The 53,055-nt window shown below is 70.7% G+C and carries 43 protein-coding genes, 2 tRNA genes and 1 pseudogene; 21 read left to right on the top strand and 25 right to left on the bottom strand.

The features are described 5' to 3' along the window. A pseudogene (locus C1I93_RS03215) lies at positions 1–1,251 on the top strand (DUF4153 domain-containing protein). A gap of 30 nt (positions 1,252–1,281) precedes the next feature. On the opposite strand, the gene C1I93_RS03210 reads toward C1I93_RS03215, so the two are convergent. Continuing rightward, positions 1,282–2,046 carry a class I SAM-dependent methyltransferase gene (locus C1I93_RS03210; RefSeq protein ID WP_111241687.1) on the bottom strand — a complete coding sequence of 255 codons (765 nt, stop codon included), beginning with the start codon at positions 2,044–2,046 and terminating at the stop codon, positions 1,282–1,284. A 79-nt stretch (positions 2,047–2,125) separates the two neighbouring features. On the opposite strand from C1I93_RS03210, the gene C1I93_RS03205 reads away from it, so the two are divergent. Next, on the top strand, positions 2,126–3,040 hold the full coding sequence (locus tag C1I93_RS03205; protein WP_181444994.1) for a MerR family transcriptional regulator: 915 nt from the start codon (positions 2,126–2,128) through the stop codon (positions 3,038–3,040). Between the two features lie 14 nt (positions 3,041–3,054). Here the strand turns inward: C1I93_RS03205 and C1I93_RS31345 are convergent, their stop codons facing one another. The 5 genes from C1I93_RS31345 to C1I93_RS03175 all read right to left on the bottom strand — a co-directional run bounded on the left by C1I93_RS31345 (position 3,055) and on the right by C1I93_RS03175 (position 7,395). After that, on the bottom strand, positions 3,055–3,321 hold the full coding sequence (locus C1I93_RS31345; protein WP_111241686.1) for a UTRA domain-containing protein: 267 nt from the start codon (positions 3,319–3,321) through the stop codon (positions 3,055–3,057). 463 nt (positions 3,322–3,784) lie between these two features. Beyond that, positions 3,785–5,011: a hypothetical protein gene (locus C1I93_RS03190; RefSeq protein ID WP_111241685.1), complete on the bottom strand. Its 1,227-nt coding sequence runs from the start codon at positions 5,009–5,011 to the stop codon at positions 3,785–3,787. A gap of 85 nt (positions 5,012–5,096) precedes the next feature. Beyond that, the gene (locus C1I93_RS03185; protein WP_111241684.1) at positions 5,097–5,771 is read right to left on the bottom strand and encodes a GOLPH3/VPS74 family protein; all 675 of its coding nucleotides are present in this window, start codon (positions 5,769–5,771) and stop codon (positions 5,097–5,099) included. Continuing rightward, entirely contained in the window at positions 5,768–6,487 is a 720-nt protein-coding gene (locus C1I93_RS03180) for an ABC transporter permease (RefSeq protein ID WP_111241683.1), read from the bottom strand. Before C1I93_RS03180 ends, C1I93_RS03185 begins: the two co-directional genes overlap by 4 nt. Before the next feature lie 26 nt (positions 6,488–6,513). Further along, positions 6,514–7,395 carry an ABC transporter ATP-binding protein gene (locus C1I93_RS03175; protein ID WP_111241682.1) on the bottom strand — a complete coding sequence of 294 codons (882 nt, stop codon included), beginning with the start codon at positions 7,393–7,395 and terminating at the stop codon, positions 6,514–6,516. A 108-nt stretch (positions 7,396–7,503) separates the two neighbouring features. On the opposite strand from C1I93_RS03175, the gene C1I93_RS03170 reads away from it, so the two are divergent. The 5 genes from C1I93_RS03170 to C1I93_RS03150 all read left to right on the top strand — a co-directional run bounded on the left by C1I93_RS03170 (position 7,504) and on the right by C1I93_RS03150 (position 10,527). Continuing rightward, on the top strand, positions 7,504–8,658 hold the full coding sequence (locus C1I93_RS03170) for a sensor histidine kinase (RefSeq protein WP_111241694.1): 1,155 nt from the start codon (positions 7,504–7,506) through the stop codon (positions 8,656–8,658). After that, positions 8,655–9,257, top strand: coding sequence for a response regulator transcription factor (locus tag C1I93_RS03165; protein ID WP_111241681.1), 603 nt, complete (start codon positions 8,655–8,657; stop codon positions 9,255–9,257). Before C1I93_RS03170 ends, C1I93_RS03165 begins: the two co-directional genes overlap by 4 nt. Positions 9,258–9,485: 228 nt before the next feature. Beyond that, on the top strand, positions 9,486–9,749 hold the full coding sequence (locus tag C1I93_RS03160) for an isochorismatase family protein (protein ID WP_223256330.1): 264 nt from the start codon (positions 9,486–9,488) through the stop codon (positions 9,747–9,749). A 15-nt stretch (positions 9,750–9,764) separates the two neighbouring features. Beyond that, positions 9,765–10,073, top strand: coding sequence for a GNAT family N-acetyltransferase (locus tag C1I93_RS03155; protein ID WP_111241680.1), 309 nt, complete (start codon positions 9,765–9,767; stop codon positions 10,071–10,073). Between the two features lie 31 nt (positions 10,074–10,104). Beyond that, positions 10,105–10,527 carry a (4Fe-4S)-binding protein gene (locus tag C1I93_RS03150; protein ID WP_111241693.1) on the top strand — a complete coding sequence of 141 codons (423 nt, stop codon included), beginning with the start codon at positions 10,105–10,107 and terminating at the stop codon, positions 10,525–10,527. Positions 10,528–10,648: 121 nt separating this feature from the next. Here the strand turns inward: C1I93_RS03150 and C1I93_RS03145 are convergent, their stop codons facing one another. After that, complete coding sequence (locus C1I93_RS03145; RefSeq protein WP_111241679.1) at positions 10,649–11,410, bottom strand: SDR family NAD(P)-dependent oxidoreductase; 762 nt, start codon at positions 11,408–11,410, stop codon at positions 10,649–10,651. 127 nt (positions 11,411–11,537) lie between these two features. On the opposite strand from C1I93_RS03145, the gene C1I93_RS03140 reads away from it, so the two are divergent. The 4 genes from C1I93_RS03140 (at position 11,538) to C1I93_RS03125 (ending at position 15,500) form a co-directional block, all read left to right on the top strand. Next, positions 11,538–12,188 (top strand): GntR family transcriptional regulator, encoded by a 651-nt coding sequence (locus C1I93_RS03140; RefSeq protein WP_111241678.1) that lies wholly within the window; start codon positions 11,538–11,540, stop codon positions 12,186–12,188. A gap of 119 nt (positions 12,189–12,307) precedes the next feature. After that, positions 12,308–13,672, top strand: coding sequence for an MFS transporter (locus C1I93_RS03135; RefSeq protein WP_111241677.1), 1,365 nt, complete (start codon positions 12,308–12,310; stop codon positions 13,670–13,672). Beyond that, entirely contained in the window at positions 13,669–14,520 is an 852-nt protein-coding gene (locus C1I93_RS03130) for a transketolase (RefSeq protein WP_111241676.1), read from the top strand. The genes C1I93_RS03135 and C1I93_RS03130 overlap by 4 nt, the downstream gene beginning before the upstream one ends. Next, positions 14,517–15,500 (top strand): transketolase family protein, encoded by a 984-nt coding sequence (locus C1I93_RS03125; protein WP_111241675.1) that lies wholly within the window; start codon positions 14,517–14,519, stop codon positions 15,498–15,500. The genes C1I93_RS03130 and C1I93_RS03125 overlap by 4 nt, the downstream gene beginning before the upstream one ends. Positions 15,501–15,659: 159 nt before the next feature. Here the strand turns inward: C1I93_RS03125 and C1I93_RS03120 are convergent, their stop codons facing one another. Beyond that, on the bottom strand, positions 15,660–15,953 hold the full coding sequence (locus C1I93_RS03120) for a type II toxin-antitoxin system RelE family toxin (RefSeq protein WP_111241674.1): 294 nt from the start codon (positions 15,951–15,953) through the stop codon (positions 15,660–15,662). A gap of 194 nt (positions 15,954–16,147) precedes the next feature. On the opposite strand from C1I93_RS03120, the gene C1I93_RS03115 reads away from it, so the two are divergent. After that, positions 16,148–16,627, top strand: a complete 480-nt coding sequence (locus C1I93_RS03115) for a GNAT family N-acetyltransferase (RefSeq protein ID WP_111241673.1) — start codon at positions 16,148–16,150, stop codon at positions 16,625–16,627. 264 nt (positions 16,628–16,891) lie between these two features. Here the strand turns inward: C1I93_RS03115 and C1I93_RS03110 are convergent. Then, positions 16,892–16,965, bottom strand: a tRNA-Ile gene (locus tag C1I93_RS03110). Positions 16,966–17,187: 222 nt separating this feature from the next. Next, positions 17,188–17,260 (bottom strand) — tRNA-Asn (locus C1I93_RS03105). Between the two features lie 272 nt (positions 17,261–17,532). Between C1I93_RS03105 and C1I93_RS03100 the strand changes: the two genes are divergently transcribed. The 4 genes from C1I93_RS03100 (at position 17,533) to C1I93_RS03085 (ending at position 24,010) form a co-directional block, all read left to right on the top strand. Continuing rightward, positions 17,533–17,922: a hypothetical protein gene (locus tag C1I93_RS03100; protein ID WP_111241672.1), complete on the top strand. Its 390-nt coding sequence runs from the start codon at positions 17,533–17,535 to the stop codon at positions 17,920–17,922. Between the two features lie 264 nt (positions 17,923–18,186). Continuing rightward, positions 18,187–21,531 (top strand): ThuA domain-containing protein, encoded by a 3,345-nt coding sequence (locus tag C1I93_RS03095; protein ID WP_181444993.1) that lies wholly within the window; start codon positions 18,187–18,189, stop codon positions 21,529–21,531. Positions 21,532–21,606: 75 nt separating this feature from the next. Then, positions 21,607–22,695 carry a sugar phosphate isomerase/epimerase family protein gene (locus C1I93_RS03090; protein ID WP_223256327.1) on the top strand — a complete coding sequence of 363 codons (1,089 nt, stop codon included), beginning with the start codon at positions 21,607–21,609 and terminating at the stop codon, positions 22,693–22,695. Between the two features lie 136 nt (positions 22,696–22,831). Next, positions 22,832–24,010, top strand: a complete 1,179-nt coding sequence (locus C1I93_RS03085; RefSeq protein WP_111241692.1) for an ROK family transcriptional regulator — start codon at positions 22,832–22,834, stop codon at positions 24,008–24,010. 54 nt (positions 24,011–24,064) lie between these two features. Here the strand turns inward: C1I93_RS03085 and C1I93_RS03080 are convergent, their stop codons facing one another. The 15 genes from C1I93_RS03080 to C1I93_RS03010 all read right to left on the bottom strand — a co-directional run bounded on the left by C1I93_RS03080 (position 24,065) and on the right by C1I93_RS03010 (position 45,304). Further along, entirely contained in the window at positions 24,065–25,072 is a 1,008-nt protein-coding gene (locus C1I93_RS03080; protein ID WP_111241669.1) for a sugar phosphate isomerase/epimerase family protein, read from the bottom strand. Positions 25,073–25,315: 243 nt separating this feature from the next. Beyond that, positions 25,316–27,034 carry a ThuA domain-containing protein gene (locus C1I93_RS03075; protein ID WP_111241668.1) on the bottom strand — a complete coding sequence of 573 codons (1,719 nt, stop codon included), beginning with the start codon at positions 27,032–27,034 and terminating at the stop codon, positions 25,316–25,318. Positions 27,035–27,112: 78 nt separating this feature from the next. Beyond that, positions 27,113–29,998, bottom strand: coding sequence for a carbohydrate-binding protein (locus C1I93_RS03070; protein WP_212808310.1), 2,886 nt, complete (start codon positions 29,996–29,998; stop codon positions 27,113–27,115). 238 nt (positions 29,999–30,236) lie between these two features. Continuing rightward, positions 30,237–31,622, bottom strand: a complete 1,386-nt coding sequence (locus C1I93_RS03065; protein WP_181444992.1) for an alkaline phosphatase family protein — start codon at positions 31,620–31,622, stop codon at positions 30,237–30,239. Next, positions 31,619–32,857 carry a metabolite traffic protein EboE gene (gene eboE / locus C1I93_RS03060; RefSeq protein ID WP_111241666.1) on the bottom strand — a complete coding sequence of 413 codons (1,239 nt, stop codon included), beginning with the start codon at positions 32,855–32,857 and terminating at the stop codon, positions 31,619–31,621. The genes C1I93_RS03065 and eboE overlap by 4 nt, the downstream gene beginning before the upstream one ends. Next, positions 32,857–33,708 carry a TatD family hydrolase gene (locus tag C1I93_RS03055; protein WP_111241665.1) on the bottom strand — a complete coding sequence of 284 codons (852 nt, stop codon included), beginning with the start codon at positions 33,706–33,708 and terminating at the stop codon, positions 32,857–32,859. Before C1I93_RS03055 ends, eboE begins: the two co-directional genes overlap by 1 nt. Then, positions 33,708–35,279 carry an EboA domain-containing protein gene (locus C1I93_RS33170; protein WP_111241664.1) on the bottom strand — a complete coding sequence of 524 codons (1,572 nt, stop codon included), beginning with the start codon at positions 35,277–35,279 and terminating at the stop codon, positions 33,708–33,710. Before C1I93_RS33170 ends, C1I93_RS03055 begins: the two co-directional genes overlap by 1 nt. Next, positions 35,276–36,229, bottom strand: a complete 954-nt coding sequence (locus C1I93_RS03045) for an SCO3242 family prenyltransferase (protein ID WP_111241663.1) — start codon at positions 36,227–36,229, stop codon at positions 35,276–35,278. Before C1I93_RS03045 ends, C1I93_RS33170 begins: the two co-directional genes overlap by 4 nt. Beyond that, complete coding sequence (locus tag C1I93_RS03040) at positions 36,213–37,373, bottom strand: inositol-3-phosphate synthase (RefSeq protein ID WP_111241662.1); 1,161 nt, start codon at positions 37,371–37,373, stop codon at positions 36,213–36,215. Before C1I93_RS03040 ends, C1I93_RS03045 begins: the two co-directional genes overlap by 17 nt. Positions 37,374–37,873: 500 nt before the next feature. Continuing rightward, on the bottom strand, positions 37,874–39,049 hold the full coding sequence (locus C1I93_RS03035) for a Gfo/Idh/MocA family protein (RefSeq protein WP_420811736.1): 1,176 nt from the start codon (positions 39,047–39,049) through the stop codon (positions 37,874–37,876). 55 nt (positions 39,050–39,104) lie between these two features. Further along, complete coding sequence (locus C1I93_RS03030) at positions 39,105–40,148, bottom strand: substrate-binding domain-containing protein (RefSeq protein WP_111241660.1); 1,044 nt, start codon at positions 40,146–40,148, stop codon at positions 39,105–39,107. A 94-nt stretch (positions 40,149–40,242) separates the two neighbouring features. Continuing rightward, positions 40,243–41,364 carry an ABC transporter permease gene (locus C1I93_RS03025; RefSeq protein WP_111241659.1) on the bottom strand — a complete coding sequence of 374 codons (1,122 nt, stop codon included), beginning with the start codon at positions 41,362–41,364 and terminating at the stop codon, positions 40,243–40,245. Further along, a complete protein-coding gene (locus C1I93_RS03020) occupies positions 41,361–42,938 on the bottom strand; it encodes a sugar ABC transporter ATP-binding protein (protein WP_111241658.1) in 1,578 nt (525 codons plus the stop codon). The genes C1I93_RS03025 and C1I93_RS03020 overlap by 4 nt, the downstream gene beginning before the upstream one ends. Before the next feature lie 22 nt (positions 42,939–42,960). Next, a complete protein-coding gene (locus tag C1I93_RS03015; protein ID WP_111241657.1) occupies positions 42,961–44,139 on the bottom strand; it encodes an ROK family transcriptional regulator in 1,179 nt (392 codons plus the stop codon). 139 nt (positions 44,140–44,278) lie between these two features. Then, positions 44,279–45,304, bottom strand: a complete 1,026-nt coding sequence (locus tag C1I93_RS03010) for a YihY/virulence factor BrkB family protein (protein ID WP_111241690.1) — start codon at positions 45,302–45,304, stop codon at positions 44,279–44,281. Between the two features lie 677 nt (positions 45,305–45,981). On the opposite strand from C1I93_RS03010, the gene C1I93_RS03005 reads away from it, so the two are divergent. The 5 genes from C1I93_RS03005 to C1I93_RS02985 form a co-directional block, all read left to right on the top strand. After that, entirely contained in the window at positions 45,982–48,228 is a 2,247-nt protein-coding gene (locus C1I93_RS03005; RefSeq protein WP_420811733.1) for a TRAP transporter permease, read from the top strand. Next, the gene (locus C1I93_RS03000) at positions 48,225–49,244 is read left to right on the top strand and encodes a TAXI family TRAP transporter solute-binding subunit (protein WP_111241656.1); all 1,020 of its coding nucleotides are present in this window, start codon (positions 48,225–48,227) and stop codon (positions 49,242–49,244) included. The genes C1I93_RS03005 and C1I93_RS03000 overlap by 4 nt, the downstream gene beginning before the upstream one ends. A 63-nt stretch (positions 49,245–49,307) precedes the next feature. Then, positions 49,308–51,671 (top strand): sensor histidine kinase, encoded by a 2,364-nt coding sequence (locus tag C1I93_RS02995; RefSeq protein WP_111241655.1) that lies wholly within the window; start codon positions 49,308–49,310, stop codon positions 51,669–51,671. Then, positions 51,668–52,060 (top strand): roadblock/LC7 domain-containing protein, encoded by a 393-nt coding sequence (locus tag C1I93_RS02990; RefSeq protein ID WP_420811732.1) that lies wholly within the window; start codon positions 51,668–51,670, stop codon positions 52,058–52,060. The genes C1I93_RS02995 and C1I93_RS02990 overlap by 4 nt, the downstream gene beginning before the upstream one ends. A 104-nt stretch (positions 52,061–52,164) precedes the next feature. After that, positions 52,165–53,055 (top strand): TAXI family TRAP transporter solute-binding subunit (locus C1I93_RS02985; RefSeq protein ID WP_438819575.1); only part of this gene is annotated, 891 nt, incomplete at its 3' end.

Below are 53,055 nucleotides of genomic sequence, written 5' to 3'. Positions count from 1 at the left end.
GTGCTCGGCTTCCGCAACGCCTGGTGGCTCGTGACGTTCTGCGTACTGGGGGCGCTGGGCTGCGCGGCACTTGCCATCGTCGGCGGTCGACGGCTCCGCTCGATCCTGTTCAGCCTGGTCGCGGCCCCCATCGCCGGGCTGCGCGGGCTGCCGTGGGTGCGTACCCACATCCGGGCCCCCGGCAGTCCCGGTGCCGCGCGCCGCGCCGTCTGGTCGGTCGCCGCCACGGTGGCCGTGCTCGTCGTCTTCGGTACGCTGCTCTCCTCCGCCGACGCCGCCTTCTCCCGGGTGCTCGGTGCCGTCATCCCGGAGATCAGCAGCGGCGGGGTGTTCCGCTGGTTGTTCCTCGCGGCCGTGGGTGGGCTGATCGCGGTGGCCGCCGTCTACACGATCGCCGCGCCGCCGGACCTGGCCCAGGTGGACCGGCCCACCAGCCGTCAGGTCGGTCTGGTCGAGTGGGCTCCGCCGATCGCCGCCCTCACGGCGCTCTTCGGTGGCTTCGTCGCGGTGCAGTTCACGGTGCTCTTCGGCGGGCAGCGGCACGTGTTGGAGACCACCGGGCTCAGCTACGCCGAGTACGCCCGCAGCGGCTTCTGACAGCTGGTCGTGGTGACCCTGCTGACGTTGGCGGTGCTCGGTGTGGTGACCCGGTGGGCTCGCCGGGACCGGCCGCTCGACCGGATCCTGCTGCGGGTCCTGCTCGGTCTGCTCAGCGCGTTGACTGTGGTCATCGTGGTGTCGGCGCTGTCGCGGATGTACACGTACCAGAAGGTCTACAGCTTCACCGGTGAGCGGATCTTCGTGATGGCGTTCGAGTTGCTGCTCGGCGCGGTCTTCCTGATGATCCTGGTGGCCGGCGTACGCTGGCGCGGCGGTTGGATCCCGCGGCTGGCCACCGCGCTCGGGGTGGCGATGCTGCTGGGTCTGGCGGTCCTCAACCCGGAGGACTACGCGGCCCGCCGCAACGTGGCCCGGTACGAGCAGACCGGCCGGATCGACGCCTGGTACCTTCGCGCGCTCTCCGCCGACGCCACGCCCGCCCTGTCCGCCCTGCCCGACCCGGTCCGCCGCTGCACGCTGAGCTGGATCGCCGACGACCTGGCCGAGCCGGACCCGTGGTACACCTGGAACCTCGGCCGCCTGCGGGCCCGGGCGGTGCTCGACCGGTTGGGCCCGGACGCCATCGGCAACCAGCGCGACTGCCGCCGCGCCGACCAGTTCGACCTGCCCAAGACCCGGTCACCGCGCTGACCGGCGGCACTCCCGTCGCCTGATCGTCGGTCATGGCCGGCCGACGATCAGGCGCAGCGAGCCGTGGAAGGTCGGCTGGTCGCGCAGCTGTCCGTGGCGGGCGTCCCAGGCACCGGATTCGAGATCGGCCCGGAGCCGGTCGACGGCGCGGGTGGTCGCCACCTGGTCGACGAAGCCCCACGCCGACTGGGCGGCCCGGACCCGTGGGTCGAGGAACCGTTCCGGACGGGCGTAGTAGGCCTCGGTGAACCCGTCCACGCAGTCGACCGGGATCGGCACCTCGTGGACAGCCACCTCGGTGCCGATGGCAGCCGCGATGTTGTCGATCGCCGGATAGCGGCGGCGTTCGGCGGCGATCAGCTCCGGGGCGTACTCGGCGAGCCAGAAGCGGTCGAGGGCGGCACCGTCGAAGGTGAGCACCAGCACCGGCCCGCGGGCGACCCGGCGAAGCTCGGCCAGGCCGCGTGCGGTGTCCGCCCACTGGTGCACGGTGACTGTCGCCATCACCGCGTCGAAGGCGTCGTCGTCGAAGGGTAGGGACTCGGCGGTGGCATCGATCGCCGGCACCGCCGTCGCCGGCCGCTGGGCGCGCATCCGGGCCGAGGGTTCGACGGCGACCACGTACCTGTCGGCGGGTTCGTAGGAGCCGGCGCCCGCCCCGACGTTGAGGACGGTCCGGGCGTCGCCCAACGCCGTGTGGATGAGGGCCTCGATCCGTGGATCGGGACGCCGCTGGCTGGCGTACCCGTGGCCGGTGCGCTCGTAGTCGACGTCGCCGCCCGAAGTTCTGATCATGCGGCAAAGCTAGACCCGTACCTCGGGGTACGGGTCAAGGCTTGACCCGTACCTTCAGGTCCGGGTTTAGCATCGGGGCGTGCGGGTGGGTGAGCTGGCGCGCCGGACGGGTACGACGATCCGGGCCCTGCGGTACTACGAGTCCGTCGGGCTGGTCGTGCCGCGCCGGCTGGGCAACGGCTACCGCGAGTACGACCCGATCGCGATCCGCCTGGTCGGCCAGATCCGGGAGCTGACGGCGCTCGGGCTCAGCGTCGAGGAGACCCGCCCGTTCGTCGAGTCCATCGCGGCCGGCTCCGACGACGCCGACGTCTGCCCGGCCGCGCTGGCCACCTATCGCGGCACGGTCAGCGCGTTGCAGGAACGCATTCGCAAGCTGACCGCGCAGCGGGACGCCCTCAACGCCCGCTTGGACGCGGCGACCGGCCGGGTCCTTCCTGGTCGGTCGACGAGTGGCGGCGTCCCGCACCACCTGGTGGGTACGGCCCTGCCGGCGCTGAAGTTCTACGCCACCGACGGGCGGCCTGTTGACCTGGCCTCGCTGGGTCCGGGACGCAGCGTCATTTTCGTCTACCCGCTCACCGGTCGACCCGGTGTCGACCTGCCGAACAGTCTGCTGGAGGTGCACGGCGCGCTGCGTGGCGCCGACCAGCCGACGTGGTTCCGTGACCATCATGCGGAGATCCGCACCGCGGGCGCGGACCGCGTCTTCGGGCTGTCCGCGCAGTCAACCGGCTATCAGCGCGAACTCGTACACCGGTTGCGGCTGCCGTACCCGCTGATCCCGGATCCGCGCCGCACGCTCGCCGCCGCGCTCGGGCTGCCCACCTTCACCGCCGGGGACATGACGTTGTACGAGCGGTTGACCCTGATCATCACCGATGACGTGGTCGAGCACGTCTTCCACCCGATCCACTCCCCCGCCTCGCACGCGCTCGACGTGCTGCGTTGGCTCACCAAGAGACGCCTGCCGGGTCGGCGACCTGCCCGGTGACCTCTGCCTCAGCATCAGGTCGTCCCGGTCAGGGCTGGAGCACGCGTCGGGGCCGCCCGCGGTACGGACGACGGCACTGAGCACCCGATGCCACCGGTGACGGCGATCGGCTCGTACGAGTCTGCGAGCTGGATGGGATTGCCGTCCGCGAGGTACCGGTACCTGGTGTGCATTACCGTGTCGCCGGGCCGGATGCCGAGTCGCCCCGCGACGTGCGGGCCGCCGGCCACCGCCGCGAACGCCTGCGCCAGCCGGTCGGCGAGCAGCTTCTCAAGACTCATGGGTACGCCAATCTCGCTCCGATCCGGCTGCGGCAGACAGCCGGATGCTTCGGAAAAATCCTCGGGAAGCGGATCGACAGGCGACCGGGTGGCCCGGCGGATCGATCCGCCGGTCGCAGAAAGGGTCAGCTCAGGCGGTCGAGTGCGGCTCGCAGGCGAGCCACGGTTCGCTCACGTCGAAGGACCTCGATCGACGCGGACAGCCCCGCCGACGAGGGCGCGAGACGGGCGAGGACCGCGGAGCTGGACACGACGACAGCTTACCGAGATCCATCGGAAAGAGGCCGGTCCGCCGTCGTTGAATGTCGACAACGGCCGGCCCTCGCTCGCCTGCGCAGCCACGGTGCGACACTCGTCGGCGAGTTGGCCCGGTACGAGGACAGCTACCTGCTCTGCTATGTACGCGGTCCGGAGGGCATCGTCGTCAGGCTGGCCCAACATCTCGGCTGACGGCTACCGGCTGTCACTTGCGGCCGCGCCGCGCGGAACGGGACTGGTCGGCCCGGGGCATCACCGGAAGTGTGTACGAGTCCGGACCCGCAGGCGATTCCCGAACCGTCCGCGAAATAGATGTCAGGTGCGCGGTGTGCCTCCAGCTCGGCGTGGGGTCGTGTGGTGCCGACCCGTCCCGCGCGCTCGGGAGCATCGCGTCCGATTCCGCGCTTGTGTACCTGCGGGCGGGTGCCGACCATGGCGTCGTCTCGCCGGGCGGCTCGGGGCTGACGTATCGCGTTGACGGCTCGGGAGTGCCGTATCGCGTTGACGGTTCGGGGCTGACGTACCGCGTTGTCGGCTCGGTGCCGACGTATCGCAGCGGTGGCTCTGGGATGGCGTACGGCGTCAAGGGCGACGGCGGGGCGCTGGGAATGGGCTGCCCGTACCCGTACCCGAAGTCGAAGGTGTTCTGGGGCGGTGCGGGGACACGCCGAGGCACGGGTCGCGGCTGGTACCGGTCGGCGGTCCCGTCGGCCGCCGCGACGATCTGCGCCAGATTCTGCATCTCCCTCGGGTCTTTTCGGTACAACTGGTGCAGGTCCGGGTTGTGCTGGACGAGATAGGCGGCGGCCACGGCGCTTCTGAGAAAACGCTGTTCGTACGGGTCCAGTTGTTGGGTGTGGAGCACCCGCATCCACCTTTCGACCTGCTCCTGGGTGATCGGAGCCCGTGGCTTTTCCCCGCCCACTGGGTAGTCGGCACGGGCGAACGGCGCCTGCTGCTGCTCGCCGTAGTCCGGGTAGTCGGCACGCGCGGCCTGCCGCTGCTCGCCGTAGGCCGGATAGTCGGCACGCGCGGCCTGCCGCTGCTCGCCGTAGGCCGGATAGTCGGCACGCGCGGCCTGCCGCTGCTCGCCGTAGGCCGGATAGTCCGCGCGGTCATCCGGTGTCGATGCCCTCGCGTCGCCCTGCCGTCTGCGGACCTGGCGCAGCAACCAGTTGAACGCCACCCGGGCCCGCCCGAACCAACTCTCCCGCAGGCGCTCGTCGACGAGGCTCGCCGTGTCGGCACGGATCTGCCTCGTCAGCCCCCTGGTGTTCGGTGCCCGCAGGCCGCCGGCCAACTCGTGTCCGGGCCGGCGCTCCGCGCGATTGTTGTCGATGGCGACGCGGAAGTCCCTGTCCAGCGAACGCTGGACGCGGCGCAGTGTGCTGTTCGAGATCTCACTGGGCAGGTCCCACTTCAGTTCCGACATGCCCTCCCCACGAACGAGCCACCCACGCGGTTCACTGCCGGCTGGAATTGCATCGGTGTCGTCGTCCACCCATGTGGGTCCGCTCTCACCCGGTGGCGGCGATGATGGCGCTGTTGACGACCGTGGCGGTCACGGTGCGGGTCACGGCCTGCCCCGCGGCGTCGGCGCCCCAGTCGCCGCGTTCGAGTTCCTTGGCCCGCGTGATCACCGATGACGTCCAGGGAATCTCGCTGTGGAACTGCGGGAGCGTGCCGCTCGCCGAAAGCAGTGCCGCCAGCGCGGCGACCCGGGCCTGCGGCTGCGCACCCTCCACGAGCACCCGTCGGACGTCGGCGAGCAGACCGGCTCGTCGTCGGGTCCGGCCGTCCCGCAGGGCCGTCGTCGGGAAGAGGCCAAGTACCTTACGGGGCTCCTGGTCGATGTCGCCTCGGGCAATGAGCCTCGCCAACACCGGCTCGCGCAGGGCGGGACCGATCGCCGCGAGTGCCGTCTGCACTCCCCTCGGCTTCTCGGCGAGGTAGTCCCACGCCGGGCGGAGAAGCCCGTCCGGCGGTGGGTGCCCCGCCACGCTCCTGACCTGGCCCTGGGCCACCGTGGTCAGGTGGTCGCCGAGGGCGAGGTCGGCGAGCACGGCGCCGCCGAGGACGTAGAAGAGAGTGTTCTCGCCCGCGATGGTGCCGGACGCGGGTTGGAACAGCAACAGCAGGAGATCCTCCACCAGGGTCGCGGGGTCCGGATACGTTCGGGGTTCGCTGTTCATCGGCGGGGCTCCCAGCGGAAGAGGCGGGTGGCGAGGGACACGGCGATGGCGACCCAGGCCAGGGTGGGCGCGAGCAGGGGCAGGGATTCGGTCACGGCGACGCCGCCGTTCCAGGCGGTCATTGTCAGTTCGGTGGCCGCGCCACCGGGCAGCAGTCGCTTGAGCCAGGCGAGGTTCTCGGTGCTGGAGATGCCCACCCAGCTGGCCACGGCGATCACGCCGAGACTGACCGGCAGGGTGGTCACCTGGGCGTGCTCGGGCGAGTTGGTCAGGCCCGCGGTGGCCAGGGCCAGGCTGGTCATCATCGCCAGGGTCGCGAGGACCGCCACCACGAGCAGGACGACGTTGTCCGGTCCGTCGGTCACCACGGCCAGTGCGATCAGGATCGCGGTCACCTGCACCACGGCGAGGACCGCGACGGGCAGCAGCAGGCCGGTGAGGATGGTGGAGTCGGCGACGGCGGTGGACCGCAGCCGCTTGAGGAAGAGGTTCTGGCGTCGGGAGGCCAGGGTGGTGACGGCGGTGGTGTAGAGACCGAACGCGGCCACGGTGAAGATCACGATCGCCGCGATGTAGCCGAGGCTACCGATGGCGGCGAAGGTCTCGTGCTGGCGTACGAAGAACACGCAGACCGCCACCGGCATGATGAGGCTGGTGACCAGCACCAGCCGGTTGCGGAAGATCTGGATCAGTTCGCTGGACGCGATGGACAACATGGCGGTGTTCCTCTCGGACGAACGAATCAGCTGCTGATGGCGCGGAAGACGTCGTCGAGCCGGGTCGGCCCGGCCTCCAGATCCGCCAGCTCCACGGCGTGCTCCTGCGCCCAGCGCAGCAGCAGGTGCAGGTCCTTCTGCAGGGCGAAGGTCTCGACCACGGCCTTACCGTCGGCGTCGACGACGGCCGGCAGCGGCAGCGCCGGTACCCCTGCCGGGAAGGAGAAACGGATGACGGCCGGCAGCGTGCGGGTCAGCTCGGCCACGGTGCCCTCCCGGTGGAAGGTGCCCTGGTGCATGAGCCCGATCCGGTCGGCCCGCTGCTGCGCCTCCTCCAGGTAGTGAGTGGTGAGCATGATTGTCGCGCCGTTCTCGCGCAGTCGGTCGACAGTGGCCCAGACGGCGTCGCGGGAGGAGATGTCCAGTCCGGTGGTCGGCTCGTCCAGGAAGATCAGCTCCGGGGTGCCCCAGACGGCGGTGGCGAAGTCCAGCCTCCGCTTCTCCCCGCCGGAGAGCTGCGAGACCTTCCGGCGGGCCCGGTCGGTGAGGTCGACCAGGTCGAGCACCCGGTCGACGTCGTCGGTGCGTCGGGTGAGCCGGCCGATCAGGCCGACGGACTCACGGACGGTGAGGTCCGGGGAGAAACCGCTCTCCTGGAGCATGACGCCCATCCGGGGACGGACCGCCCGCCGGTCCTGCGGGTTGCGCCCGAACACGCGTACGCTGCCCGAGGTCGGCGTCCGATGCCCCTCGATGGTCTCCAACGTCGAGGTCTTGCCCGCTCCGTTCGTGCCCAGCAGTGCGTAGAGTTCCCCGGGCCGCACCTCGAAGGAGAGATCCTTCACGGCGTGAAAGTCACCGTAGGTCAGGTTCAGCCGGTCGACTTCGATGACGGATGTGGTGGACATACCTGCTATGACAGCGCGTACGCGGCCGAGGCGGCAGTGGCGTGGCGTCACGACCACAGGTGACGTGGTGTCACTGGTCGGGGCCGGTGACCGCCGGATACTGGAGTGGTGACCGCACCATCGCCGCGCTTCACCGAGTCGACGCAGGGACGGCTGCGCCGGCTCAATCTGGCGACGTCACTGCCGCCGGTCGTGATAGCCGCCGTGGCGCTGCTCTACCTCGACACGCACACCTGGTGGCACGTGTTCGTCCTGGGGCCGGGCGTCGTGGCGGCCGTGGTCGCCTTCGAACGCTGGACAGCCAGCGACCTGGCCCGGTTCGCGCTGCCCTGCGTGGTCGTCGCGGCACCGGTGTGGCCGCTGGGGGTCCTGGTGACCGGCAGTCCCAACGCCTACTGGGGCATCTGTGCCGTGGGTTCGCTCGCCCTGCGGGAGGTCCGGCGGCATCGCCGGCTGGTGATGGCGGGACTCTTCTCCTACGTCGCCGTCGTCGGCACGGCACGGCTGCTGGTCGAGCGGGACGACATCGGCGATGTGCTGGTCCGCTACGTTCTCATCCCGACCGTCCTCACCGTTGTCGTGACGGTCATGACTGTGGTGGGCGAGCGGTTCTACGACCTCATCCGGGAACTGGAGCAGACCCGTGAGCGCGAGGCGGAGTTGGCCGTGGTGCGGGAACGCGTGCGGTTCGCCAGCGACCTGCACGACATCCAGGGCCACACCCTGCACGTGGTCAAACTGAAGATCGCCCTGGCCCAGCGGCTGTTGGACCGCGACTCCGCACGGGCGGCCAAGGAGCTGAAAGAGACGTACGCCCTGGTCAGCGACACCATCGCGCAGACCAAGGAACTCGCGTACGCCCAGCGGCGGCTCAACCTCACCGCGGAGATCGAGAACGCCAAGAACCTGTTCGAGGCCGCCGGCATCCGGGTCCGGGTGACCCGGGAGGCCGAAGTCGACGCCCGCACCAGCGAGCTGCTCGGGCAGGTGCTGCGCGAGACCACCACCAACATCCTGCGGCACGCGCAGGCCACCCAGGTGCAGATCACGCTCGCCGAGTCGGGCATCACGATCGTCAACGACGGGGTGAGCGGCGACGCTCCGCCGCAGCTCAGAGGGCTCTCCGCGCTTCGGCAACGGGTGGCGGACGACGGAGGCGAGCTGACCGTGGAGCAGACCGACCAGCGGTTCCTGACCGCCGCGGCCTTTCCACCCGCTCGTGTCGACGCGGCCCCGACAGCACGGAAGGAAGACGGCCGATGACCACCATCGTGCTCGCCGACGACGAGGTGCTGCTGCGTACGGCCCTGGCCGCGCTGCTGCCGATGGAGGGCGAGATCACCGTCCTCGCCGAGGCGTCCGACGGCGAGACGGCCGTCGAAGCCACCCTGCGGCACCAGCCCGACGTGCTGGTCATCGACCTGGAGATGCCGGGCGTGGACGGCCTCGGCGCGGTCGCCGAGATCCGCCGCACGCGACCGGAACAGGTGATCCTCATGCTGACCCGGCACGCCCGCCCCGGCGTGCTCCGCAAGGCGCTGCGCCTCGGCGTCCAGGGCTTCGTCAGCAAATCCGCCGAACCGGCCCACATCACCTCCGTCATCGCCACCCTGCACGCCGGCAGACGCTGGATCGACCCGGACGTGTCCGCGCTCGCCGTCACCGAGGACTGCCCCCTCACCGACCGCGAAGCCGACGTGCTGCGGGAAACCGGCGAGGGCTACTCGGTCGTCGACATCGCCGCCCGGCTCCACCTCGCCCCGGGCACCGTCCGCAACTACCTCTCCCAGGCCATGCGCAAGACCCAGACCCGGACCCGCCACGAAGCAGCCCGCTACGCCCGCGAACACGACTGGCTCTGACCGGCGGTACGACCGGTAGCTGACGTGCGCGACCACGCAGCGTCAACCCGATTGGTTGCGAGCATGGACTCCACCCCGATCACCGCAGACCTCCTGCGCGGCGCGCTCGACCTGCAACGCACCGCCGCATCGCCGAACGCTTCGCCAAGCAGGCATTCGCCCGGCTCATACCGGCCGACAACCCGACTGGTTGACGTATCAATAATCGGCACCTAGTGTAGATGACGCATCAACCAAGAGGGCTTCGACGTCTTCGTGGTCACCGACGCCTCAGGCGGTGTCTCGCACGAGGCCCACGACATGGCGGTGCGCCGCATGGTCCAAGCCGGCGTGGTGCCGATCACCTGGATGGCCGTGCTGGGCGAGTGGCAACGCGACTGGGCCCGCGAGGAGACCATCGCGGGCGCCGGCGGGGTCCAGGCGCAACACGGTGGCGCCAGCGGCGTGGCCTTCGCCTGGGAGACGCAACTCCTGGCCGGAAGCGGCCGCTGACCTCAAGGAGGACACATGACAGTGAACGTGAGCGATGCACCCGAAGCCAAGCAGTACGAGGCTCGGATCGAGGGCGAGTCCAGGGTCGCGGGCGTCGCGCAGTACATCCGCACCCCGGAACTCATCGCGTTTGTACACACCGAGGTCTCGCCGGAGTACGAGGGCAAGGGCGTGGGGGCGGCCCTGGCCCGCGCTGCCCTCGACGAGGCCCGCGCCGCGAACCTGCTGGTCCTGGCCACCTGCCCGTTCATCGCGGGGTGGATCGCCCGGCACCCCGAGTACCAGGACCTGGTGTACCAATCCCGCAGCCGGGTCAGTGACTGAACAGCCGGGCACGGCAGCGATGGAGGTCAGCATGAGCAGCGCAAGCGCGAAGAAGGCGTACGAGGGTCAGTCGATCACCGTCACCTTCGAGGCCAGGCGTTGCCTGCACGCCGCCGAATGCGTCCGCGGCCTGCCGGAGGTCTTCGACCCGGCCCAGCGGCCGTGGATCCGGCCCGACGGCGCCGAGGCCGAGCGCCTCGCCGAAGTGGTGCGGCGCTGCCCCTCCGGAGCGTTGCAGTACGAACTCGTCGATGGCCGGACGGAGACCCCGGACCGGCCCACGCAGATCACGCGCGACTCCACCGGACAGTTGTTCGTGCGCGGCGAGTTGAGTGTGAACACGTCGCAGGGGACGCGCGCGGAGACCAGAGCCGTCCTGTGCGGCTGCGGGCAGAGCCGCCTGCAACCGTACTGCGACCACGCGGGGCCCTGCGGTCAGACACCGCAGGCCTGATCCGCTACCCGACCTGTCGATCAGTGGTGCCCGCGCTGGAGAAGAGCCAGCGCGGGCAAAGCCGCCCGTGTCGTCCAGCCAGCTGAGCGGCGAGGCCGGCGGGCGGCACTGGGGGTGTGCCTCAGTGGATGTGGGCACCGCCGTTGACGTCGTACGTGACACCGGTGATGTAGCCGGACTCCTCCCGGCACAGGTAGGTGATCAGGTCGGCGACGTCGTGCACCGTTCCGTTGCGGCCCACCGGCACTCCGGCGATGAGTTCGGCCTTGCGCTCGGGGGTGAGTTTGCCGGCGGTGATGTCGGTGTCGATCAGGCCCGGCGCGACCGCGTTCACGGTGATTCCGTACTGCCCGCTCTCCCGGGCAAGCGCCCTGGCGAAGCCGAGCTGTGCCGCCTTCGCAGCCGAATAGGCGACTCCGCCGAACACGCCACCACCCCGCTCAGCCGACACCGAGGACAGGAAGACCACCCGACCGAAGCCACGCTGGGCCATTCCCGGCACGACCCGCCGGGTGATGTTGAACGAGCCTCGCACGTTCACCGCGAAGACCCTGTCCCATTCCTCCGCGTCGACCTCGAGGAACGGGATCGGCGAGGTGACACCGGCGTTGTTGACGAGCGCGCCAGCCGGAGGCAGGGCCGTCTCGATCGCGGCGAGGGCCCGTTCGACGGAGCTCTCGTCGGTGATGTCGCAGCCAAGGCCAAGAGCCTGCACCGAGTGCCGCTCGGCGATCTCGGTGGCGGCTTCCTTGGCATTGACATCGTCGATGTCGAACACGGCGATGTTCCAGCCGACCGCGGCCAGGGCGTGCGCGGTGGCACGCCCGATGCCACGCACCGAGCCGGCACCGGTCACGATCGCGGTCTTGCCTGACACAGACATCTCTTCTCCTGGGAACGGCGGGACGGTGGCGTCTTCAGGGAACGGCACCAGGCATTCGACTGTCAACAGTCAACACGAAAATGTTGACGTTAGAATCGAGGCCAACGCCACAGAACGGAGCCCTCGCATGACCGCCGAGACGCTTACCAGCCTGGACCGCCGCACTCTGCGGGAGCGTGCGCTCAATGCACTGCGCCTGGCGATCATCTCGGGGCAGTACCGGCCCGGCGACCATCTGGGGGAGGTCGAGCTGGCCGGGCGGCTCGGGGTCAGCCGCGGCACGGTCCGCGAGGCCCTGCGCCACCTGCAACAGGAGGGGTTGGTGACCCCTAGCGCGCGGGGCATGTTGCGAGTCCGCAGCCACTCGGCAACCGAGGTGCGCGAGCTCTTCCAGGTGCGTGCCGCCCTGGAAGGCCTCGCCGTACGTCTGATCATCGCTTCACCGAAGCGCCGGGCCGCCGTCGCCGCATTGCGCGGCGCGCTCGCCGACCTCAACGAGCAGCACGGCGACTTCATGGCCCACGTCGAGGCCGACAAGGCGTTCCACCTGCTGCTGTGCGAGCTGTCCGGTAACTCGATGCTGGCCACGGCGTGGCGGCAGTTGGCCGGGCGCATCCGGGTCACGATCATGGCGCGCGGCGAGGGGCAGGCCGCGCTGATGTCCGGCGACTATCACGCGCCGATCGTGGACTCGATCGAGGCCGGTGACGTCAATCGAGCCGTCGAGGTGCTGGAGCAGCACATGGAGGCGGCTGCCGAGAGGCTGGCCAGCGGGTAGGCACGTTTCCATCTCATGAACCCGTTGTGACGCAACTATTGACACGGGTGACCTGCACCACCACCATCATCTCAACTGCCGACTGTTAACAGTCAACTGCTGGCGCTTGGGAGGACATCATGACAACAGCCCCTGTGCCGTCCCGCCACCCGATCGAAGGCACCCCGGAACACAAGCGGGTCGCCATCGGCTGCGGTATCGGGGCGACCATCGAGACCTACGACTTCATCGGCTTCGGCACGGCCGCCGCGCTGTACTTCGGCGATGTGTTCTTCCCCGACTCCGACCCGCTGGCAGGCACACTGCTGTCGTTCGCGACGCTCGGCATCGGCTTCGCCGTCCGGCCGTTGGGCGGCATCGTCGGCGGCTACTTGGGCGACCGCATCGGTCGCAAGCCGGTCCTGGTCGGATCGCTGCTGCTGATGGGTGTGGCCACCGTTCTGATCGGCCTGCTGCCCACCTATCAGATGGTCGGCATCTGGGCCGCGGTGCTGCTGGTCATCGTACGCGTGATCCAGGGACTCGCCTTCGGTGCCGAATGGGGCGGCGCGATCCTGATGACCTTCGAACACGCGCCCTGGCGCCGACGCGGCTTCTACACCGGCATCACCCAGGCCGGATTCCCGGTCGGCCTGCTCCTGGCCAACCTGGCCTTCCTGGCCAGCGTGCCACTCGGCCCGCAGTGGGCCTGGCGGGTGCCGTTCCTGCTCAGCGCGGTGCTGATCGTCGTCGGCATCATGGTCCGCCTCAAGATCGACGAGTCGCCCGAGTTCGAGGAGCTCAAGGAGAGCGGCGAGGTCGCCAAGAACCCGCTGCTCGAGGTGCTGCGTGACGATTGGCGCAACGTTCTGCGCGCGTTCTGCCTGCGAATCACCGAGACCGCCGGCTACGCGGTGTCGGTGACCTTCATGCTGTCGTACATCAGCCTCAACGACATCGCCGACCGATCGGTCACCCTGACCGCCCTGCTCGTGGCGGCCGGGCTCGGCATCGCCGCCACCACCTACTGGGGCCACCTCTCCGACCGCGTCGGCCGCCGCAAGGTCTACCTGGTCGGCTGCGTCATCACCACGCTGTGGGGCGTGCCGCTGTTCCTGAGCGTCAACACCGGCGTCGCCGTCGCCATCATGGCAGCGTTCGTGATCAGCTACGCCATCTGCCAGAACATCCTCGCCGGTGTCCAGGGGGCATGGTTCTCCGAACTGTTCAACGCCAAGACCCGAACCAGCGGCGCCTCCCTGGCCTATCAGCTGTCCGCGGTCGTCTCCGGCTTCACCCCGCTGCTGGCCACCGCCCTGTACAGCGGGGTCGGCTGGGTCGGTCCGGCGCTGCTGTTCACCGCGTACGGGTTGCTCGGTGTCGGTGCGACCCTGCTGACCCGCGAAACCTGGGGCCAGGCCGAGCGTGACGAGGTCGAACTACTCGCCCGTGCCGGCACGTCGGCCCGGCAGGACCAGCCCATCACGCAAGGGAGCAATTCGTGACCACCACCGTCGACCAGCAGAGCGCCCGTCTCGCGCGGTTGCGAGACGCCGCCCACCGGATCCGTCGGCACGCCATCGACATGGGAGAGGTGCAGGGGCAGGGGTACATCGGGCAGGCCCTGGGCGTGGCCGACATCCTCGCCGTCGTCTACGCCGAGCAGTTGCGGCTGCGCCCCCATGATCCACACTGGGACGGCCGTGACCGGTTCCTGCTTTCGATCGGCCACTACGCAATCGCCCTCTACGCCGCCCTCGCCGAAGCAGGCGTCATCGACCCGGACGAGTTGCAGACGTACGGCTCGGACGGCAGCCGGCTGCCGATGTCGGGCATGGCGTCGTACACCCCGGGCATGGAGATCTCCGGGGGCTCGCTGGGGCACGGCCTCGCCGTGGCCACCGGCATGGCGCTGGGCCTGCGGCATCGTGGCAACCCGGCCCGGGTCTACAACCTGCTCTCCGACGGTGAGCTCGACGAGGGTTCGACCTGGGAGGCAGCGCTCGGCTGCGCCCACCACGGCCTGGACAACGTCACCGCGATCGTCGACGTCAACGCCCTGCAGGCCGACGGCCCCACGGCGGGCGTGCTTCGCACCGAACCGGTCGCCGACAAGTGGCGGGCGTTCGGCTGGCACGCGATCCGGGTGGACGGCAACGACCTGGCCGCGCTGACCGCCGCCTTCGACGAGTTGCGCGCGCACCGCGGCTCCCCCGGCGTGCTGATCTGCGACACCCGGATCGGCTGCGGCGTGCCGCTGCTCGAGACCCGCGAAAAGGCCCACTTCATGCGGGTCGAGGCGCACGAATGGCAGATCGCCCGTGACCAGCTCGAGGAGGGCTACCGCAAATGACCACCCGGCTCACCACCTCGGCGATGATCGCCTCGTTCGCCGATCCCGGCCAGAAGACCACGAGCGCGCCGTTCGGGCATGCTCTGGTCCGACTGGCCGACGAGCGGCCCGAGATCGTCGGGCTCTCCGCGGACTTGGCCAAATACACCGACATGCATATCTTCCGCGATGCCCACCCGGACCGCTTCTTCCAGCTGGGCATGGCCGAACAGTTGCTGCTCGGCGCGGCTGCGGGCATGGCCGAGGTGGGCCTGGTCCCGTTCGCTTCCACGTACTCGGTGTTCGCCACCCGCCGCGCCTACGACTTCCTCTGTCTGGACATCGCCGAACCCAACCTCAACGTCAACGTGGTCGGCGCACTGCCCGGCCTGACCACCGGCTACGGTCCCAGTCATCAGGCGACCGAGGATCTGGCCATCCTCCGGGGCATGCCCAACCTGACCGTGGTCGACCCCTGCGACTCCGTCGAGATCGAGCAGTGCGTGCCGGCGCTGGCCGCGCACCCCGGCCCCACCTACCTACGTCTACTCCGGGGCAACGTTCCCACCGTCCTCGACCAGTACGACTATCGCTTCGTGCTCGGCAAGGCGGCCGAACTGCGCACCGGCCGGGACGTCGTGCTGATCTCCACCGGCCTGATGACCATGCGTGCCCTGGCCGCAGCCGATCGGCTGGCCGCCGATCACGTCGACGTGGCGGTCCTGCACGTGCCCACGATCAAGCCACTCGACACCGACGCCGTCCTTCGCGCCGCCGACACCGACCGGCTCGTCGTCACCATGGAGAACCACACGATCCGCGGCGGGCTCGGCGAGAGCGTGGCCGCGACGCTGGCCTTCGCCGGTAAGGGCCGCGGCATCCTCCCGATCGCCCTGCCCGACGAGTTCCTAGCCGCAGGCGCCCTGCCCACCCTGCACGACAGGTACGGCCTGTCGACCGATGCCGTCGTCGACCGCGTCCGAGGTGCCCTGGGAACGTAGCCGCAACGATGCCAGCGCGGGTGGCCGGTACAACTCTGCTGTGGTCTCGGTCGTCGTCCGGCATTTGTCGAACCGCCATGAACGGACGATTCGAACCCATCGACGCCGAGTGGGGTCTGCGCCAGCCGCTGCTGCCGCAGACCCCACCGCAAAGGTGGCCTACCAGCGGCAGGCGTCGCGACGGTGGCGGATCGAGTGGATCTCCACGACTCGTTTCGCCTCGTTGATCCGGTAGACGATCCGGTAGGTGCCGCGTCGGGCGGAGTGGAAGCCGTCGAAGGGTTCGTCGAGAGGCTTGCCCACCCGGTGCGGGTTGATCGCGATCGCCCGCTGGATGGTCTCCGTCGCCGCGACCGCCACCTCCAGCGGCAGGTCCTCATGCAGATTGCGGCGAGCCTGACGGGAGAACATCACCGTGTACGGGCTGAGCGGTTCGTCGGTGCCGTCGTCCACCCGCCTGCCGCCTGGAGGCATCAGGCCGCCCTGCTTCGACGCCCGGGGGCTCACGCGGCCGATGTGCGACGGGCGCGAATGGTTTCCGCAAGCTACATCCTCGCCATCGGCCGCGGAGTCACCGACTCCCTGGACCCCACCACCGCCGCACGTGACCTCACCGCATCGATCAAGCTCACCGAAGGGCAACACCGATGATCATCACCCCGCTCACGGTCGACCTGATTTCCGACCTCGAGAAGCTGTTGGCGCTCGGAGAGCCGTACATCAGGCTGCGGGGCTCATCGGACTACTGGCTGTACGCCACGCTATTCGCGAACACCTGCCCGGTGGCCATCGTCGACGGGCAGGTCGTCGGCAGTGTGATCGCCTTCCGAAGCCAGATCGACCCGTCCGAGATCTACCTCCAGGACGTAATGACGCACCCGAGCCACCGCCGTGCGGGAATCACACGAGCGCTCATCGAAGACGTCCACCGCCAGGGCTCCCGCTGGGGATGCCAGCGCCTCTTCCTCACCTCGGAACCCGACAACCAGACCGCGCACCGGGCCTGGCTCGCCCTGGGCTTCACCAACGTCTCCGGCGACGCCGTCGAGCACGGAGTATCGGTGATCCACGACTACAAGGGCCCCGAAAAACACCGCGCGGTGTACGAACGGCGAATTGAACGCTGACGTCAGCGCCGTTTGCGCCACCAGGTGGCCCCGCCGCGCATGCCGCCATCACCCGGATCCGTGAGCACCTCACCACGATCATGGCCAGCGGCACGACCACCGAACGCAAAGCCGCCATCGAGACCCTCATCGCCGAGGTCCGGATCACCGATCAAGGCGTCGTACCCGTGTTCAAGATCCCCACGGACACGACGATGCCCCCGCCCAACCCGGACGGGGGCACTCACGATGAACAACCACCGGTTCGCACAATGGTGCGGTCGGTGGGGCGGGCGGGACTCGAACCCGCGACCGAGGGATTATGAGTCCCCTGCTCTAACCGGCTGAGCTACCGCCCCGGCAACCGGGGCGGATCTTATCCCGCCCGGTCGATCAACGGCCAGCGCCACGGTCTCTGCTCGCCGGCGTCACCCCTCGTGCCGACAGCACGATGGGCAACGTGAGGATAGCAACGAGAAGTCGACAGGCTGCGCCGGCGGGCGGCGGGTCGGCGGGTCGGTAGGCCGTCGGCAACGAGAAACGCCCACCGGGTTGCCGGCGGGCGTCGCGATGAGGAGAAGCTCCCCCGTTTGGACTCGAACCAAAAACCTGCCGGTTAACAGCCGGCTGCTCTGCCAATTGAGCTACGGGGGATCGTGCCGTCGCCCGGTGGAGATCTTTCCGCGCGGAGCAACGGGGACAAGAATACAGGATCACGGGGGGTCTTGGTCCAGGGGGTTACCCATCCGCACCCGCGCCCCAGGAGAGGGATAACAAGGACAAATCGCCATCCCCGCACAAGCAGGTATGAGCGGAGAGCAGGATGGGTAGTTAGCTGCCGACGACAGGACGCAGGCGCGAACGGGTCGTCCCGCCCACCGAGACGAGGGCGGGACGACGGCGCGTCAGGTACGAGAGGAGCCGCCATGCGCGGAAAGATCATGTTCCTTGGCGGGCTGGCTGCAGGGTTCGTCCTGGGCGCCCGTGCCGGCCGGGAGAAGTACGAGGAGTTGGTGGTTCGGGGCCGCAAGGTGCTCGACCACCCGACCGTCCAGGAGGCGGCCGGGGTGGCGCAGGCCCAGGCGACCCGGCTCTACAGCGAGGGCAAGGACAAGCTGGGCCACTCGAAGCTGGGCGAGAAGCTGAGCCCCAACGGCAAGCAGGGGCTCACCGCCGCCGACGACACCTTCGCCGGCACCCCTGCCACCAGCGGCAGCAAGTCGGGTGTCAGCTCGTCGAGCTCGACCACCAGCTCGACGTCGGCCACCTCCCGCAACAAGCCGTCCAGCTCCGGCACCAACGGCAGCACTCTGTAGCGATATCCAGTCGGGCCCGATCGCCAGCGAGGCGGTCGGGCCCGACTGCTGTCTGCGCACGTCAGGAGACACATCGGGCGACTTTCACCGATTTTGAGCAAAAGTCTTGCCGATAGCGCGGAAACTTCTGCCGCCAACCCCTTCTCTTTGATGTCGGTCACAAATATCGTCCTCGTTAGACCTGGCCAGGCCTCGTTTGGTACCCCCGACCACCTCGATGCCGTGCGGCATCGAGGCGAACCTGACCGAACAGAGCGAGGTTCGATGCGCAGACCGCTGGGCCGCAGGGCCCTCACCTATCTCAGTCTCCTCACCCTCGTCGGCGCGACGCTCGTCGCGACCGGCAGCCCGCAGACCGCGCCAGCTCAGGCCGCGCCGGTCGCGGGCGACACCGCAGTGGACAACAACGGCATCCAGTACAAAATTCTCGTCTTCACCCGGTCAGCCGGCGGTGCTCACCCTGCCACCGCCGCCGGCGTCGAGGCCATCCGGCAACTCGGCAAGGACCGACGGTTCACCGTGGACGTCACCGACGACCCCCGCAAGTTCCGCGAGCCGCACCTCAAGCAGTTCCGCGCGGTGGTGTTCCTCAACACCGCCGGCAACGTGCTGAACGACGCCCAGCAAGCGGCGTTCGAGCAGTACTACCGCGACGGCGGCGGCTTCGTCGGCGTGCACTCGGCGATCGAGGCCGAGCCGGGCTGGAGCTTCCTGGACGAGGTGCTCGGCACCCGTGCCGTGGGTGCCGCCGCACCGGCCAGCGCCGCCACGGTGACCGTGGCCGACCGGGTACACCCCGCCTCGGCCACGCTGCCCGAGCGGTGGGAGACCACCGACCGGTGGTACAACTTCGCCACGAACGTCCGGGGCTTCTCGCACGTCCTGGCGACGGTGGACGAGAAGTCGTACAGCGGCGGCAGCATGGGCTTCGATCACCCCATCACCTGGTGCAAGGACTACCAGGGCGGCCGTTCCTTCTACACCGGACTCGGTGCCACCCCGGCGAGCTTCCGCGGCACCGACCTGCGCGCTCACCTCGGCGGCGCGATCCAGTGGGCGGCGGGCACCACCGATGGTGACTGCGGCGCGACAGTGCTGGCCAACTACCAGATGACGGTGATCGGCGCGCAGCCCAACGTCAACGAGCCGATCGGCTTCGACGTGCTGCCCGACGGGCGGGTCATCCAGACCGACAGGCGCGGCGGCGTACGACTGCACGAGCCGGACGGCAACCAGACCACGCTGCTGGCCCAGATCCCGGTCTACACCCACAGCGAGGACGGGATGTACGGCCCGGCGATCGACAAGGACTTCGCCACGAACAAGTGGGTCTACCTGTTCTACGCACCCCTGCTGGACACCCCCACCGGGGCGGCGCCGACCACCAGCACCGACCCGAACGCGTGGGAGGTGTGGAAGGGCTACTTCCAGCTCTCCCGCTTCAAGTTCGTCGACGGTGAGAACCCCTCGCTCGACCTGGACAGCGAGCAGAAGATCATGCAGGTGCCGGTGGACCGGGGCGCCTGCTGTCACGTGGCCGGCGACATCGCCTTCGACTCCGACAACAACCTCTGGTTGGTCACCGGGGACGACACCCCGGCCAGCGCCGGTGGCGCGGGAGGTTTCTCCCCGCACAACGACTCGGTGAGCGACAGCGGTGTCTACCAGGCGCCGTTCGCGGACGCCCGGCGCGGTGCCGCCAACACCAACGACCTGCGCGGCAAGATCCTGCGGATCACGGTGCAGCCGGACGGCAGCTACACCATCCCGGCGGGGAACCTGTTCCCCGAGGGGGCGTACCCGAGCGACAAGACCCGCCCGGAGATCTACGCGATGGGCCTGCGGAACCCGTTCCGGATCACCGTCGACAAGAACGACGTCGCCTACATCACCGACTACTCCCCGGACTCCCGCGACGCGGGTGTCGGACGAGGTCCGGCGGGCACCGGACGGATGATGGTGGTGGACAAGCCGGCGAACTACGGTTGGCCGATGTGCGTGCAGCCTGACCTGCCGTACGTCGAGATGAACTGGACGACCACCCCGATCTCACCGGTCGCACCGTTCGACTGCGCGGCACCGAAGAACACCTCTCGACACAACACCGGCCTGGTCGACCTGCCGCCGGTGGAGAAGTCCGAACTCTGGTATTCGTTCAACGCTCCGACCCCGTGTGCGGAGTCCTACCTGTCCACCCCGACCCAGGTGTGTCCGGTGCTCTTCCCCGAGCTGGGCACCGGTGGCGTCGGACCGCACGGCGCGGCGAAGTACGACTACGACCCGGAGCTGAGGTCGGAGACGAAGTTCCCCGCGTACTACGACGGCGCGATCTTCTTCGGCGAGTTCACCCGGGACTACCTGCGGGAGATCCGGCTCGACTCGCAGGGCGAGATCCTGAAGATCAATGATCTGCTGAACTGCGGAGGTGGCCCGGTCACGCCGGCCAGGCCCTTCCTCTGCGACAACCCGATGGACATGATGTGGGGCCCGGACGGCAACTTCTACCTGCTGACGTACGGGGACGGGTTCTTCAACATCAACCCGGACGCCGCGATGGTGAAGTTCAGCTACGTCAAGGGCCTGCGGGCACCGACGGCGGTGCTGAAGGCGACCCCCTCCAACGGGCCCGCCCCACTGACGGTGGCCTTCTCCAGCGAGGGCTCCCGCGATCCGGACCCGGCGGACTCCATCTCGTTCGCCTGGGACTTCAACGGCGACGGCGTCATCGACTCCGTCGACCCGAACCCCACCTTCACCTACACCGCCAACGGCGTCTACACGGCGCGGTTGACGGTCACCGACTCCAGCGGCAAGACCGCGACGGCGAACACCACGATCACGGTCGGCAACACCGCATCGACGGTACGGGTGAACGTGCCGCTGGAGGGTGGCTTCTTCAGCTGGGGCGACGACATCCCCTGGTCGGTCACGGTCACCGACCCGGAGGACGGCCCGATCGACTGTAACCGGGTCGAGGTGACCTTCGTGCTCGGTCACGACGACCACGGGCACGGCGGGGCGAACGCGTTCGGCTGCTCCGGCGTACTGTCCACCGATCCTGACGACGCCGGGCACGGCGGCTACATCTACGGCGTGATCAGTGCCTCGTACACCGACAACGGCGCCAATGGCCAACCTGCCCTGACCACCATCGGTCAGCAGGTGATCCAGGACAAGTTGCAGCAGGTGGAGTTCGCCCGGGACCAGTCGGGCACCACCGTCGGCAACAGCGCCGACGCCGGTGGCGGGCAGCAGCGGGGCAGCCTCGACCCCGGTGACTGGATCGCCGTCAACGGCACGGTCAACCTGAGGAACATCAACTCGGTCACCCTGCGTACGTCGGGTGGTAGCGCGGCCACGGCCGGGCAGCCGCGGTTCAACGTCGAGTTCCGCCGGGACTCGCCGACGGGCCCGTTGCTGACCACCGCCACGGTCAACGCGACCACCGGCAACAACGCCTTCACCAGCACCACCGTGCCGATCACCGACCCCGGTGACACGTTCCGGCTCTACCTGGTGTTCACCACCGTCGAAGGCGGACCGGCAAGCGGTTTCGGCAACCTCAACTGGGTCCAGTTCAACGGTCAGGGCATCGGCCTCACCCCGTAAGCCCACCCGGCCGGGGCCGCCGCGCGGCGGCCCCGGCCACCCATCCGCCAGCACCACCACGAAAGGCAGCAGGACATGAACGACAGTCAGCACGGAATGAGCCGCCGTCGGATACTCGGCGCCTTCGCCGGGGTCGCCGGCGCGGCGGCGGTCGGCGCCGCCGGCTTCGGCTCCGTGGCCGCCGCCTCCAGCGGCAAGGGCAACAGCAACGGTGTGCTCGTGCCACCCGGCAAGCGCGGCATCATCCTCTACAGCGTCCGGGACCGGATCAGCGCCGCCCCGGACGTCAGTGGCGTGCCGTACGGCTTCGAACGGGTGCTCGCCCGGCTCGCCGAGATCGGCTACAAGGAGGTCGAGTTCGCCGGCTACAACCAGAACACGGCCATCCTGGGCCGGCAGATCACGCCGGTGGAGATCCGGAAGATCCTGGACGACAACGGGCTGCGCGCCAACGGCGCGCACACCTCCATCCCCAGCACCGTCACCCCGGACACCATCGCCGCGTTCGAGCGGACGCTCGACACCGCCGAGATCCTCGGCATGCAGCACGTCGGCACCGGCAGCGACCCGACCAACAGCAACTTCAAGGCCGACTGGGACGCCGCCGCGGACCGGTGGAACCTGTTCGGCGAGATGGCCGCCGCCCGTGGGCTGAAGTTGTACACGCACAACCACGACGCGGCGTACAACTTCCTGCTCGACAGCGGGCCGCTGGACGAGCTGGGCCGACCGACCCGGTCCTCGGGCATCCGCAAGCTGGAGTACTTCTTCCAGCAGACCGAAGCCGACAAGGTCTTCTTCGAGATGGACATCTACTGGGCGCACGTGGCCCGGCACCGTTGGCACACCTACACCGGCCCGGACGGCAACCCGCAGACCAACATCTTCGACCCGCTGGCCACCGTCGCCTCCCGGACCATGCGGTTCCCGCTGTTCCACGCGAAGGACGGCGCGATCAACCCGAACGTCACCAACGGGTACGAGATGGTGCCGCTCGGCGAAGGCGACATCGACTACGGCGGCTTCTTCGCCAAGATGGGCGCGAAGGGCTACCACAACCCGATGTGGGAGCAGGACAACGCGCCGGGCGGCACCGCCGACCCGGGTCGCTCGCTGCGCTACGCGGAGGTGAGCTACCAGCACATGGCGGGCCTGCGGGGCTGAGGCCAGCCTCGGGCCCGTGGAGCTGACGGACCCGAGACACGCGTACGCAGGGGCCGCGTCCGGTGACGGACGTGGCCCCTGCCGGCCACAGACACGTAACACCGGCGTGCAAGACTCCGGGCAGGAGGTGATGGCGGTGGCACTGCTCCGGCCGGAGAACTCGCAACAGGCACGGCTGGTCCGATTGCTGCGTGACGACGGTCCCCGGTCACGTGTGGAGGTGGGCGACATCGCGGGCCTGTCCCGGTCGACGCTCACCGCCGAACTGGACCGGCTCATCGCGCGTGGACTGGTCGAGACCGCCGGACCGGCGGCCTCTCGCGGTGGGCGCCGTTCGTCGCTGCTGCGCCTCGCGGGCGGGGTCCGCTTCGCCAGCGTGGTCGTCGCACCGGACCGGGTAAGCGTTGCGGTGACCGACGGCGAGTTGTGCCCGCTGGCCGAGACGGGTGCGGTGGTGGACGCCCGCGGCGGGCCCGAACCGGTGATCACCCGAGCGGTCGAACTGATCGAGAAGCTCCGCGCCGATCTGGGCGTCGCCGAACTCACCGGCGTCGGGATCGCCCTGCCCGGAGCGGTCGACGGCGGCGCATCCGTCGCGCCGGCGGCGCTGCCCGGTTGGCAGCGCTTCCCCGTCCGCGACGCCTTCGCCGCCGCACTGGGCTGCCCGGCACTTGTCGACAACGACGCCAACGTGTTCGCCCTCGGCGAGCAGCACGCCGGCATCGGGCGTACGTTCGACGATTTTCTCTACCTGAAGCTCGGCCCGGCGATCGGCTGCGGGCTGGTCCTCGGCGGCGCGCTGCATCGCGGAGCGACAAGCGCCGCGGGTGACATCGCGCACCTGTCGCTCGACGAGGACGGGCCGGTCTGCGGCTGCGGTGAGGCCGGCTGCCTTCAGGCGTACTGCGGTGATGAGGGGTTGGTGCGGTCGGCGCTGGCGATCGCCCGTTCGGGCCGTTCCGCGGCGCTCGCGGCCCGGCTGGCCGAGGCGGGCACGCTCACCGTGCCGGACGTCGCCGCGACCGCGACCGCCGGCGACCCGGCCACGCAGATCCTGATCCGCGACGCCGCCCGCCGTCTCGGTCGGGTGCTCGTCGGCCTGGTCAGCTTCGTCAATCCCGGCATCCTGGTGATCGGCGGCGCGCCGGAAGGGCTCGGGCACGTCCTGCTCGCCGAGATCCGGGGAGTGGTCTACCGGCGGTCGGCGCCGCTGGCCACCGGCACCATGCCGATCGTCCTCTCCGACCTGGCGGACCGGGCCGGGTTGGTCGGCGCGGCCCGCCTGGTCAGTGAGCACGTCTTCAGCGCCGGCTGAGCCGCCCGCCGGTGCCGGGGGCCGGCGGATGCCGGGCCCCCGGGGCGAGCCGGTTCAGTCGTTGCTGCTGAAGGCCGCGTCGAAGGCGGCGGCCGGCGCGTCGAAGGCGAGCCGGCGGACGAACTGGAGCGCCTCCGGGGCACCGACCAGCCGGTCCATCCCGGCGTCCTCCCACTCGATCGAGATCGGCCCGTCGTAGCCGATCGCGTTCAACGCGCGGAAGCAGTCCTCCCACGGCACGTCGCCGTGACCGGTGGAGACGAAGTCCCAGCCGCGCCGCAGGTCCGCCCAGGGCAGGTGGGAGGCGAGCCGGCCGCGCCGGCCGTCACCCGTACGCACCTTGGCGTCCTTGCAGTCGACGTGGTAGATCCGGTCGGCGAAGTCGAAGATGAAGTTGACCGGGTCCAGCTCCTGCCAGACGAAGTGCGACGGGTCCCAGTTGAGGCCGAAGGCGGGCCGGTGCCCGATCGCCTCCAGGGCCCGCTTGGTCGTCCAGTAGTCGTACGCGATCTCACTGGGGTGGACCTCGTGCGCGAAGCGCACCCCCACCTCGTCGAAGACGTCCAGGATCGGGTTCCACCTGTCGGCGAAGTCCTGGTAGCCCCGGTCGATCATCGACGGCGGCACCGGCGGGAACATCGCCAGGGTGTGCCAGATCGACGAGCCGGTGAAGCCGACGACGGTGTCGACCCCGAGCTTCGCGGCGGCACGGGCGGTGTTCTTGATCTCCTCGGCGGCACGTTGGCGTACCCCCTCGGGCTCGCCGTCTCCCCAGATCCGGGCCGGCAGGATGCCCTGGTGGCGCTCGTCGATGGGGTGGTCGCAGACAGCCTGGCCGACCAGGTGGTTGGAGATCGTGAAGACCTGGAGGTTGTGCTTGGCGAGCGTCTCCCGTTTCCGGTCGACGTACGAGTCGTCGGCCAGGGCTTTGTCGACCTCGAAGTGGTCGCCCCAGCAGGCGATCTCCAGGCCGTCGTAGCCCCACTCGGCGGCGAGCCGGCACACCTCGTCGAACGGAAGGTCGGCCCACTGGCCGGTGAACAACGTGATCGGTCGCGCCATGTGTCCTTTTCCCCTGTCGTGGTGGGGGATTCCGTACCTGCGGGACCGGGGCGAGGGATGACCGGAGTGGACGGCCTCGGCGATGCCCGGCGGGCGCTTCACGCGCCTGGGACCGACGGGTTGCGCCTCCCGTCGGTTCACCGGCCACCTCGCGGTCGCCACTCTCACTCTAGGCGGGTGGCGCGCTGTTAAAAAGGGGCCCCTTTACTACGCCAGGCGTTAGCAGGGGGCCCCTCCTTACAGCTATGGGAGCACCCAGCGCTGGTTGGCGTTGGTGTGGCAGGTCCAGAGATGCACTGCCTGGCCGTCGGCGGAGCTGTTGTTCGACACGTCCAGGCACTTGCCCGAGTTCGGGTTACGCAACGTGCCGTTCGACTGCGCCGACCACACCTGCGCACCACCACCGTTACAGGTCCACAACTGGATCTTCGTACCGTCCGCCGAACCCGCACCGTTGACATCCAGGCACTTGCCCAACGCCCGGATCGTCGAATTCGGCGTCACCGTCCACGTCTGCGCCGCAGCACCATTACAGGACCAGATCTGGATCTGCGTACCGTCCGCCGACGAACCGTTACGCACATCCAGACACTTACCCGCCAACCCGGTGATCCGGCCGGTGCGGTCCCCGCTCGGGGGCGGGTTGGTGCCGCCCAGCTCCTTGATCCTGATGTTGCGGAAGGAGACGTCGTCGCCGGTGCCGTGGTTCTGGATGCCGATGTGGCCGGCGAGGGAGCGGACCGGGTCGGTGTTGGTGAAGTCGTTGATCTTGGATCCGTTCAGGAAGACCTGGAGGCGTTCCCCCTCCACCAGCAGCTCGTAGGTGTTCCACGCCCCCGCCGGGTTCAGCGCGGCGTCCCGGGCGGCAAGGTCGGCGGCCTTGAAGCCGTAGATCGCGCCGGTGGTCTTGTCCGCGGTGTCGGTGGGGTCGATCTGCACCTCGTAGCCGTTGTTGATGGCGGAGTTCGGGTCACTCGACGGCGGGAAGCCGATGAAGACGCCCGAGTTGTCGTCGCCGGCGACCCGCCAGTCCAGCTTCAGCGAGTAGTTGGTGAACTGCTTGGCGCTGTACCAGAACAGCCCCATCCCGCCGACCGAGGTCAGGGTGGCGTCGGAGTTGCTGAAGTTGCCCGGTCCGGCCTGGGACCAGCCGGTGGTCGAGCCGTTGTAGAGGGTGGTGTAGCCGGTCTCCGGGCGGCAGTCGGCCTTGGTGCGGCCGGCCGCGTACCGGATGCCGCCGAGCAGGTGCGAGCGGAAGGCCGGTTCGGAGTACGACGCCTGGGTGTGCCCGCCGCCGGTGTAGAAGGACCGGCCACCGCTGTACGTCTTGCACCACGCGATCGGGTGGTCGGCGCCCATCACGCCGCCGGAGTACGACGACTCGTTGAGGTTGGCCAGGATGCGGGCGCCGGGACGGGCGCTGGCCTGGAAGTCGTACCACTCGTCGGTGCGGGTCCAGGTCTGCGGCAGGTGGGCGGTGGCCGCGTGGGCCCGGTCCTCCACCCGGACCTGGGCCTGCTGGATGGCCGGGTGCGAGCGGAAGTACGCCCCGACCAGGTTGCCGTAGAAGGACCAGCCGTACTCGGTGTCGGCGGCGGAGTGCACGCCGACGTAGCCGCCGCCGGCGCCGATGTACGCCTCGAACGCGCTCTGTTGGCTGTTGTTGAGCACGTCGCCTGTGGTGTTGAGGAAGATCACCGCTTCGTACTGGGCAAGGTTGCCCGTGGTGAAGGCGTTGGCGTCCTCGGTGGCGGTGACGGTGAAGCTGTTCGCCGCGCCCAGGTCACGGATGGCCTGGGTGCCGACGGCGATGGAGTCGTGCCGGAAGCCGGCCGTCTTGGAGAAGACCAACACGTCGTACGGCGTGTCGGCGGCGCTGGCCGGGGTGGCCGGCGCGGTGCAGGCCAGGACGGCGAGGGCAGCGGTGGCCACGCCGAGGACGGGTCTGAGGAGTTTGCGCATGTCGCTCTCCCAACGATCGTTGTGTTAGGAGGGGCCCCCTGTACAACACTAGGCGTTAACAGGGGGCCCCTCCTTTCATCAAGGAAGTACCCAGCGCTGGTTGGCGTTGGTGTGGCAGGTCCAGAGATGCACTGCCTGGCCGTCGGCGGAGCTGTTGTTGGAGACGTCGAGGCACTTGCCGGAGTTCGGGTTACGCAACGTGCCGTTCGACTGCGCCGACCACACCTGCGCACCACCACCGTTACAGGTCCACAACTGGATCTTCGTACCGTCCGCCGAACCCGCACCGTTGACATCCAGGCACTTGCCCAACGCCCGGATCGTCGAATTCGGCGTCACCGTCCACGTCTGCGCCGCAGCACCATTACAGGACCAGATCTGGATCTGCGTACCGTCCGCCGACGAACCGTTACGCACATCCAGACACTTACCCGCCAACCCGGTGATCTGGCCGGTGCGGTCGCCGGTCGGCGGTGGGGTGGAGCCGGTGGTGAAGGCGAACGAGTCCAGGTCGTACAGGAAACCGGTGCCCGAGCCGGCGAAGGTCAGGTAGAGCGTGGTGGTGCCGGTGGGCGGGTTGCTGATGCTGCCGGTGACGGTGGTGAAGCTGTCCCAGCCACCGGTGACCGGGACGGTCGCCGAGCCGAGCACGGTGCCGGTGGCCGAGCCGGCCCGCACCTGGAGGGTGCCGCCGGAGCCGGCCGAGGAGACCCGGGCGCTGAACGAGGTGGCGTTGCCGATCCGGTACGGCTCGAACGCGATCCAGTCACCGTTGTTGATGTTGCCGACGGTCTTGCCGCCCTCGGCGGTCGCCTTGTCGAAGGGGTCGACACCGGAGGAGGTCTTGTAGTGCTCCGCCTGCCGTTTGCGCGGCTGGAGGGTGTGCTGGGTGTGCGTGGTCAGGCCGCCGGCATCGGTGTACTCGGCGTCGAAGATGCCGAAGATGTTGGCGGCGTCGTCGTGCTCACCGTCGACCGGCACCACTATCGAGCCGGAACAGCCGTTCTGCGAGGTGATCTGGTGGCCGTGGCTGTCGTGGCCCAGCACGTAGGTCATCTTGACCTTGGTGCAGTCGATGGTGCCGTCCTCCGGGTCGGTCACCGTGATGCTGAACGGCACCGTGTCGCCGAAGCTGAACAGCTGGCCGTTGGCGGGGCTGGTGATGGTGACCGTCGGCGCGGTGTTGCCGACCCCGATCCGTACGCTCGCCGTGCCGGTGGCGCCCTGCGGGTCGCGTACGGTGAGCGTGGCGGTGTAGTTGCCGTTCACGGTGTACGTCTTGCTCGGGTTGGCCGCCGTCGAGGTGGTGCCGTCGCCGAACGCCCACGAGTAGCTGAGCGCCCCGCCCTCCGGGTCCGACGACCCGGCCGAGGAGAAGTTCACTGTCAACGGGGCGATGCCGGAGGTCTTGTCGGCCGAGGCCACCGCCGTCGGTGCCCGGTTGTTGCCGGCGCCGACGTAGTCGTAGCGGTACAGCGCCGAGTTGTGGTCGCCGTTGTAGTAGCCGGTGCCGTAGTCCAGCACGTAGAGCGCACCGTCCGGACCGAACGCCGAGTCCATCACCTGCTTGCCGTTCCAGGGGAAGGAGGCGTCGATGCCGGCGATCGAGCCGTTGGCGTTGACGTGGATCGGCTTGATCCAGCCCCGGCCGAACTCGGTGGCGAAGAACTGCCCGTCGAAGCTCTGCGGCCACTTGGTGGCCGAGTTCAGCGCGGCGTCGTACCGGTAGACCGGGCCGGCCATCGGCGACTCGGAGCCGCCGCCGAACTCCGGCGGGCTGCCCGCGTCGCCGGCGTACCGGATCCAGGCGGGTTTGGCCGGCGGCAGGGTGGTCAGGCCGGTGTTGCGGAAGGAGTTGTTCGTCGCGCCGCCGGTGCAGTTGTACTTCGGACCGGCGGTGTTGTTGGCGAAGTTCCACTCGGAGTACGTCTCGTTGGCCGTGTTGGTGCCGGTGCAGTACGGCCAGCCGTAGAAGCCGGGTTCGGTGATCCGGTTGAACTCGACCTGGCCGCTGGGGCCGCGGTTGGTGGTGGCGCCCGCGTCCGGCCCGTAGTCGCCGACGTAGATGACGCCGGTGGCCTTGTCGACGCTCATCCGGAACGGGTTGCGCAGGCCCATCGCGTAGATCTCGGGGCGGGTCCGCGCGGTGCCGGGAGCGAACAGGTTGCCGGCCGGGATCGAGTACGACCCGTCGGCGTTGACCTTGATCCGGAGGATCTTGCCGCGCAGGTCGTTGGTGTTGGCGGCGCTGCGCTGCGCGTCGTACGCCGGGTTGCGGTCGGTCCGCTCGTCGAGCGGGGAGTACCCGCTGGAGGAGAAGGGGTTGGTGTCGTCGCCGGTGGAGAGGTACAGGTTGCCGGCCGCGTCGAAGTCGATGTCGCCACCGGCGTGGCAGCAGTTGCCCCGGTCGGCGGCGACGTCCAGAATGTCGATCTTGCTGGACTGGTTGATGGTGAAGTCGGAGTTCAGGGTGAACCGGGACAGCCGGTTGACGCCCTGCCAGGCGGACCAGTTGGAACCGGTGGCCGGCGCGTCACCGCCGGGGGTGGAGAGCGGCGGTGCGTAGTAGAGGAAGATGTGCCGGTTGCTGGCGAAGTTCGGGTCGACCCCGATGCCCTGCATGCCGTCTTCGTCGTGGGTGTAGACCGGGATGTTGCCGATCACCGAGGTGTTGCCGGCCGCGTCGGTGCGGCGGACGGCGCCGTTGCGGGCGGTGTGCAGGACCGAGCGGTCCGGCAGCACCGCGATGGTCATCGGCTCACCGACCTCGGCGACCCCCTTGGCGAGGGTGACCTGCTGGAAGTCGGAGGCGACGATGGGGTGGGCCTGCGCCGGGGCGGGTCCGCCGAGCGACGTCGGTGCGGCGGTGAGGGCGATCGTGCCGGCCGTGGCGACCAGCAGCAGCGCCGAGCCGGTCGAGCCCCACCGCGTGCGGCGGGGGCGAGATAAGTCCATTGTGGACATTGCAGTGCTGTCCCTTCCTGACGAGGAATTGCCAGGGCGGGCGCGCGCCGCCGCGCCGAACGCCGTAGCGGGGGAATGTCGTCAGGCACCGTGCCCGGTCGGCCCTGACCACTGGTTCACTCGCGTGAAACAAGCCAGTGTTAGCGATGACATTAAATTAGGTATGTCAATGTGTCCATACCTTCCGCCCGCCAGGTAATGACTTTCGTCAATATGATCGAAAGTCCGGCGTCATTCGTCAGGACCCCGTCAGGCCGGCCAGCTCCAGCAACAGTCCCTTGACCTCCGTGGCGGCCACCCGCTCCCGGGCCACCGACGGGTCGGAGCAGAGCAGCACCGGGGCGTCGGCCGGGTCGGCGGGCAACCGCCCGTGCGACCCCCGTACCGCCCGCGCTCCGGCATCCAGCCCGACCACACTCATCAGATAGCGCATGCCCAGTTTCTTGCGGGCCAGCGCGACAGCGGCCCGCCGTTTCGCCGCGCCCGGCGCGGCCGGGTCGAAGAACAGCTCCGCCGGGTCGTACCCGGGCTTGCGGTGGATCTCCACCAGCCGGGCGAAGTCCGGGGCGTTAGCGTCGTCGAGCCAGTAGTAGTAGGTGAACCAGGCATCCGGCTCGGCCACCAGCACCAGTTCACCGGCACGCTCGTGGTTCAGCCCGTGCGCCGCCTTGCCGGCGGCGTCCAGCACCTCGGCCACCCCGGGCAGCGCCGCGCAGAGCTTCGCCACCGCCGGCACATCCGCCGGGTCGCGTACGTAGACGTGGGCGATCTGGTGGTCGGCGACCGCGAACGCCCGCGACGTCCACGGGTCGAGGTACTCCATACCGGCCTGGGTGTGCACCCGCAGCAGCCCCTCGGCGCGCAGCAGCCGGTTCACGTCGACCGGCTGGGAGACGTCGGTGATGCCGTACTCCGACAGCACCACCACCGTGGCGTCCCGGGCCTGGGCGGCGTCCAGCAGCGGGGCGAGCACGCCGTCCAGCTCGGCCGCGGCGGCGGCGGCCTGCGGCGAGGAGGGGCCGAAGCGTTGCAGGTCGTAGTCCAGGTGCGGGACGTAGACCAGGGTCAGGTCGGGTGCGGAGTCGGCGAGGATCTGTTCGGCGGCTCGGCAGATCCAGCGCGACGAGGGCATTCCCGCGCCCGGCCCCCAGTAGGTGAACAGCGGGAAGGTGCCCAGCCGCGCGGTGAGCGCGTCGTGCAGTTCCGGCGGATCGGTGTAGCAGTCCGGCTCCTTGCGCCCGTCGGCGTGGTAGACCGGGCGCGGGGTGACCGTCCAGTCGACGTCGGCGCCCATCGCGTACCACCAGCAGACGTTCGCCACCGTGTAGTCCGGCCGGACCCGGCGGGCCGCCTGCCACAGCTTCTCGCCACCGACGAGCGCGTTGTGCTGCCGCCAGAGCAGCACCTCACCGAGGTCGCGGAAGTACCACCCGTTGCCGACGATGCCGTGCTCGGCGGGGAGCGCCCCGGTGAGGAACGTCGACTGCACCGAGCAGGTCACCGCCGGCAGCACCGTGCCCAGCTCGGCCCGGAATCCGGCGTCCGCCACCGCACGCAGCCGGGGCATGTGCGCCAGCAGGCGCGGGGTCAGCCCCACCACGTCCAACACCACCAACTGGGTCATGCCGTCACCGCCGTTGCAGTTGGGGTCAGCCCGAGGGCGACCAGTTCGTCACGGGCGAAGGCCAGTTCGGCCGCGATCCCGGCGGCCAGCTCCGCGTCGGTGCGCGGGCGCCGCGCCGCCGGCAGCACCCCCCAGGTGTACGTCTCGACGTCGAAGTGGTCGCAGCCGGCGTCGGGACCGGTGAGCAGCCCGGCCAGCGCGGCGCGCAGCACCGGCAGGGTCGAGCCCAGCGGCGGCTCGGGCGGGGCGTGCAGCGGCACGTGGTAGTGCACCCGCCACGGCCCGGGCAGCGCCGCGTCGAGCGCCCCGTCCAGGTCGTCGGCCGCCCACCGGGGATCCGCCGGATCAGACCGCCGCGGTTCCCCGCCGGCACCGTCGGCCGAACCGACCCCGCCGGCACCGTCGGCGCAGTCGGCGGTGCGGGTCTGGTGCAGGAAGCGGGGCTCGACCCAGCGCCGCAGCGCGGCGGCGTCACCGGCCGGGTCGGTCGCCTCCAGCGCGGCGGAGACCTGCACCTTGACCACCGGCAGGCCCGCCGTGGCCAGCCGCTCCAGGGCGGCGGCCGGCTCCTCCCAGGCACAGGCGAGGTGGGCCAGGTCCAGACAGATGCCGAGTCGTTCGACGTCCACTCCGGAGAACGCGGCCACCGCCTGCGCGCTGCTCTCGACCACGCAGCCGGGTTCCGGCTCGAACCCGACCCGCACCGGCCGGCCGGTGTCCCGCTGCACGGCGGCGAGCCCGGCGGCGAGTTGGTCGAGCCGGCGACGGGCGGCATCGGCCCGGCTGCCGTCCCACGGCGTCCGCCAGGCCAGCGGCAGGGTGGAGACCGAACCCCGGGCGGCGTCGTCGGGCAGCAGGTCGGCAAGCACCCGGGCCAGGTCCAGGGTGTACGACAGCCGGTCGGCGGTGGTCCAGTCCGGGTGGTAGACCGCGCCCTTCACCACCGGGGCCTGGAAGGAGGCGTACGGGAAACCGTTGAGGGTGACCACCTCCAGGCCGCGTACGGTCAGCTCGGTGCGCAACCGGCGGCGGGCGTGCGGATCGGCGGCCAGCTCGGCGGCGACCGGGGCGGCCAGCCACAGACCCAGGCCGAGCAGGTCGGTGCCGAGCGCCGCGCGCACCGGCACCGCGTACCTGTCGAGCTGGTCGAGGATGCCGGTGAGGTCCTCGGCCGGATGCACGTTGGTGCAGTAGCCGAGGTGCACGGTACGCCCGCCGGGGTGCCGCAGCCGCATCAGCTGCCGCCGCGCAGGATCGAGTTGCCGGCGAAGGTGGCGTCCGGTGCCTCGATGTCGCTCAGGTCGAGCCGTCCGGACTGCCCGTAGAACTCCACCGGGTTGCGCCAGAGCACCTGGTCGACGTCCTCGTCGGTGAACCCGGCCTGCCGCATCGCCTCGCCGGTGGCCCGGGTGAGCAGCGGATCCGAGCGCCCCCAGTCGGCGGCGGAGTTGACGAGCATCCGTTCGGTGCCGTACTCCCGGAGCACCTCGACCATGCGGGGCGGCGACATCTTGGTGTCCGGGTAGATGGAGAAGGCGAGCCAGCAGCCGGTGTCCCGGACCTGCTTCACGGTCACCTCGTTGAGGTGGTCGAGCACCACCCGGCCCGGTTCGATGCCGGACTCGGCGACCACCGCGAGGCTGCGCTCGACGCCACGGGCCTTGTCCCGGTGCGGGGTGTGCACCAGCGCCGGCAGGTCGTGCGCCACGGCCAGGGCGAGTTGGGCGGCGAAGGCGGCGTCCTCCTCGGGGGTCATCGAGTCGTACCCGATCTCCCCCACCGCGACCACGCCGTCCTTGTCCAGGTAGCGGGGCAGCACGTCGAGCACCGGCCGGCAGCGCGGGTCGTTGGCCTCCTTGGGGTTGAGCGCGACGGTGGCGTGGTGGCGCACCCCGAACTGCCCGGCCCGGAACGGCTCCCAGCCGACGAGCGAGTCGAAGTAGTCGGTGAACGAACCGACGTTGGTGCGCGGTTGGCCCAGCCAGAACGCCGGTTCCACCACCGCCCGCACGCCCGCGGCGGCCATCCGCTCGTAGTCGTCGGTGGTGCGGGACGTCATGTGGATGTGCGGGTCGAAGATTCGCATCACGCCTCCCTGGAGTGCGGTTGGCCGGTGGCGGTCAGCCCGGCCGGCGGCCCGATGGTGGTCAGCCGGTCCAGCAGCTCGGTGGCGTCGGTGGGCAGGCTCCGGCCGGCGGCGTGCCGCTCGGCGGCGAGCGCGGCGAGCATTCCCGCCAGCTCCGCGTCGGCGCGTTCGTCGAGGTCGGCCAGCACGGCCAGCGCTACGCCGGTGAAGACGCACTTGAGCACGGCCTGTCGCCAGGTGGCCTGGTCCAGATGTTCGGCGTACGGGCCGAGGGCCGCGGCGATCAGCCGGGTGTCGTTGGTGCGCAGCGCGTCGTGCAGCAGCGGCACCCCGGCCGCGCCGACCGGCAGCAGCGGCAGGGCCTTGAGCACGGCCCGTTTCTCGGCGGCGTCGCCGGTGCGGTAGAGCGTCTCGGCCTGCTCGGCGTGCTCGGCTGGCAGGGTGGCCAGCAGCAGCGCGCGCGCCGCCTCGTCGGCCGTCCAACCGGGCAGGTCGGGCAGGTCGGCCCGGCCACAACGCCGGCCGGCGGCCGGGAAGTATCGGCTGATCGCCGCCGGCTGCGCCGCGACAGCGTGCAGCGCCGCCGTCAGCCAGGCCGGATCGGGTACGTCCGCAAGCGCCGCCCGGAGTGCGTCAGGTGTCATGGCCGTTGTCACCCTTCGTGTGCCGCCGTTACTGGTGCCGCCGTGAGTGGTGCCGCCGTTACCGGTGTCGCCGACGGCGGCGGCGCGGAGGAAGGCCAGCGAGCGGGCGGCCACGGCCGGGGCGGCGTGCGAGTGCCGGGGCAGTTCGACAGCGACCAGCCCGGCGTAGCCGACCTCGCGCAGCGCGGCCAGCACCGGCGGGAAGTCGATCTCACCGGTGCCGAATTCCAGGTGCTCGTGCACGTCCCGCCGCATGTCGTCGATCTGCACGTTGACCAGGTGCTGGCCCACGTCCCGGACGCAGTCCGGCACCGGCTGCGGCTCCAGGCAACGGCAGTGTCCGATGTCGAGGGTGAGACCCAGGGTGGTCGGCCGTCCCAGGGCGGCGTGCAGCCGACGCCAACCCGCGATGTCCTCGACGAGCATCCCCGGCTCGGGCTCGAAGCCCAGGGTCACGCCGGCGTTCTCGGCCTCCTCGACCACCGTGGCGCAGCCGGCCACCAGGCGCTCCCAGGCCACGGCCGGCGGGACGTCGTCGGGCCGGACCCCGGCCCAGAACGAGACCGCCTCGGCACCGAGGTCGGCGCCGATCCGCACGGCGCGGCGCAGGAACTCCACCCGGCGGGCCGGGTCGTCGTGCAGCAGCGTCGGTGCGTGCTTGTGCCACGGGTCGAGCAGGTACCGGGCCCCGGTCTCGATCACCACCGCGAGACCCAGCGCGGCGAGGCGGCGGCCCACGGCGTCGACCCGGCGGGCCAGCTCCGGCGCGAACGGGTCGAGGTGGTCGTGGTCCAGGGTCAGCGCCACGCCTGTGTAACCGAGGTCGGCGATGACCGCGAGCGCGTCGTCGAGGCGGTGGTTGGCGAACCCGTTGGTGCCGTACCCGAACCGTAGGCCGCCATGGTCGGTGGGGGTGCCGGCGGTCATGTCGGGGAGACCTTCCGGGCCAGTCGTCGGCCCAGCGGCGCGGCCGCCGCCACCGCCAGCCCGAGCACGCCGGTGCCGGCCCGTGCGGTCAACGCACCCTGCAACGCGGGCAGGCCGGTGATGCCGGCGCCCACCGCCGCGCGGACCCGGTCGGCGGTGGGGGTGGCGACCACCCGGGCCTGCGCGCCGCCGTAGCGGGCGGCGTACCAGCCGGCGAGGACGGCGGGCAGCGCCGCCGTCACCGCATCGACCGCGCGCCGGCCGGCGCCGGAGCGGTCGGCCGGGCCCGTCCGGGCCGGGACACCGCCGGTGGCCGGGCCAACGGGCCGGTGCGGTCGCGGTGGCCACTGTGGTAGCGCGGCGCTGGCGGCGACCAGAGCGGTGCCGGCGAGGGTGCGTCTCGGCAGCACGGAGTCGCCGCCGTCGACCTCGCGGCGAGACAGGGCGGTGACGGTCCAGGTGTGCGCGGCCACGGTGAGCGCCGCCGGCAACGCCCGCGCCGGTCGACCGGCGGCGGCACCGAGCAGCACGTCCAGCCCGCGGCAGGCGGCCATCACGGCCGGCCCGGCGGCGGTGTTCTTGGCCGCCAGGTCGTACCCCCAGACGGCGGCGGCCAGCGGCAGCGCGACGGCCGCGGCCCGCCGGCCACCGGCTGCGGCGGCCAGCCCGACCCCGGCGGCGGTCAGGCCGGCGGCGAGACCTACCGCGAGGCCGGGGCTGACCCGGCCGCTGGGGATCGGCCGCTCCGGGCGTTCGACCGCGTCCAGCCGCCGGTCGGCCCAGTCGTTGGCGGCCATCCCACCCCAGTAGAGCAGCACCGACGCGGCGGCCAGGGCCGGCGTACGCCGACTCAGCGCGCCCGCCGCGGCGGCACCGGCGATCACGTCACCGGGCACCGAGAGGGCGGCCGGTGCCCGGACCAACTCGACGAGGTCAGCCATGCCTGTCATCGGTGCCTCCGGGGTCCAGCCGCTGGGCGAACGCGCAGAGCCGGGTCCACTGCTCGGCGAGCGAGTGGGTGTCGGCGTCGAGCGGGTCCTTGAAGAAGAAGGCGAGGTCGGCCAGGGGGCCGGTGTGGCCGGCGGCGTGCGCGGCGGCGGTCAGCCGGGCCAGGTCGAGCACGAGTGGAGCGGCCAGTGCCGAGTCACAACCGTGCCAGGTGAACTCCAGGCGCATCCCGGTGCCCAGGAAACCCGCGAACGTGATCAGATCCCAGGCGGTCTTGAAGTCGCCGAGGCTCTCGACGTAGTCGATGCGGGTGTCGCCCTGCGGCAGGTAGCCGAGTGTCTCGCCGAGCACCCGCTGCTTGCTGCGGACCTTCGCGGCGTTGGCCGCCGGGTCGGCGAGCGTGGCGCCGTCGCCGCCGCCGAGCAGGTTGGTGCCGGACCAGGAGCGCACCTGCAGGTTGCGCATCGCGAACATCGGGGCGAGCACCGACTTCAGCAGGGTCTCGCCGGTCTTGCCGTCGTGCCCGGCGTACGGCACCTGGTGGGCCTCGGCAAGCGCGACCAGGGCCGGCAGCCGCAGGCCGGTCGACGGGGTGAAGTCGACGTACGAGCAGCCCGCGGTGACCGCCGCGTACCCGTACAGCGAGCTGGGCGGCAGCACCTCGTCGGGACCGGTGAGCGCGGCGTGCAGCGCGTCCGGGTCGGCGTGTCCGGGATGCGGCTGGCACGCCGGTTCGGTGGCCGCGACGTTCACCACCACGACCCGGGCCAGCCGGTGCCGGTCACGGAACTCGGTGAGGTCGCGGACCAGGGCGGCGGCCCGGTCGGCCTGGCTGCCACCGGTGGGAGCGGGGCGTAGCTCCCGCTCGACAGTGGCCAGTTCCTCGGTCAGCGCGGCGACCAGCCGGGCCGGCAGCACGCCGGCGTCGGCGAGCGCCTCGGCGCGTTTGGCCAGTGGGGTGGTGACCACGTCGTGACCGCCGAAGACCAGATCAGCGAAGGCCGGCAGGGCCGGCCCGCGCACCCCGGGCAGCTCGGTGACGCAGCCGGTCGGCCCGGTCAACCCGGCCCGCAGGGCGAGCGCCCCGACGATGCTGGTGGTCGCGACCGAGCCGCGTGCTCCCACCAGCCAGACACCCGTACGCATGGCGCTCCTTCCCGGTCGGGGAATCCGGCCATCGAGTTACATCAATATCAGAGAATGTTTCCGAAAGATATCCTTTGTGCGGAGACGCCCCGTCCGCCCGGCTGTCCCGGCGGAAAGCTCACCGGTCGGCGGCGAGGTCGGCGGCGACGCCGCCGACCGGTGTCCCGGAACCTGCCGGGACGGACGGGGCTGACAGGCAGGGGTGGTCGGCGTCGCGCCCCTGCCTGCTCCGTACCCGGCCGGTCGCGAGTTGACGCAACCGACCGGACGACTCGTCGAAGGCGGACCGCCTGCCAGGCGGCTGAGGTCTCTGCGGTCGCCAGGACCGCTGGGCGTCGGCCCTCCGGTGCGGCCGGGGAATCCCGGTCCGGCCCCACCGGAGGGACCGCACGTTCGTGCCACCGGACGACCGCCCGGCGGCACGGCCTCCGGTACCGACCTCGTACCCGGCCGCGGGGCGCAACCGCGGCCGGCCCTCGCCGGTCGGCACCGGAGGTGGCTCAGGCGGCTGTCGTCGCCAGCGCCGGCTCGATCACGGTCCACGAGGAACCCTCTTCGGCCGACCGGACCACCGCTTCCAACACCAGTTGCACCTGCAACGCCTCGGCGAAGGAGGGGGTCGGATCCCCGCCGGTCGCCACCGCCTCGATGAAGTCGCGCATCTGGTGGGTGAAGGAGTGCTCGTACCCGATGATGTGCCCCGGCGGCCACCAGGCCGACAGGTACGGGTGCTCGCTCTCGGTCACCAGGATCCGGCTGAAGCCCTGCTCGGCGGCGGGTCGCGTCGCGTCGTAGAACTCCAGTTCGTTGAGCCGTTCCAGGTCGAAGGCGACGCTGCCCAGCGACCCGTTGATCTCCACGCGGAGAGCGTTCTTACGCCCGGTGGCGAACCGGGACGCCTCGTAGGTGGCGAGCGCGCCGCCGTCCAGCCGGGCCAGGAAGATGGCCGCGTCGTCCACGGTGACCGGGCCGGTGGCGGCGCTGCCCCCGTCGGCTTGTGCAGCCAACCCGCTCGACTCGGCCGGCAGCGGCCGCTCCTTGACGAACGTCTCGGTCACCGCGCTCACACCGGTGATCCGCTGACCTGTGACGTACTGGGTCAGGTCGATGATGTGCGCACCGATGTCACCGAGCGCGCCGGAGCCCGACACCTCCTTGCGGAGCCGCCAGACCAGGGGGAACTGCGGGTCCACGATCCAGTCCTGCAGGTAGGTGGCCCGGACGTGGCGGATCTCGCCGAGCCGCCCCTCGGCGACCAGCTGGCGCATCAGCGCCACCGCCGGCACCCGCCGGTAGTTGAATCCGCACGCCGAACGCGCCCCACCAGCCCGGGCAGCGGCCGCCGCGGCGGCCATCTCCCGCGCCTCGGCGACGGTGTTCGCCAGCGGCTTCTCACACAGCACGTGCTTGCCGGCGGCCAACGCGGCCAGGGCGATCTCGGCGTGACTGTCACCCGGTGTGCAGATGTCGACCACGTCGATGTCCGGCCGGGCCACCAGCTCCCGCCAGTCCGTGGTGTGCTCCGCCCAGCCGAGCCGGTCGGCGGCCTCGGCCACCTTCCCCGGATCCCGGCCGCAGATGAGCGTCATCCGGGCCCGCGCCGGCAGGTCGTACACCCGGTTCACGGTGCGCCACGCCTGCGAGTGCGCGGCGCCCATGAAGGCGTAACCGACCATGCCGATCCGCAGTTGGTTGTCGTTCGTGGACAAGGTGGGTCTCCCCCCGGTCGTGTCAGAACCCGAGCTTCATGTAGTCGCTCGCGTTCTCCTTCGTGATCGTTTCGGAGGCGAGGACGATCTCCTTGGGCACCTGGAGTTCCACCAGGTCGCCCATGCCCCGGCCCTGGCCGATCAGCCGGGCCAGGGAGATCGCCGAGGAGGCCATCGACGGGCTGTAGGTCACCGTGGCCTTGAGCACCGTGTTGTCGGCCTGGATGTCCTCCATCGCCTTCTTCGAGCCGGCACCGCCGACCATGAAGAACTCGTTGCGGTTGGCCTGACTGATCGCGGCCAGCACGCCGACGCCCTGGTCGTCGTCGTGGTTCCAGATCGCGTCGATCTTCGGCAGGGCCTGGAGCAGCTGGGCCGCCTCCCGCTGCCCGGTGTCGACGGTGAACTCGGCCGCCCGCCGGTTGGCCACCTTCAGGCCGTGCTGGGCGAGGGTGTCGTTGAAGCCCTTCGTGCGCTCCTGGGTCAGCTCCAGAGCGTCCATGCCGGCGATCTCGGCGATCACCGGGTTGCTGACGCCCTTGGCCTTGAGCTGCTCGGCAATGAAATTGGCCGCCGAGACGCCCATGCCGTAGTTGTCGCCCTTGATCTGCAACCGGTATGCCTTGGCGTCCGGGAAGGCCCGGTCCAGGTTGACCACCGGAATGCCGGCCGCCATCGCCTCCAGGCCGAACGAGTTGAGTTCCTTGCCGTCGAACGGCAGCAGCACGATCACATCCGGCTTCTGGGAGATCAGCGTGGACAGCGCCGCCCGCTGGGCCGCCGCGTCCGCGCCGGCCTCGACCGACTTGAGCTCCACATCGGAGTACGCGCCGGCCTGCGCCTTGGCGTTGTTGGTGATCGCGGCGATCCAGCCGTGGCTCTCGGCAGGCGCGGAGAAGCCGATGGTCACCTGCTTGCCGGGTTCGGCGTTGCCGCCGCCGTCTGCTGCCTTGGTCTGTGCCTCGGTCGGTGTACTGCTCTCGTTGCTGGTACAGGCCGAGAGCAGTACGCCGGCACCGACGGCCGCCCCGCCGAAGAGCAGCCGGCGGCGACTGTGCTGAGTCATGACGACCTCCTGGGGTCAGGTGGTGGAGAGGGATTTCGGGTGTGCGATGCCCGGCCACCGTCGTGACTGCGGGTGGCCTGGTGGAGAAGGGTGTTCAGCTGGTGGTCAGCCGGTTGCGGCGGAAGAACAGGGAGAGACTGCCGAACTGGACCTGCTGGATCAGGACGGCGGCGACGATGATGCCGCCCTTGACCATGTTCTGTGCCTCGATGGAGAGGCCGTTGATCGCGAAGAGGTTGGTGATGGTGGCGAAGATGATCACACCGAGCAGGGAGCCGATGATGGTGCCCCGCCCGCCGCTGAGCAGCGTGCCACCGATGATCACGGCGGCGATCGCGTCCAGCTCGTAGAGGTTCGCCATCCCCGCCTGGGCCGAGGTGGCCTGGGCGGTGAGCATGATGGCGGCGATGCCGCAGCACAGCCCGGAAAGGGCGTAGAGCAGCAGGGTGTGCCGCTTGACGTCGATGCCGGCCAACCGCGCGGCCTCCGGGTTGCCGCCGACGGCGACCGTACGCCGACCGAAGGTGGTGCGGTTGAGCAGCACCCAGCCGGCGATCACCACCGCGGCCAGGATGTAGACGAGCACCGGGATGCCGAGCAGGTTGGTGCTGGCGATGCCGTTGATGGTGCTGTTCTGCGAGATCTGGGTCTGCTTGTCGGAGATCTCGGCGGCCAGCCCGCGAGCGGCCACCAGCATGGCCAGCGTGGCGATGAAGGGCACCAGCCGCCCGTACGCGATGAGCGTGCCGTTGACCAGGCCGACCGCCACCCCGACCACGATCGCGGTAAAGATCATGCCGCCGGCGCCGAAGCTCTGGGTGGCGACAGTGGTGCACCAGACCCCGGCCAGCGCGACGATCGCCCCGACCGAGAGGTCGATGCCACCGCCGATGATCACGAAGGTCATCCCGACGGTGACCACCCCGACCACCGAGGCGAGCTTGAGGATGCTGAGCATGTTCGCCCAGACCCAGTCCGGATTGGAGTAGAGATCGGAACGGGTGGCCGCGCCGATGGCGAAGAGCGCCACCAGCACCCCGACCAGGGCGAGATTGCGACGAGCGCCCTCACCACTGTCCCCGTGCCACCAGGAGAGTCGGCCGGTGGCCGCCGCGTGGCTCGGCGTTGCGTGTGCTCCGGCCGCCTCGGTCTCGGCCGGATCCACCGGCGGTGACTGCGCCGGCAGCTGGGTCGTGGCGGGGGGACTATCGGTCATGCCGGTGCGCCTTCCATCAGGGACCCCGCCATCACGAGGTCGAGGACGGTGTTCTCGTCGAGTTCGCCGGCCTGGGCCGTCCGGACGACCCGCCCTTCCCGCATCACCAGCACCCGGTCGGCCAGACCGAGCACCTCGGGCACCTCGCTGGAGACCAGCAGCACCCCGACACCCTCGGCGGCGAGCTGCCGGATCACCTGGTACAGCTCAGCTCGGGCGCCGACGTCCACCCCCCGGGTGGGCTCGTCGAGCAGCAACAGCTTGGTGCCGCCGAGCAGCCACCGGCCGACCACCACCTTCTGCTGGTTACCGCCGGAGAGGGTCCGCACCGCCCGCCGGACGTCGCGCGGCCGCATCTCCAGGCTCTCGGCGATCCGGTCCGCCTCGGCCTGCTCCCGCCCGGCGTCGATGAACCCGAAGCGGGCATAGCGGCTGAAGGTGGCGAGCGTGACGTTGCGGTAGATCGGTTCACCGAGCAGCAGCGCCTGGCTCTTGCGTTCCTCGGGCGCCATGCCCAGGCCGGCCCGTACCGCCGCGCCGACACTGCCCGGCCGAAGCGCCCGGCCGGCCATCCGCACGGTGCCCGACTCGGCCCGGCGGGCGCCGTAGATGGTCTCCATCAGCTCGGACCGGCCGGAGCCGACCAGCCCCGCGATGCCGACGATCTCCCCGGCCCGGACGGTGAGCGACACGTCGGCGAACTCACCGGCCCGGGTCAGACCCTCGACCTGGAGCAGTTCCTCGCCGAGGGCGCTGCCCTCGGGGCGGTCCGGGAAGACGTACTCGATGGTCCGGCCGGTCATCCGGGAGACCAGCTCGCGGGTCGGGGTGTCACGGGCCGGCAGATTCGCCGCGGTGGTCCGGCCGTCCTTGAGGACCGTCACCCGGTCGCCGATCTCGCGGATCTCCTCCAACCGGTGGGAGATGTAGATGACCGCGATGCCCTGGGCGGTCAGCTCACGGATGATCCGGAAGAGGTTCTCCACCTCGTCGTGGGCGAGCACCGCGCTCGGTTCGTCCATGATGATCAAGCGGGCTTCGTGGGAGAGCGCCCGGGCCATGCTGACCACCTGCTTGCCGGCGGCGGGCAACGCCCGGACCATCCGGCCGGGCGGGATCTCGGCGTGCCCGAGCCGGCCGAGGATCTGCCGGGTGTGGCGGGCCATCTGCCCTCGGCGGACGAACCCGAGGCGGCGCGGCTCGTGACCGAGGAAGGCGTTCTCCGCCACCGAGAGATCCGCGACCAGGTCGAGTTCCTGGTAGATGGTGGCGATCCCGGCGCGCATCGCAGCCTGCGGGTTGGCGAAGCTGACCGGCTGACCACGCCACTCGACCAGGCCCGAATCCGGCCGGTGCACCCCGGCGAGCACCTTGATCAGGGTGGACTTGCCGGCGCCGTTCTGCCCGAGCAGGCAGTGCACCTCACCCGCGCGTACCTCCAGCTGCACACCGTCGAGGGCGCGTACGCCGGGGAAGGTCTTGACCACGTCGGTGAGCCGCAGCACCACCTCGCCCGCGACGGTGTCGGCGGGTGCCTCCACCAGTGGAGCACCGGAGTCCGGTTGTTCACTCATGACGATCCTCCACTCCGCTCAGTCATGCCGCTTCGCCGAAGGCCAGGTCGCTGGCGAGCACGGCGGCGCCGGCCACGCCCGCGCGTGGACCCAGCTCGGAGAGCACGACCGGCAGGTTGCCGGTGGCCAGGGGCAGCGAGCGGCGGTAGACGACGCTGCGGATCTCGGCGAGCAGCACGTGCCCGAGCTGGGCGAGGCCGCCGCCGATCACGATCATCGACGGGTTGGTGAAGCTGACCAGTCCGGCGAGGACGCTGCCGACCCGCCGCCCGCCCTCACGGATGAGCTGGATGCATGTCACGTCCCCCTCGCCCGCGCCGGCCGCCACGTCCAGGGCGGTGAGCGTGCCGCGCTCGGTCAGCCGTTCGGCGAGCGCCGGCGAGGTGCCGGCCCGCGCCGCGGCGGCGGCGTCCTTGGCCAGTGCCGCGCCGCTGAACAGGGCCTCCAGGCAGCCGGCGTTGCCGCACGAGCAGATCGGGCCGTGCGGGTCGACCTGGATGTGGCCGATGTCCCCGGCGCAACCGTCGGTGCCCCGGTAGACCTCGCCGCTGAGGTAGATCCCGCAGCCGATGCCGGTGCCGATCTTCACGAAGAGGAAGTCGTCGACCGAGTGCGCCACCCCGCCGTGCCGCTCGCCGATCGCCATGATGTTGACGTCGTTGTCCACCACCGCCGGGCAGCCGTGCTCGCGGGTGAGCAGCTCACGGACGGGAAAGCGGTCCCAGCCGGGCATGATCGGTGGAGACACCGGCACCCCGTCGCGGAAACTGACCGGCCCCGGCACGCCGATGCCCACCGCGTTGAGCCGGTCGTACGCGCCGTCCACCCGGGCCTTGTGCAGCAACTCGTTGACCCGCTGGAGGGTGGCCTTGGGGCCGGAGCGGATGTCGGCCGGCTCGGCGTACGCGACCACCGGCTCCAGCCGGCCGTTGACCACCTCGACGTCGATGGAGCTGGCGCCCAGGTCGACGGCGGCGAACCGCAGGTGCGGACTCAGTTCCACGAGGGTGGAACGACGCCCGCCCCGGGAGGCCGCCTTGCCCGCCTCGGCCACGTAGCCGAGCGCGACCAGCCGGTCCAGCTCGGCGAGCAGCCGGGGGCGGGGCATCTGCAACCGGTCGGCGAGCTCGGCCCGGGACAACGCACCCTCGTCACGGAGCAATCGCAGCAGCCGGACGTGCAGGGGGTCGGTGGTATGCACGGCTCACCTCTCCACCGGGCTCGTTCACATCGACGACATGTCGATGAGTGGTGCCCGACACAGTAGGAGCCTTAGATGCGCGCTGTCCAGACCTTAGAGCGGATCAACGCCAACTTTTGCTGGATCTAGCAAAAGCCGCTCAATCGGCACTTCGGCCTGGGTGTGCCTCGGTACGCGGCTTGCGGTCGCCGTGGAGCTTGCGGTCGTCGCGCAGTTCGACGTACGGCTCCCGATCGGCCGGGCGCAGTCCGGCCGCGACCGCCCGAGCCCGCGCCAGTTCGGCGTCGAACTCCGCGCCGAGCAGGATCGCCACGTTGCTCAACCAGAGCCAGACCAGGAAGATGATCACACCGGCGAGCGCGCCGTAGGTCTTGTTGTACGAACCGAAGTTGGCGACATACAGCGCGAAGCCCGCAGAGACCAGCAACCAGAGCAGCACCGCCAGCACCCCACCGGGGCTCACCCAGCGGAAGCCACCCTGCCGGGCGTTCGGCGACGCCCAGTAGAGGATCGCGAACATCAGGCTGACCAGGAGCAGCAGCACCGGCCACTTGGCGATGTCCCAGACCGTCACCGCCGTCCGACCGACGCCGATGGCGGAGCCGACCTGCTCGGCGAACCGGCCGGTGAAGACCACGATCACGGCGCTGGCCAGCAGCAGCAGGCCGATCACGGCGGTCACCCCGACCCGGATCGGCAGGGTCTTCCAGACCGGCCGCCCCTCCGGCACGTCGTAGATCGTGTTGGCGGCCCGCATGAAGGCCGCCACGTAACCGGAGGCCGACCAGAAGGCGGCCAGCAGACCGACGATCGCGGCGACCCCGGCCAGCCCGCCGTTCTGCTGGGCCTGTTCGAGGGCGGCGTCGAGGATCTGGCGGATGTTCTGCTCCGGCACCGCCTCCCCGACGGTGTCCCGGACCCCCTGGGTGGCACCGGGCCCGAGCAGGCCCAGCAACGAGACCAGGACCAGCAGGCCGGGGAAGATCGACAGCACCCCGTAGTAGGTGAGCGCGGCGGCCCAGTCGGTCAGCCGGTCGTCGCTGAACTCCCGCACCGTCCGGCGCAGCGCCGCCCACCATTCGCGCCCCGACAGTTTCGCCGGATGCTCCGGCGCGTCGCGGTCGAGGTCAGAGACGTCGCGGTCCGGTCGCCCACGCTCCGGCATCTCGCGGTCGGCGTCCGGTCGCTCATCGGCCGCGGACCGGGTGGCGGCGGGCCGCCGTTGCGGATCGTGTCCGTCCGGACGGGAAGACGCGGAGCCCATCGCCCCTCCTCAAGCTCGGTGCCAACGCCTGCCTCACATGCCCGGTCAGGGACCTCGGATAACCCGCCAACACACCACTGTCGCGATCGGTCCCGCCACGGGACGCTCCCACTCCGGTTCGGGGGACGCGCGATCGCCGCGATCCCTATTCGGCGGGAAATGCGGACTCCATGGTTCCCAGAAAGACACGGTTCCATCAATTACGGGGGCCGGATCACCGAATGCGCGCACGGGCCGGGCGGGACATCCGACGGCAGGGAGCCCGGGGCTCACCGGCCGGTGACGCGATCCCCTACATGAACGCAGCGCGCGAGGATTTACACTCAGGGTAATCATGACGATAAGTTTTTACCTGGTTGAAATCGGCCTTCAGAATGCCATCGATGCCACAAAACGGGCGGGCAGGTAGCCCTCTCCCGAAGTCTCGGCCGACCCCCATCGGCACGTCCCCGCCGATCGCGAAAGGAATTCTGAATTATTCACTCCAGTGAGTGACTAGAACAAAATGAAAGTCACTCAGAGAAAGGATGATCGACAATGTTCCCAACGCGGAGCCAATTCGCGTATTGTCCCCCATCGTGTCGGCTATCCGATTCAGCGAAGATTCCGGACCCGAGGCGAAGGGCCCCCGGCCCCGCGTGGCGGAGATCGATCGGGAGACCCCCACCACGCCACCGCGCCACGACCCACCAGCGACACCGTCCACCGGCACCGACCGGCCGCCCGTGGTGGACCCCCGCGAACTGGCGACCCGGTTCGAGGAGGAGAAACCCGGCCGGACGCTCTCCGGTCCGGTCGCCGCGATCCTGACCGCCGCGACGCTGGTCGTCGCCCTGCTCGCGCTCTGGCAGGTGTTCCGGCCGCTCGCCCAGGGCAGCAAGTACTACCTGATCTACTTCCTGGCCGGCGTACTCCCGCTGGTCTTCCTGGCCTACCCGGCCGACCTGCGGCTCCCCCACCGGCTGCGCCGGTCCCCGGCCGACCTTTCCCCCGGCCGGGCCGGCGCGGTCGGCGGCGGGTCGGGCTCCGGACGCTCCGGGCCGAGCCGGGTCGACTGGGTGCTGGCCGCCGTCGCGCTGGCCGGCTGCCTCTACCCGGTGCTGCCGGTCACCCTGTTCGGCGGTGGCGGCGGCTACGACGCCTTCCTCGACCGGCAGGGCCTGCTCGTCGGCATGGACGTGGCGATGGGCACCGTCCTGCTGTTGCTGCTGCTGGAGGCGTGCCGCCGCACCACCGGCTGGATCCTGCCCGCGGTCTGCCTGCTCTTCCTGGGGTACGGCTACTACGGTGGCCTGCTGCCGCAGACCTGGGCGGTGGCCCACGCCGGGTTGGACTTCGGGCAGCTCGTGGACGCCTTCTACAACTCCGACAGCGGGTTCTACGGCACCCCGCTGGACGTGGCGGCCACGTACATCGTGCTGTTCACCATCTACGGGGCGGTGCTCGACCTCTCCGGCGCGGGCCGGTTCTTCGTGGACCTCTCCGCCGCGGCGTTCCGGCGGTCCCGCACCGCCGCCGGCCGTACGGCGGTGGCCTCCGGCTTCCTGCTCGGCACCGTCTCCGGCTCGGGCGCGGCGACGACGGTGAGCATCGGCGCGGTCACCTGGCCGATCCTGCGCCGCGCCGGCTACCCGGCGGAACGGGCCGGCGGGATGCTCGCCGCGGCCGGCGTGGGGGCGATCCTCTCCCCGCCGACGCTCGGCGCGGCCGCCTTCATCATCGCCGAGTACCTCGGCGTGTCCTACCTGCGGGTGCTCGGCTGGGCGATGGTGCCGACAGTCCTCTACTACCTCGGCATCGTGCTCTCGGTGGAGATCGACGCACGGCGCTGCGGCGTCCGGCCGGCAGCGCTGGAGGCCGGTTCCGCCTGGCGGCTGCTGGCCCGCTCCGGGTACCACTTCGCCTCGTTGCTGGCCATCGTCGGGCTGCTGGCGATGGGCGTGTCGGCCACCCGCGCCGTGGTACTGGCCACCGTGATCGCGGTCGTCCTGTCCCTGCTGGACCGGCGGCACCGACTCACCCCGGCCCGGCTCGTCGCCGCCCTCTCCGGCGGCGTACGCGGCGTGCTCGCCGTCGCCGTGGTGTGCGCGGCGGCCGGCATCATCACCGCCACCACCACCAAGACCGGCCTCGGCCCGCAGGCCGCCGCGTTACTTGTCAACGCCGCCGGCGCGGTCAGCTCCGAACCGGCGGTGGTGCTCGCCCTCACCGCCCTGCTCGCCGCCGTGGCGCTCAGCCTGCTCGGTCTGGCCGTACCGGTCACCGCGTCCTTCGTGATCGGTTGGGTGATCATCGGTCCGGCCCTGCTCGGTCTCGGCGTCCACGCCCCGGCCGCCGCGATGTTCGTCTTCTACTTCGCGGTGCTGTCCGAGGTGTCGCCGCCGACCGCGCTGGCCGCGGTCGCCGCCGCCGCGGTCACCGGCGGCCGGGTGGTGCCGACCATGTGGCACACCCTGCGGTACGCGCTGCCGGCGTACCTGATCCCGCTGGCCTTCGTGGTCACCCCGACCGGACTCGGCCTGCTCGGCATCGGCGGCCCGCAGCGGATCCTGGTCGCCACCGCGGTCACCGCCCTCAGCGTGGCGGTGTTGGCCGTCGCGTCGGGTGGCTGGCTGCCCGGCGTGGGCCCGGCCGGCGTTCCGGAGCGGGTGCTCGGCGCGATCGCCGGGCTGACGCTGCTCTGGCTGGAACCTGTCCCCGTCGCGATCGGCGTCGTGCTGGCCGGCGTCCTGGCGGCGGGTGTGTACCTACGACGCGGATCTGCCGGGGCCACCGGCGGAACGCGAGCCGGACAACCGGCACGACCTGGGAAGGAGCAAGAGTGAGACGGATCGACGTGCGGTTCGCGGCGGGGCTGGGAGCCTTCGCCCTCGTCGCGACCGGCGCCGCTGGCTGCGGGGGCCGTCAAGGCGCCGCCGCCACCGACGACACCACGAGTGCCGTCACCTGCGAGGTGGCCGAGAACACCCGGGTGGGCATCGCCACCGGCAACGCCACCGGCGTCTACTACGTGGTCGGCAACGCCCTGGCCGGTCAACTCGCCGACAGCACCGGCGGTCGGCTGACCGGCACCGCGGCGGAGACCGGCGCCTCCGTGCAGAACATCGAACAGCTCGTCGGCGGCCAGTACGACGTGGCGTTCTCCCTGTTCGACACCGCGGTCAACGCGGTGCAGGGCAAGGAGAGCTTCACCGCCCCCCAGCCGGTCGAGGCGCTGGCCCGGATCTACGACAACTACACCCAGGTGGTCGTCCGGGCCGACTCGGGCATCGACTCGGTGGCCGACATGAAGGGCAAGAAGATCTCCACCGGCTCCCCCAAGTCCGGCACCGAGGTCATCGCCAACCGGCTGCTGGAGGCCGCCGGCCTCGACCCCGCCAGCGACGTGCAGGCCCAGCGACTCGACCTGACCAAGACGGTCGAGGGGGTCAAGGACGGCACCGTGGACGGCTTCTTCTGGTCCGGCGGCCTGCCCACCGGCGGGATCACCGACCTGTTCACCACCGCCGGCGACACGGTGAAGTTCCTCGACATCACGCCGCTGCTGCCCAAGCTGAGCGAGCTGAACCCCGCGTACCAGGCCGGCACGATCAGCAAGGACACCTACGCCACCGCGGCGGACACCCCGACCATCGTGGTCCCGAACGTGCTGCTGGTGCGCAAGGACCTCGACGCCAACGTGGCCTGCGCCATCACCCGCACCGTGTTCCAGCGGAAGGAAGCGCTGGCCCAGGCGAACCCCGCCGCCAACGGCATCGCCCTGGACAGTGCCCGCAAGACCGACCCGGTCGGCCTGCACCGGGGCGCGGTCAAGGCGCTTGCGGACCTCGGCGCGAGCTGACCGACGGCGACCGGGCCGGGTGGCGACACCCGGCCCGGTCACCCCGACCCCGGGAGAAACCCCGTGCCGCTGCCCACCCTGGCCCGCGTACGCCGGCACAACCGTCCAGCCGGGCACACCGACCGGCTCTGGTCGGTACGTACCCAACTGCTCGCACCGATCCTGGTGGCCACGGTCGGTCTGGTCGTGCTGGGCGCGATCCAGACCGGCAACGCGCTCTCCGCCTCCGCCGACGCGCACCGCGCCCGGATCCTGGCCGGCACCGCCACCGCCACCGTGTCCCTGGTCCACGAGTTGGAGCGGGAACTCGCCGAGACCGCCGCCCTGCGCCTGCGCGGCGGGACGTCCGGCCGCCCGCTCGTCGACGCCCAGCGGCGGCGCGTGGACACCGCTGCCGACCGTTACCGGTCCGCCAGTTCCGAGGCCCGTACCGCCGCGCCCGACCTGGGTCGGGCGTTGGACGGCGTGGCCGAACACCTCGACCAGCTCGACCAGGCCCGGATCGCCGCGCTGCGGGTCGACACCTCCGACGGCGTCTACGTGGCGCTGGCCGAGTCGCTGCTCGTCGTCGCCGACGCGCTGCCCGCCCAGCTCCGCGACCCCGAGCTGGCCAACCAGGCCCGCGAGGTCGCCGCGGTCACCGCCCAGGAGCATCTGGCCGCGCTGGAACGCGACCTGCTGCGGACCGTCTTCGCCCGGGGCCGCCTGGCCGAGGGCGAACTCGCCCAACTCGGCCGGTTGCGGGGCGCGCAGGAACAGCGGCAGGCCGAGTTCTCCCGGATCGCCGGGGAACCCGCGACCGCCGCGTACACCCGGCTGTTCACCGGCATCGATGTCTCCACCGCCCGGCGGATGCGCGACAGCGCGTTGAACGCCGAAACCGAACCGGCCGCGCTCGCCACCGACGCCGACGCCTGGCACGTGGCCCAGAGCGGAGCCATCCGCCGGCTCAACCTGCTGGGCCGGGAACTCTCCGACGAACTCGACAGCCGCGCCGTCGAGTTGGCCGCCGAGGCCCGCCGCCGCGCCCTCGTCACCGGCGGCTCCGCCGGGGCGCTGGCGGTGGTCTCGCTGGGCGCCGCCGCCCTGCTGGCGGTACGCACCAGCCGCCGGCTGCGCCGGCTGCGGCACGCCGCGCTCGCCATGGCGCACCGGGAACTGCCGGAACGGATCACCGCGATCTCGGCCGGCGACAGCAGCCGGCCGGAAGGCCCGGCGTCGCAGCTCACCGCCGGCATCAGCCGGGGACGCGACGAGATCGCCCAGGTGGCCGAGGCGTTCGACACGGTCAACCGGGCCGCGCTGCGGCTCGCCGGCGAGCAGGCCGAGTTGCGGATGGACGTGACCCGGATGGTCGAGGCGCTGGCCCGCCGGATCCGGACCCTGATCACCCGGCAGTTGCGGCTGCTCGACGAGTTCGAGCAGGAGGAGACCGATCCGGACGCGCTGGCTCGGCTCTTCGCGCTCGACCACCTCGCCGCCCGGATGCGGCGCAACGGGGAGAACCTGCTGGTCCTCGCCGGTGGCGAACTCGGCCGGTCACACGAGGGAACACACCTGCTGGCCGACGTCGTACGGGGTGCCGCCTCGGAGATCGAGGAGTACGCCCGGGTAGAGATCGACGTACCCACCGTCGCGGTGCAGGGCTCGGCGGTGGGCAACCTGGTCCACCTGCTGGCCGAGTTGCTGGAGAACGCCACCGCGTACTCACCGCCACAGGCACCGGTGCACGTGGACGGTCGGCGTACCGTCGACGGGCTCACCCTGCGCGTACACGACCAGGGCATCGGGGTCCGCGACGGTCGGCTGGCCGAGATCAACGAGCGGCTGCGCGCACCCGCCATGCTCTCCAGCGCGGCAGCCGGCAGCATGGGCCTGCACGTGGTGGCACACCTGGCCGCCCGGCACGGCATCCAGGTGCGGCTGCACAGCACCGGTGGCGGCATGGTGGCCCAGGTGGACGTGCCGGAGACGCTGCTCACCCGGGCCGAGGAGGTCAACGGCCGCCCCCCGATCGGCCCACGCTCCACCGCGCCGACAGCAGGCGCCTGGTTCCGGCCCCGGGGGGTCGAGTCCGCACGGGCGGTCCCGGCACCGCCCAGACTGGACCTGGTCACCGCCTCGTCGGAACGGTTCAACGTGCATCAGGCCCCGACCATGACACTGCCGACGACGTCCTGGTCCACGGCGAACGGCTCCCCACCGGCGGCGAACGGTGCGGTGCCGCCCGGCACCACGAGGGCCGGTCTGCCCCGACGGGTACGCGGAGACGGACTCCAGGCCGAACTGCACGACCTGCCGGACCAGCAGAGCGGCACCGACCTGCTCGACCCCGAGGTGGTACGGGCCCGGTTGTCCGCCCTCTCCGCCGGGGTCGCCTCCGCGACACGACGTAACCAGACGAAACCCACCGGGAGGCCCTCATGATGACAAATGTCAGCCCCGGACTCGACTGGCTCCTGGCGAACTTCGCCGAGCACGTCCCGGACGTGTCGCACGCCCTCGCCGTCTCCGGAGACGGACTGCGGTTGGCGGCCTCACCTCGTCTCTCCACCGACCAGGCGGATCAGCTCTCCGCCGTGATCAGTGGCCTGGCCAGCCTGACCGTCGGTGCCGCCCGACTGATGTCCGCCGGCCGGGTCCGGCAGCAGATCGTCGACATGGACGGCGGGGTGCTGCTGGTGATGGCGGTCGGCGACCGGGCCCTGCTCGGGGTGCTGGCCGCCTCCGGCTGCGACCTGGGCCAGATCGGCTACGAGACGGCCACCCTGGTTCAGCGGGTCGCCGAAGCCCTGGAACCGGCGGTCAGGGCATGAGTGAGCGTCGCCGAGTGGATCCGCCGCACGACACTCAGCGGTCGGGCGGTGCAACAGCCCGGTCAGGCCGAGCAGCCCGGACCGGCACAAGCCCGCGACGGCGCCTGCTGGCGGCACTGCTGGCGGTGGGGTTGGCGGTCGGGCTGACCGCCGGTTGCGGCAACGGCACCGACGAGACCCCACCGCCGCAGGCGTGGCACGACGGGCGGATCTTCCTGGCCACCGGCAACACCACAGGCGTGTACTACCAGCTCGGCGGCGGGTACGCCGACGTGATCAGCCGTCACCTGCCCGGCTACGAGGCCCGTGCCGAACCGACAGGTGCCTCCGGGGAGAACATCACCCGGCTGGTCGAGGGCGACATGGAGATCGCCTTCAGCCTCGCCGACACGGCCGCCGACGCCATCGCCGGACGTGGCGCCTTCGCCGGCCGACCCCAGCCGGTCCGGGCCCTGGCCCGGGTCTACAGCAACTACACGCACGTGATCGTCCGGGTCGACGCCCAGATCACGAACGTGGCGGCACTGCGTGGCATGCGGGTCTCCACCGGCTCACCGAAATCCGGCACCGACGTCATCGCCGGCCGGCTGCTCACCGCCGCCGGTCTCGATCCGGACCGGGACGTACGCCGGGCCCGGTTGTCGCTGCCGGAGACGGTGGCCCGGATGCGCGCCGGCACCCTGGACGCGATGTTCTTCTCCGGCGGACTGCCCACCCCGGGCATCGCCGACCTGCTGGGCGGTGCCCGGGACCGGTTCGCCCTGCTGCCGGTCGCCAACCTGATCGAGCCGCTCAGCGCCACCCACGGCTCGGTCTACACCACCGCCGAGCTGCCCCGAAAGACCTACGACACGGTCGCCGGCACCCCCACCGTGACGGTGGCGAACATGATCCTGGTCAGCGCGGACATGCCGGACCAACTGGCGTACGACCTGACCCGGCTGCTCTTCACCTACCAGTCCGACCTGGCCGCCGCCCACCTGGTAGCCACCGCC

The sequence above is a fragment of the Micromonospora endophytica genome, from assembly GCF_003236305.1.
In the GTDB taxonomy this organism is placed as follows: Bacteria; Actinomycetota; Actinomycetes; order Mycobacteriales; family Micromonosporaceae; genus Micromonospora; species Micromonospora endophytica.
Note: the sequence above shows the minus strand (reverse complement) of the source record. Positions and strands in the feature narration are given on the sequence as shown.

Excerpts from the sequence above, each read along its gene's own strand:
- C1I93_RS03100 (WP_111241672.1), top strand. The coding sequence starts at position 17,533 with ATGCGCGGAAAGATCATGTTCCTTGGCGGGCTGGCTGCAGGGTTCGTC.
- C1I93_RS03075 (WP_111241668.1), bottom strand. The coding sequence starts at position 27,034 with ATGCGCAAACTCCTCAGACCCGTCCTCGGCGTGGCCACCGCTGCCCTC.
- C1I93_RS03045 (WP_111241663.1), bottom strand. The coding sequence starts at position 36,229 with ATGACAGGCATGGCTGACCTCGTCGAGTTGGTCCGGGCACCGGCCGCC.
- C1I93_RS03010 (WP_111241690.1), bottom strand. The coding sequence starts at position 45,304 with ATGCCGGAGCGTGGGCGACCGGACCGCGACGTCTCTGACCTCGACCGC.
- C1I93_RS03180 (WP_111241683.1), bottom strand. The coding sequence starts at position 6,487 with ATGTTGTCCATCGCGTCCAGCGAACTGATCCAGATCTTCCGCAACCGG.
- C1I93_RS03175 (WP_111241682.1), bottom strand. The coding sequence starts at position 7,395 with ATGTCCACCACATCCGTCATCGAAGTCGACCGGCTGAACCTGACCTAC.
- C1I93_RS03055 (WP_111241665.1), bottom strand. The coding sequence starts at position 33,708 with ATGCGAATCTTCGACCCGCACATCCACATGACGTCCCGCACCACCGAC.
- C1I93_RS03090 (WP_223256327.1), top strand. The coding sequence starts at position 21,607 with ATGAACGACAGTCAGCACGGAATGAGCCGCCGTCGGATACTCGGCGCC.
- C1I93_RS03155 (WP_111241680.1), top strand. The coding sequence starts at position 9,765 with ATGACAGTGAACGTGAGCGATGCACCCGAAGCCAAGCAGTACGAGGCT.
- C1I93_RS03030 (WP_111241660.1), bottom strand. The coding sequence starts at position 40,148 with ATGACTCAGCACAGTCGCCGCCGGCTGCTCTTCGGCGGGGCGGCCGTC.
- C1I93_RS03140 (WP_111241678.1), top strand. The coding sequence starts at position 11,538 with ATGACCGCCGAGACGCTTACCAGCCTGGACCGCCGCACTCTGCGGGAG.
- C1I93_RS03165 (WP_111241681.1), top strand. The coding sequence starts at position 8,655 with ATGACCACCATCGTGCTCGCCGACGACGAGGTGCTGCTGCGTACGGCC.
- C1I93_RS03025 (WP_111241659.1), bottom strand. The coding sequence starts at position 41,364 with ATGACCGATAGTCCCCCCGCCACGACCCAGCTGCCGGCGCAGTCACCG.
- C1I93_RS03065 (WP_181444992.1), bottom strand. The coding sequence starts at position 31,622 with ATGACCCAGTTGGTGGTGTTGGACGTGGTGGGGCTGACCCCGCGCCTG.
- C1I93_RS03080 (WP_111241669.1), bottom strand. The coding sequence starts at position 25,072 with ATGGCGCGACCGATCACGTTGTTCACCGGCCAGTGGGCCGACCTTCCG.
- C1I93_RS03190 (WP_111241685.1), bottom strand. The coding sequence starts at position 5,011 with ATGTCGGAACTGAAGTGGGACCTGCCCAGTGAGATCTCGAACAGCACA.
- C1I93_RS03115 (WP_111241673.1), top strand. The coding sequence starts at position 16,148 with ATGATCATCACCCCGCTCACGGTCGACCTGATTTCCGACCTCGAGAAG.
- C1I93_RS03070 (WP_212808310.1), bottom strand. The coding sequence starts at position 29,998 with ATGTCCACAATGGACTTATCTCGCCCCCGCCGCACGCGGTGGGGCTCG.
- C1I93_RS03210 (WP_111241687.1), bottom strand. The coding sequence starts at position 2,046 with ATGATCAGAACTTCGGGCGGCGACGTCGACTACGAGCGCACCGGCCAC.
- C1I93_RS03145 (WP_111241679.1), bottom strand. The coding sequence starts at position 11,410 with ATGTCTGTGTCAGGCAAGACCGCGATCGTGACCGGTGCCGGCTCGGTG.
- eboE (WP_111241666.1), bottom strand. The coding sequence starts at position 32,857 with ATGCGGCTGCGGCACCCCGGCGGGCGTACCGTGCACCTCGGCTACTGC.
- C1I93_RS03020 (WP_111241658.1), bottom strand. The coding sequence starts at position 42,938 with ATGAGTGAACAACCGGACTCCGGTGCTCCACTGGTGGAGGCACCCGCC.
- C1I93_RS31345 (WP_111241686.1), bottom strand. The coding sequence starts at position 3,321 with ATGAGTCTTGAGAAGCTGCTCGCCGACCGGCTGGCGCAGGCGTTCGCG.
- C1I93_RS03035 (WP_420811736.1), bottom strand. The coding sequence starts at position 39,049 with ATGGTCGGTTACGCCTTCATGGGCGCCGCGCACTCGCAGGCGTGGCGC.
- C1I93_RS03150 (WP_111241693.1), top strand. The coding sequence starts at position 10,105 with ATGAGCAGCGCAAGCGCGAAGAAGGCGTACGAGGGTCAGTCGATCACC.
- C1I93_RS03125 (WP_111241675.1), top strand. The coding sequence starts at position 14,517 with ATGACCACCCGGCTCACCACCTCGGCGATGATCGCCTCGTTCGCCGAT.
- C1I93_RS03135 (WP_111241677.1), top strand. The coding sequence starts at position 12,308 with ATGACAACAGCCCCTGTGCCGTCCCGCCACCCGATCGAAGGCACCCCG.
- C1I93_RS03095 (WP_181444993.1), top strand. The coding sequence starts at position 18,187 with ATGCGCAGACCGCTGGGCCGCAGGGCCCTCACCTATCTCAGTCTCCTC.
- C1I93_RS03185 (WP_111241684.1), bottom strand. The coding sequence starts at position 5,771 with ATGAACAGCGAACCCCGAACGTATCCGGACCCCGCGACCCTGGTGGAG.
- C1I93_RS03040 (WP_111241662.1), bottom strand. The coding sequence starts at position 37,373 with ATGCGTACGGGTGTCTGGCTGGTGGGAGCACGCGGCTCGGTCGCGACC.
- C1I93_RS02990 (WP_420811732.1), top strand. The coding sequence starts at position 51,668 with ATGATGACAAATGTCAGCCCCGGACTCGACTGGCTCCTGGCGAACTTC.
- C1I93_RS33170 (WP_111241664.1), bottom strand. The coding sequence starts at position 35,279 with ATGACCGCCGGCACCCCCACCGACCATGGCGGCCTACGGTTCGGGTAC.